General features: G+C 71.4%; 47 protein-coding genes. 20 read left to right on the top strand and 27 right to left on the bottom strand.

Features of this window, described 5'->3' with window-relative positions; translation table 11 throughout:
- The 4 genes from OO60_RS43345 to hppD form a co-directional block, all read right to left on the bottom strand.
- The coding region (locus OO60_RS43345) for a WXG100 family type VII secretion target (protein WP_483294834.1) at positions 1-2,320 on the bottom strand (2,320 nt) is incomplete at its 3' end.
- Entirely contained in the window at positions 2,320-2,628 is a 309-nt protein-coding gene (locus OO60_RS43340; RefSeq protein WP_003090701.1) for a type VII secretion target, read from the bottom strand. The genes OO60_RS43345 and OO60_RS43340, both read right to left, overlap by 1 nt.
- Positions 2,629-2,639: 11 nt before the next feature.
- Positions 2,640-3,197, bottom strand: a complete 558-nt coding sequence (locus tag OO60_RS43335) for a YbaB/EbfC family nucleoid-associated protein (RefSeq protein ID WP_209441430.1) — start codon at positions 3,195-3,197, stop codon at positions 2,640-2,642.
- A 119-nt stretch (positions 3,198-3,316) separates the two neighbouring features.
- Positions 3,317-4,516 carry a 4-hydroxyphenylpyruvate dioxygenase gene (gene hppD, locus OO60_RS43330; RefSeq protein WP_003080299.1) on the bottom strand — a complete coding sequence of 400 codons (1,200 nt, stop codon included), beginning with the start codon at positions 4,514-4,516 and terminating at the stop codon, positions 3,317-3,319.
- A gap of 109 nt (positions 4,517-4,625) precedes the next feature.
- Here hppD and OO60_RS43325 point away from each other — a divergent pair, with 109 nt between their 5' ends.
- Entirely contained in the window at positions 4,626-5,099 is a 474-nt protein-coding gene (locus tag OO60_RS43325) for an Lrp/AsnC family transcriptional regulator (RefSeq protein ID WP_003080298.1), read from the top strand.
- 111 nt (positions 5,100-5,210) lie between these two features.
- On the opposite strand, the gene OO60_RS43320 is transcribed toward OO60_RS43325, so the two are convergent.
- The 3 genes from OO60_RS43320 to OO60_RS43310 form a co-directional block, all read right to left on the bottom strand.
- The gene (locus tag OO60_RS43320) at positions 5,211-6,023 is read right to left on the bottom strand and encodes an MBL fold metallo-hydrolase (protein WP_003080295.1); all 813 of its coding nucleotides are present in this window, start codon (positions 6,021-6,023) and stop codon (positions 5,211-5,213) included.
- Positions 6,024-6,068: 45 nt separating this feature from the next.
- On the bottom strand, positions 6,069-6,572 hold the full coding sequence (gene greA / locus OO60_RS43315) for a transcription elongation factor GreA (protein ID WP_033263569.1): 504 nt from the start codon (positions 6,570-6,572) through the stop codon (positions 6,069-6,071).
- A gap of 195 nt (positions 6,573-6,767) precedes the next feature.
- Positions 6,768-7,211, bottom strand: a complete 444-nt coding sequence (locus OO60_RS43310; RefSeq protein WP_003080288.1) for a DUF4307 domain-containing protein — start codon at positions 7,209-7,211, stop codon at positions 6,768-6,770.
- A 134-nt stretch (positions 7,212-7,345) separates the two neighbouring features.
- On the opposite strand from OO60_RS43310, the gene mca reads away from it, so the two are divergent.
- On the top strand, positions 7,346-8,263 hold the full coding sequence (gene mca / locus OO60_RS43305; protein WP_003080283.1) for a mycothiol conjugate amidase Mca: 918 nt from the start codon (positions 7,346-7,348) through the stop codon (positions 8,261-8,263).
- On the top strand, positions 8,260-8,592 hold the full coding sequence (locus OO60_RS43300; RefSeq protein WP_003080280.1) for a hypothetical protein: 333 nt from the start codon (positions 8,260-8,262) through the stop codon (positions 8,590-8,592). The genes mca and OO60_RS43300 overlap by 4 nt, the downstream gene beginning before the upstream one ends.
- A gap of 51 nt (positions 8,593-8,643) precedes the next feature.
- Here the strand turns inward: OO60_RS43300 and OO60_RS43295 are convergent, their stop codons facing one another.
- Both OO60_RS43295 and OO60_RS43290 read right to left on the bottom strand, forming a co-directional pair.
- A complete protein-coding gene (locus OO60_RS43295) occupies positions 8,644-11,136 on the bottom strand; it encodes a polynucleotide kinase-phosphatase (protein WP_003080277.1) in 2,493 nt (830 codons plus the stop codon).
- A complete protein-coding gene (locus OO60_RS43290; RefSeq protein WP_003080275.1) occupies positions 11,133-12,500 on the bottom strand; it encodes a 3' terminal RNA ribose 2'-O-methyltransferase Hen1 in 1,368 nt (455 codons plus the stop codon). The genes OO60_RS43295 and OO60_RS43290 overlap by 4 nt, the downstream gene beginning before the upstream one ends.
- Before the next feature lie 65 nt (positions 12,501-12,565).
- Here OO60_RS43290 and OO60_RS43285 point away from each other — a divergent pair, with 65 nt between their 5' ends.
- The 5 genes from OO60_RS43285 to OO60_RS45285 all read left to right on the top strand — a co-directional run bounded on the left by OO60_RS43285 (position 12,566) and on the right by OO60_RS45285 (position 19,234).
- On the top strand, positions 12,566-14,533 hold the full coding sequence (locus tag OO60_RS43285; RefSeq protein ID WP_003080268.1) for a thioredoxin domain-containing protein: 1,968 nt from the start codon (positions 12,566-12,568) through the stop codon (positions 14,531-14,533).
- A gap of 85 nt (positions 14,534-14,618) precedes the next feature.
- Positions 14,619-15,176 (top strand): hypothetical protein, encoded by a 558-nt coding sequence (locus tag OO60_RS43280; protein ID WP_003080265.1) that lies wholly within the window; start codon positions 14,619-14,621, stop codon positions 15,174-15,176.
- A gap of 159 nt (positions 15,177-15,335) precedes the next feature.
- Positions 15,336-16,709, top strand: a complete 1,374-nt coding sequence (locus OO60_RS43275; RefSeq protein WP_003080262.1) for a glycosyl hydrolase family 28 protein — start codon at positions 15,336-15,338, stop codon at positions 16,707-16,709.
- Positions 16,710-16,789: 80 nt separating this feature from the next.
- A complete protein-coding gene (locus OO60_RS43270; protein ID WP_003080258.1) occupies positions 16,790-18,679 on the top strand; it encodes an acyl-CoA dehydrogenase family protein in 1,890 nt (629 codons plus the stop codon).
- A 102-nt stretch (positions 18,680-18,781) separates the two neighbouring features.
- Positions 18,782-19,234, top strand: coding sequence for a hypothetical protein (locus tag OO60_RS45285; protein WP_003080255.1), 453 nt, complete (start codon positions 18,782-18,784; stop codon positions 19,232-19,234).
- Positions 19,235-19,282: 48 nt separating this feature from the next.
- Here OO60_RS45285 and OO60_RS43260 read toward each other — a convergent pair whose 3' ends face one another.
- A complete protein-coding gene (locus OO60_RS43260) occupies positions 19,283-20,044 on the bottom strand; it encodes a DUF2382 domain-containing protein (protein ID WP_003080252.1) in 762 nt (253 codons plus the stop codon).
- Positions 20,045-20,349: 305 nt separating this feature from the next.
- On the opposite strand from OO60_RS43260, the gene OO60_RS43255 reads away from it, so the two are divergent.
- Both OO60_RS43255 and OO60_RS43250 read left to right on the top strand, forming a co-directional pair.
- Positions 20,350-20,823 (top strand): carboxymuconolactone decarboxylase family protein, encoded by a 474-nt coding sequence (locus tag OO60_RS43255; RefSeq protein ID WP_003080250.1) that lies wholly within the window; start codon positions 20,350-20,352, stop codon positions 20,821-20,823.
- 129 nt (positions 20,824-20,952) lie between these two features.
- Positions 20,953-21,339 (top strand): hypothetical protein, encoded by a 387-nt coding sequence (locus tag OO60_RS43250; protein ID WP_240490682.1) that lies wholly within the window; start codon positions 20,953-20,955, stop codon positions 21,337-21,339.
- Positions 21,340-21,479: 140 nt separating this feature from the next.
- Here the strand turns inward: OO60_RS43250 and trhA are convergent, their stop codons facing one another.
- Positions 21,480-22,121, bottom strand: coding sequence for a PAQR family membrane homeostasis protein TrhA (gene trhA / locus OO60_RS43245; RefSeq protein ID WP_003080246.1), 642 nt, complete (start codon positions 22,119-22,121; stop codon positions 21,480-21,482).
- A gap of 114 nt (positions 22,122-22,235) precedes the next feature.
- Here trhA and OO60_RS43240 point away from each other — a divergent pair, with 114 nt between their 5' ends.
- The 3 genes from OO60_RS43240 (at position 22,236) to OO60_RS43230 (ending at position 27,966) form a co-directional block, all read left to right on the top strand.
- A complete protein-coding gene (locus OO60_RS43240) occupies positions 22,236-23,012 on the top strand; it encodes an isoprenyl transferase (protein ID WP_033263568.1) in 777 nt (258 codons plus the stop codon).
- Positions 23,013-23,460: 448 nt separating this feature from the next.
- Positions 23,461-24,753: an RNA 5'-3' helicase PhoH2 gene (gene phoH2, locus OO60_RS43235; protein WP_003080241.1), complete on the top strand. Its 1,293-nt coding sequence runs from the start codon at positions 23,461-23,463 to the stop codon at positions 24,751-24,753.
- A 210-nt stretch (positions 24,754-24,963) separates the two neighbouring features.
- Positions 24,964-27,966: a DPP IV N-terminal domain-containing protein gene (locus OO60_RS43230; RefSeq protein ID WP_240490681.1), complete on the top strand. Its 3,003-nt coding sequence runs from the start codon at positions 24,964-24,966 to the stop codon at positions 27,964-27,966.
- Between the two features lie 67 nt (positions 27,967-28,033).
- On the opposite strand, the gene guaB1 is transcribed toward OO60_RS43230, so the two are convergent.
- The gene (guaB1, locus tag OO60_RS43225) at positions 28,034-29,473 is read right to left on the bottom strand and encodes a GMP reductase (protein ID WP_003080238.1); all 1,440 of its coding nucleotides are present in this window, start codon (positions 29,471-29,473) and stop codon (positions 28,034-28,036) included.
- 43 nt (positions 29,474-29,516) lie between these two features.
- Between guaB1 and OO60_RS43220 the strand changes: the two genes are divergently transcribed.
- Both OO60_RS43220 and OO60_RS43215 read left to right on the top strand, forming a co-directional pair.
- Positions 29,517-29,984 (top strand): DUF309 domain-containing protein, encoded by a 468-nt coding sequence (locus OO60_RS43220; protein ID WP_003080237.1) that lies wholly within the window; start codon positions 29,517-29,519, stop codon positions 29,982-29,984.
- The gene (locus OO60_RS43215; RefSeq protein ID WP_003080236.1) at positions 29,978-30,469 is read left to right on the top strand and encodes a hypothetical protein; all 492 of its coding nucleotides are present in this window, start codon (positions 29,978-29,980) and stop codon (positions 30,467-30,469) included. Before OO60_RS43220 ends, OO60_RS43215 begins: the two co-directional genes overlap by 7 nt.
- Here OO60_RS43215 and OO60_RS43210 read toward each other — a convergent pair.
- Positions 30,466-31,089, bottom strand: a complete 624-nt coding sequence (locus OO60_RS43210) for an MBL fold metallo-hydrolase (protein ID WP_003080235.1) — start codon at positions 31,087-31,089, stop codon at positions 30,466-30,468. The genes OO60_RS43215 and OO60_RS43210 overlap by 4 nt on opposite strands.
- A gap of 97 nt (positions 31,090-31,186) precedes the next feature.
- Between OO60_RS43210 and OO60_RS43205 the strand changes: the two genes are divergently transcribed.
- Positions 31,187-32,395 carry an NADH:flavin oxidoreductase/NADH oxidase family protein gene (locus tag OO60_RS43205; protein WP_003080234.1) on the top strand — a complete coding sequence of 403 codons (1,209 nt, stop codon included), beginning with the start codon at positions 31,187-31,189 and terminating at the stop codon, positions 32,393-32,395.
- Here OO60_RS43205 and OO60_RS43200 read toward each other — a convergent pair.
- The 7 genes from OO60_RS43200 to OO60_RS43170 all read right to left on the bottom strand — a co-directional run bounded on the left by OO60_RS43200 (position 32,392) and on the right by OO60_RS43170 (position 38,595).
- Complete coding sequence (locus tag OO60_RS43200; protein ID WP_003080233.1) at positions 32,392-33,006, bottom strand: Pr6Pr family membrane protein; 615 nt, start codon at positions 33,004-33,006, stop codon at positions 32,392-32,394. The two genes, OO60_RS43205 and OO60_RS43200, sit on opposite strands and share 4 nt — an antisense overlap.
- A 77-nt stretch (positions 33,007-33,083) precedes the next feature.
- Complete coding sequence (locus OO60_RS43195) at positions 33,084-33,524, bottom strand: hypothetical protein (protein WP_003080232.1); 441 nt, start codon at positions 33,522-33,524, stop codon at positions 33,084-33,086.
- Between the two features lie 213 nt (positions 33,525-33,737).
- A complete protein-coding gene (locus OO60_RS43190; protein WP_003080231.1) occupies positions 33,738-35,270 on the bottom strand; it encodes an ATP-dependent DNA ligase in 1,533 nt (510 codons plus the stop codon).
- A gap of 40 nt (positions 35,271-35,310) precedes the next feature.
- A complete protein-coding gene (locus tag OO60_RS48110; RefSeq protein WP_003080230.1) occupies positions 35,311-35,592 on the bottom strand; it encodes a type 2 periplasmic-binding domain-containing protein in 282 nt (93 codons plus the stop codon).
- 100 nt (positions 35,593-35,692) lie between these two features.
- Positions 35,693-36,163: a hypothetical protein gene (locus OO60_RS48105; protein WP_003080229.1), complete on the bottom strand. Its 471-nt coding sequence runs from the start codon at positions 36,161-36,163 to the stop codon at positions 35,693-35,695.
- Between the two features lie 180 nt (positions 36,164-36,343).
- Positions 36,344-37,198: a helix-turn-helix domain-containing protein gene (locus tag OO60_RS43175; protein WP_003080228.1), complete on the bottom strand. Its 855-nt coding sequence runs from the start codon at positions 37,196-37,198 to the stop codon at positions 36,344-36,346.
- The gene (locus tag OO60_RS43170; protein ID WP_003080227.1) at positions 37,198-38,595 is read right to left on the bottom strand and encodes a class II fumarate hydratase; all 1,398 of its coding nucleotides are present in this window, start codon (positions 38,593-38,595) and stop codon (positions 37,198-37,200) included. Before OO60_RS43170 ends, OO60_RS43175 begins: the two co-directional genes overlap by 1 nt.
- 148 nt (positions 38,596-38,743) lie before the next feature.
- On the opposite strand from OO60_RS43170, the gene OO60_RS43165 reads away from it, so the two are divergent.
- The 3 genes from OO60_RS43165 to OO60_RS43155 are packed head-to-tail and all read left to right on the top strand — an operon-like array spanning position 38,744 to position 41,775.
- Positions 38,744-40,042 carry a lipase family protein gene (locus tag OO60_RS43165; protein WP_003080224.1) on the top strand — a complete coding sequence of 433 codons (1,299 nt, stop codon included), beginning with the start codon at positions 38,744-38,746 and terminating at the stop codon, positions 40,040-40,042.
- Positions 40,043-40,088: 46 nt separating this feature from the next.
- On the top strand, positions 40,089-40,736 hold the full coding sequence (locus tag OO60_RS43160) for a TetR/AcrR family transcriptional regulator (RefSeq protein WP_051768002.1): 648 nt from the start codon (positions 40,089-40,091) through the stop codon (positions 40,734-40,736).
- A 49-nt stretch (positions 40,737-40,785) separates the two neighbouring features.
- Positions 40,786-41,775, top strand: a complete 990-nt coding sequence (locus OO60_RS43155; protein WP_033263566.1) for an NAD(P)/FAD-dependent oxidoreductase — start codon at positions 40,786-40,788, stop codon at positions 41,773-41,775.
- Between the two features lies 1 nt (position 41,776).
- Here the strand turns inward: OO60_RS43155 and OO60_RS43150 are convergent, their stop codons facing one another.
- From OO60_RS43150 to OO60_RS43125, 6 genes are all read right to left on the bottom strand, one after another.
- Positions 41,777-42,526 carry a S1 family peptidase gene (locus OO60_RS43150; RefSeq protein ID WP_003080214.1) on the bottom strand — a complete coding sequence of 250 codons (750 nt, stop codon included), beginning with the start codon at positions 42,524-42,526 and terminating at the stop codon, positions 41,777-41,779.
- Between the two features lie 8 nt (positions 42,527-42,534).
- A complete protein-coding gene (glpX, locus tag OO60_RS43145) occupies positions 42,535-43,587 on the bottom strand; it encodes a class II fructose-bisphosphatase (protein ID WP_063749459.1) in 1,053 nt (350 codons plus the stop codon).
- Between the two features lie 82 nt (positions 43,588-43,669).
- Entirely contained in the window at positions 43,670-43,897 is a 228-nt protein-coding gene (locus OO60_RS43140) for an exodeoxyribonuclease VII small subunit (protein WP_003080207.1), read from the bottom strand.
- Complete coding sequence (locus tag OO60_RS43135; protein WP_003080205.1) at positions 43,894-44,292, bottom strand: hypothetical protein; 399 nt, start codon at positions 44,290-44,292, stop codon at positions 43,894-43,896. The genes OO60_RS43140 and OO60_RS43135 overlap by 4 nt, the downstream gene beginning before the upstream one ends.
- Positions 44,289-45,536: an exodeoxyribonuclease VII large subunit gene (gene xseA, locus OO60_RS43130; protein WP_003080202.1), complete on the bottom strand. Its 1,248-nt coding sequence runs from the start codon at positions 45,534-45,536 to the stop codon at positions 44,289-44,291. Before xseA ends, OO60_RS43135 begins: the two co-directional genes overlap by 4 nt.
- A complete protein-coding gene (locus OO60_RS43125; RefSeq protein ID WP_003080199.1) occupies positions 45,533-46,261 on the bottom strand; it encodes a lipid droplet-associated protein in 729 nt (242 codons plus the stop codon). Before OO60_RS43125 ends, xseA begins: the two co-directional genes overlap by 4 nt.
- Before the next feature lie 143 nt (positions 46,262-46,404).
- Here OO60_RS43125 and OO60_RS43120 point away from each other — a divergent pair, with 143 nt between their 5' ends.
- Positions 46,405-47,400, top strand: a complete 996-nt coding sequence (locus OO60_RS43120; RefSeq protein WP_003080196.1) for a 4-hydroxy-3-methylbut-2-enyl diphosphate reductase — start codon at positions 46,405-46,407, stop codon at positions 47,398-47,400.
- A gap of 103 nt (positions 47,401-47,503) precedes the next feature.
- On the opposite strand, the gene OO60_RS43115 is transcribed toward OO60_RS43120, so the two are convergent.
- A complete protein-coding gene (locus OO60_RS43115) occupies positions 47,504-48,349 on the bottom strand; it encodes a DUF6542 domain-containing protein (protein WP_244885671.1) in 846 nt (281 codons plus the stop codon).
- Between the last annotated feature and the right edge of the window lie 718 nt (positions 48,350-49,067).

The following is a 49,067-nucleotide window of genomic DNA, read 5'->3' as shown; positions in this document are numbered from 1 at the left end:
CGCCGTCGGGGGTGTGGGCGGGGGTGTCGGGGCCGCCGTGGGTGCCGGGGGTTTCGGAGGTGCCGTGGCGGCCGGGGCCGGAGTTGCCTGGTCGGGTGTCGGGGCCGGGGCTGCCTGGGCGGCCGGGTCCGGAGTTGCCTGGCCGGGTGTCGGGGCCGGGGCTGCCCGGGCGGGTGCCCGGACCGCCGGGGGTGTCCGGGCCGTGGGTGCCGGGGCGGCCGGGGCCGGAGCTGCCTGGCCGGGTGTCGGGGCCGGGGCTGCCTGGGCGGTTGCCGGGGCCGTGGGTGCCGGGGGCCGGGCTGCCTGGACGGGTGTCCGGGCCGTGGGTGCCGGGACCGAACCCGCGGGCCGCGGGGGCGGGGGTTTCGGGCGTGCGGGGGCGTCCGCCGGGGAGGTCGCCGCCGGTGCGGGGGCGGGCCGGGGTGTCGGCGTGCGGGGTGGTGGCGCCGGGGCTGCCCGAGGTGCCGGTCCAGCCGCCGCCTCCGCCGCCGGGGCGCGGGGAACCGCCGCCGGGACCACCGCCGGGTGCGCCACCACCGGCGGGCGGCATGCCACCCATCGCCGGCTGGCCACCTTGCGGCGGAACGCCATCCCCGCCCCCGCGCGGCGACGGCACGGAAGTACCGGGCTCACCGGTCCGCGGAGCGGTGGGAGCGGTCCCGCTGGCCGAGGTGGAACCATCGACCCGCGGCGGCGCGGCACTGCTCGGGGTATCGGTCCCGGAGTGCGCCGCGGGCGACGACCCGGAGTGCGCGGGAACGCCCCCATCGGCATGACCGGGCGCCCCGGAGTGCGTGGGCGCGGGCGCGGTGTCGCCACCATGCGACGGCGCAGCACCCCCGCCCCTGGCGGGGGACGGGCTGCTGTCGCCAACGTGCGACGGTGCGCTGTCCCCGCCCCGGGTGGGCGCGGGGCCGCTGTCGCCAACGTGCGAGGGCGAGCGGGTCGGCACGGAGCCGGTGTCGCTCGAATGCGACGGTGCGCTGGGCGCAGGGCTGCTGTCGCCAACGTGCGAGGGCGAGGAGCTCGGCGCTGAGCCACTGTCGCCGACATGCGACGGTGAGCTGTCTCCGCCGCGGGTGGGCGCGGGGCTGCTGTCGCCAACGTGCGACGGCGAGCTTTCCCCCGTGTGAGCGGTCGAGCTGTCCCCGGACCGGCCCGCCGAAGAACCACCGTCCCCCGACCGGGAGCCCGGCCCACCGCCATCACCCGAGCGAACGGCCGAAGGACTCCCGTCCGGCGACCCATCACCCTCGTGCGACGGCGCGCCCTCCCCATCACCCGTGCGCGACGGCGCACCATCCTCGCCATCAGCGCGAGAGGACGACCCGTCCCGCCGAGAACCCCCGTCCGGCGCCGAATCCGGCGAATCCCCGCCCGGCGAATCCCCCTCCGGATGTCCCCCTTCCCCCGATTCCCCGGCTGCCCCGTGAGCGCGCGCGTGAACCCCGCCGCCCTCCTTCGGGATCTTCCGGACGAAGCCGCCTTCCTTCACCTTCAGCCCGTCCAGGCCGCTGACCTTCCCCAGCACCTTCCCGAAGACCTTCGCGATCTTCTCGAACAGGTCCACCAGCTTCGACAGCAGCGGCGACACTTTCCGGATCGTGTCGGTCAGCTTCTTGAGCAGCTCCCCGATCTTCTTGCCCCACTTGGCGATCGCCGCGGTCGCCTGCGCCACCACCACCGGGGTGCCGAAGCCGAGGCTGAAGACCTCCTCCATCACCCACGCGATCAGCTTGCCGACGAGGTCCGCGATCAGCTGCCGCACGGTCTCCCGCACGAACGACACGACCTGGCCCATGATCATCGTCACCGTGCTGATCGCGCCGGCCACCGTTGCCGCGCCCGACAACGCGTCCGAGTGCTCGGCCGCGAAGGCGCGGTACGCGTCGGCGCCCGCGCCCGTCCAGCCCGTCGTGCCGTTCTTGACCGCGTTGTCGAAGTCCGTCTTGCGCTCGCCGAGGGCCTTCGAGACGTTGCCCCAGGTGTCCGCATAGGACTGGATCACCGGCGGGTTGCCCGCCACCGAGTCCAGCATGTCCTTCAGCGGCTGCACGTGCTCCATCAGGAACGACGCCACCGACGACATCAGGTACCCGAACGGGTCGATCGCCGCCCCGGCGACCTCGCCGGCCAGCGACAGCACGCCGAGGCCGCCGGAGACCCAGTCGCCGTCCTTGATGCCGTTGAACGCGTCCATCGACGACTCGGCGATGCCGATGCCGCCCGCCCAGCCGTAGTCGCCGTTGCCCGCCGTGAACGCGCCCGGTCCGTCCGGGTCCTTCTTGGCGTCGGCGACGAGCGGGTTCCCCTCCGGCATCAGGCACCGTCCACGGACTTGTTCAGGTCGTCGGCGACGCCGCTTTCGTACTTGCGGTAGGCCGCCGCGGCCTCGCGCACCTTGCCGGAAACGGCCGTCATCGCCGTCACGGCGTCCTTGAGCGCGTCGATCCCGTACTGCTCCACCGGGTCGAGCAGCATCCGGAACGGCTGGCAGAGGATGCCGTACGCGTCGGTCGGCATGCTCACCTGGTTCGCCGCGTCGACGGCCTGCTGCAGCCCGTCACCGATGGCGTCGAGCTGCTTCGCGTGCGCCGTCAGGTCGGTGCTGAGTTCCACATCCGTCATCGGTTTCCCCCTCAGGAAAGAATCGGTCCGCCGAAGTCGTCGTCATCGTCGTCGACCGGACGGCGGCGCCGCGGCGGCTGCGGCGGGGCAGGCGGCGCGGGAGGCGCGGGAGGCACCGGCGGGGTCCGCGGCTCCTCGGTGTCCTCCGGCAGGAACCGGCGGACGCGGTCGGGCTCCGGGAACGCCGGCTCGGGCTCGGGCGGCGGCGCCGGGAACGTGCTCTGCGCCTCGCGGACGATCTCGGCCGCGGCCTGGTCGCCGGTGCCGGTCGTCTCGGTCATGGCCTGCTGCAGCAGTTCCGGGATCCGCGCCTGCGCCCGCTGCACCAGCCGCATGACCTCCGCCGACACCTCGGCCATCCGCTTCCCGGCCGCGGTTTCGGCGATGACGAGGTTCTTCAGCAGCCCGCGCGAGTCGATCGTCACCTGGACCGTGCCGTCCTTCGACCGCTCGGTGACCGTCTGGCCCTGCATGCGATCGGCCAGCGCCTGGTACCGGGTGGCGTTCTCCTCGAGCCGCTTGGTCCAGTTGTCGATCAGCGCGTCGCTGGCGTCGATGCTGTCCGGCATCACGGTCCCCTTCCCTCCTCCACACAGACGGACCCGGGCCGCTGTCGGTTCCCCCGGACACGTCAAAGGCCACCATAGGGGACCAGCAGGTCTCCTACGGTGGCCTTCGCCGAGATGTGTCAGAGGTTGCCGCGGCGCTCCTGCTCGCGCTCGATCGCCTCGAACAGCGCCTTGAAGTTGCCCTTGCCGAAGCCGAGCGAGCCGTGCCGCTCGATCAGCTCGTAGAACACGGTCGGGCGGTCGCCGATCGGCTTGGTGAAGATCTGCAGCAGGTAGCCGTCCTCGTCGCGGTCGACCAGGATGCTGTGCTCCTTCAGCGTCTCGATCGGCACGCGGACGTTGCCGATCCGGGCGCGCAGCTCCGGGTCGTCGTAGTAGGAGTCCGGGGTGTCGAGGAACTCGACGCCGGCGGCGCGCATCGCCGTCACCGTGGCGATGATGTCGTTGGTGGCCAGCGCGATGTGCTGGCAGCCCGCGCCGTCGTAGAACTCGAGGTACTCGTCGATCTGCGACTTCTTCTTCGCCACGGCCGGCTCGTTCAGCGGGAACTTGACCCGGTGGTTGCCGTTCGAGACGACCTTGCTCATCAGCGCCGAGTACTCGGTCGCGATGTCGTCGCCGACGAACTCCGCCATGTTCACGAAGCCCATGACGCGGTGGTACCAGTCGACCCAGTAGTCCATCTTGCCGAGCTCGACGTTGCCGACGCAGTGGTCGACGGCCTGGAACAGCCGCTTCGGCGCGCCCTCGGGCCGCTTGACCGTGCTCTCGCGCGGCTCGTAGCCGGGCAGGTAGACGCCGGTGTAGCGCGACCGGTCGACCAGGGAGTGGCGGGTCTCGCCGTAGGTCGCGATCGCGGCGACGCGGACCGTGCCGTGCTCGTCGGAGACGTCGTGCGGCTCCTCGAGGATGGTCGCGCCCTGCGCGCGGGCGTGCTCGACGCACTTGTCGACGTCGGTGGTCTCCAGCGCCAGGTCGATGACGCCGTCGCCGTGCTTGCGGTGGTGGTCCAGCAGCGGCGAGTCCGGCTTCACGCCGCCGGTGATGACGAACCGGGCCGAGCCGGACTTCAGCACGTAGGACTTGCGCTCGAAGACGCCGGTCTCGGGACCGGAGTACGCGACGAGCTGCATCCCGAACGCGATCTGGTAGTACCAGGCGGTCTGGGTGGCGTTGCCGGCGATGAACACCACCGCGTCCATGGCCTTGACCGGGAACGGGTCGGTCGAGGCGTCGTGGTCGACGAGCCCGACCAGCTGACGCAGCTGGTCGTAGCTGACGTCGTCGAGGGCACCCTGGGGTTCGGCAGTCTGGGTCATACCCCGAAGGATCATCCCTGCGAGGCAAGATGCGCAATGGACTCTGTTTTCGCTGGACAATCTGACCGGTGTCTGCCCGCTACCGGCGGTCATCATGGACAATCTGTGCATGTCCGAGAACCTGGATGCGCTGGATGCGCGACTGCTCTTGCTGCTCACGGACTCGCCGCGCCTGGGGGTGCTGGAGTGCGCGCGCCGGCTGGGTGTCGCCCGCGGAACGGTCCAGGCGCGCCTCGACCGCCTGACCGAGCGCGGCATCCTCGGCGGCTTCCCGCCGGAGCTCGACCTGGCGGCGATGGGCTACGGCCTGACGGCGTTCGCGTGGCTGGAGATCGCCCAGGGCCGCCGGGCCGAGGTGACGGAAGCGCTTTCGGCGATCGACGAGGTCTGCGAGGTCCACGCGACGACCGGCCAGGGCGACCTGTTCGTCCGCATGGTGGCCAGGGGCAACGACGACCTGCAGCGGGTGATCGACGAGGTGGTCGGCGTCCCGGACGTCCTGCGCACATCGACGTCGATCGCGTTGTCGACGCCGGTGCCACCGCGGGTCCGCCCCCTCCTGGAGCGGACCGCGCGGGGCTGACCGCGCGGGGCTGAACGCTCAGGCGCCGGGTCGCCGGGAGGTCGCGAATGACTCATTCGGGACGCCGGACGTCCCGAATGAGTCATTCGCGGCATGCGGCCGCGGCCCAGCTCAGGCTTGGCCGGCGGCGTGGGCCAGGTAGCGCTTGGCCGAGCGCTGGACGACCTCGGAGCCGTCGGTCCGGACGATCGCGTCCCACCAAGCGCCGTAGATCGCCTCGAAGCGGTACCCCGCGAGCAGCTCCGCCGCGCGGCGGACGACGTGCGGGCGCTCGGGGATCAGGTTCGGGTAGCTGTACATGAAGCCGACGTGCGTCCGGTCCGGGATGACCTGGACGATGTCGCCGGTCAGCAGCGCGCCCTGCCCGGTTTCGCCGTCCGGCCAGTGCAGCACCGTGCCGCCGTCGAAGTGCACGCCCAGGTTGATCAGCCGCAGGTCGTCGGCGACGTCGAGGGTCGTGCCGGACCACAGCTTGACCGCCGGGTCGGGCCTGCCGATCCACTGCTGGTCGGCTTCGTGCAGGTAGACCGGCACGTCGAAGGCCCGCGCCCACTCGACCATCGTCGTGTAGTAGTGCGGGTGGCTGATCGCGATGCCGGTGATCCCGCCCAGGTCGCGCACCTGCCGGACGAGGGCGTCGTCGAGGTAGGCGGCGCAGTCCCAGAGGAAGTTGCCGGACCGCGCTCGCACCAGCAGCGCGCGTTCACCGATCGCGAACCCGGGGTTCGAGCCGACGCCGACGATGCCGGGGCCCTGTTCTTCGACCCGCGGGGTGTACGCGCCGCTCTCGCGCAGGGAAGCCAGGTTCGTCCACTGCTGCCCGGACTGCGGGACGTACTGGCGTTCGTCCTCGCAGATCGGGCAGTCGTCGCGGGCCACGGCGTACTGCATGCCGCAGGCCTGGCAGATCGGTTCGGTGCTCACGGTGCTGTCCTCCCAGAATGTGGATCCGGGAGGACACTAGCCGCGTTATTTCTCGTCGGTGTACGGAACCGCCTTGACGAGCGTCACCTTCTGGACCTTGCCGTTGGGCAGCTCGTACTCGCGCGACTCGCCCTCCTTGGCGCCGAGCAGGGCCTTGCCCAGCGGCGACTCCGGGGAGTACACGTCGAGCTCGCCCTCGGCGCCCTCTTCGCGGGTGGCGAGGAGGAACTTCTCGTCCTCGTCGTCACCCTCGTAACGGACGGTGAGCACCTTGCCGGGGCCGGCGGTGCCGTCGTTCGCCGGCGCTTCGCCGACCTTGGCCGAGCGCAGCAGCTCCTGCAGGTGCCGGATGCGCGCCTCGGCCTGGCCCTGTTCTTCGCGGGCGGCGTGGTAGCCGCCGTTCTCCTTGAGGTCGCCCTCTTCGCGGCTGTCGTTGATGCGCGCGGCGATGACCGGACGATTCTCGATCATTTCGTCGAGCTCGTGCTTGAGCCGGTCGTAGGCATCCTGGGTGAGCCAGGTCACCTTGGTGTCGCTCACGGTCACCATCTCCTCGTCGGGCCTGCCAGGCTTGCGTGTTCAAGCCGGCCCACGCGGGCGTAGGTGCCCGCGTGGCTGAGATAAAGGAAAAACACGGCCCGTCGCGGGCCGTGCTGAGGGCTCAGAGTATCACGGCGCGAGAGGTCGACGCCCGTTATTTCCCGGCGCCCTGGGCGTTGAGCGCGCGGTTCACCCCGTTGGCCGCTATGGGGTTGACAGATAGCGTGGTATGTCGTACGAGCAGCCGAAGACATCTGCCGTAACCGGTGCCCCGATGCTCTTGATCGTCGTGCTGATCCGGTTGTACTTCGCGCCGGCGGGGATCAGGAGCTCCTTGCGGCCGCTCTCGGCGCCGGTCTTGTCGCGGACGCGGACGACGCACACGCCCGGCCTGCTGTCGTCGTCCCGGGTGACGTTCAGGGTGATTTCCATCGCGTTGCCCGGTTTTCCGCTGAACGCGATGCGCTCGGCGTCGATCGGCGCCGAACCGAGGTTCACGTACGCGACCCACGCGATCAGGCCGCTGACCAGCAGGGCGATGGCCAGGAAGAGCCAGCGCCGCCAGCGCCGGGACGGCGTGGCGCGCGTGCTGCCGTACCGGTCCGCGAGCAGCGCGGGCGCTGCCGTTTCCGCCGGTCCGCCTGCCAACCCGGGCCTCCTGCTCGTTCTTGTCGTACCCGTCTGGACAATGGTGATGCGGGTACGACCCGAGTATCCGCCCGCTGGGTGGGCGGCCCGCAGGTGGGTCGCGGAATAAGGGCAGAAGGGGAGTCGTTCGGAGCATGGTGGACGCCGACGAGCAGAGGAACACCGCCAACCCGCGCCTGCGGATGATGGCCGTGCACGCGCACCCGGACGACGAGTCGAGCAAGGGTGCCGCGACGATGGCGCGCTACGCCGCCGAGGGCCACGAGGTGCTGGTCGTCACCTGCACCGGTGGCGAAGCCGGCAGCATCCTGAACCCGGCCATGGACCGGCCCGAGGTCCTGGCGAACATGACCGAGATCCGCCGTGAGGAGATGGCCCGCGCGGCCAAGATCCTCGGCGTGAGCCAGCGCTGGCTGGGCTTCGTCGACTCCGGCCTGCCGGAGGGCGACCCGCTGCCCCCGGTGCCCGAGGGGTCGTTCGCGGTCGTCCCGCTGGAGGAGTCCACCGAGGCGCTGGTGCGCGTGATCCGGGAGTTCCGCCCGCACGTGATCACCACCTACGACGAGAACGGCGGCTACCCGCACCCCGACCACATCCGCACCCACGAGGTGTCGATGGCGGCGTGGGACGCGGCGCCGGACCCGGAGCGCTTCCCCGACGCCGGCGAGCCGTGGCAGCCGCTGAAGCTGTACTACATGCACGGCTTCTCGCGGGCCCGGATGCTGGCCTTCGACTCGGCGCTGAAGGAGGCCGGGCTCGAGTCGCCGTACACCGAATGGCTGGCCAAGTGGGACCCGGACAAGGCCGATGTGATGGAGCGGGTGACGACCCGCGTCGAGTGCGGTGAATACTTCGAGGTGCGGGACGAGGCGCTGAAGGCGCACGCCACGCAGATCGACCCGACCAGCCGCTGGTTCGCCGTGCCACTGGAGATCCAGCGCGAGACCTGGCCGACCGAGGAGTACGAGCTGGTCAAGTCGCTGGTCGACAGCACGTTGCCGGAGGACGACCTGTTCGCCGGCATCGGCCTCGAGGAGAAGGTGAACACATGAGTCTGACGCTGCCGGCCGGCGTGGCGCTCCCGGTGACCGCGTCGGTCCTCGTCCTGACGCAGCAGCCGGGCAACGGCGACAACGGCGGGCAGGGGGAGGACTTCGGCAAGTCCTCCCCGGTCGGCTTCCTGGTGTTGATCCTGTTCCTCATCGCGGTGGCGTTCCTGGTCCGCTCGATGACGAAGCACCTCAAGCGCGTCCCGGCCAGCTTCGACGACCCGCCCGCGGAGGCCGCTCCCGAGCAGGCCGAGGCCCCGGACAAGCCCGAACCCGAGGCGGCCGAGAAGCCCGCAAAAGACTCCTCGACCACCTCCAAGGCCGACAGCTAACCCCTCGTGAGTGGTAAGGCGGGTTAGAACCCGCCTTACCACTCACGACGGTCACAGCCTCGGGTCCACCGGGTCCGACTCCAGTGCCAGCACCGCGAACACGCACTCGTGTACCCGCCACAGCGGCTCGCCGCGGGCGATGCGCTCCAGGGCCTCCAGGCCCAGTGCGTACTCGCGCAGGGCCAGCGTTCGCTTGCGGTTGAGGCCTCGCTTGCGCAGGCGCTCCAGGTTGTGGGGGAGCGTGTAGTCCGGGCCGTAGATGATCCGGAGGTACTCGCGTCCGCGTACCTTCACCCCTGGCTGGACCAGGCCGCGCGTGCCTCGGGTCAGGTTCGCCGCCGGCTTCACCACCATGCCCTCGCCGCCGTCCGCCGTCAGCTCCTCCCACCACGAGACTCCGCGGGCGATCGATGCGGCGTCCGTCAGGTTCACCTCGAGGGTCCGGGTGGGCTGGAACCGGGGTCCGGGCAACCGCTCCACCATCGACAGGTGCCACGAATGCGGGCGGTCGTGGTAGGCCGCCCCTTCGGATGCCAGCAGCTGGAACGGTGCCAGGCGGACGCCGTCCAGGCCCGACGTCGGCCAGCAGTAGCGCCGGTACGCCGTCCGGTATTCGTCCACTGTGGATGATCGGGTGGTCGTCCGCGCCAGCAGTTCCGAGACGTCGATGCCTCGGGCGGCCGCCGTCGCCAGCGCCGAGACCGCCGACGGCAGCACCGCCTGGGCGGCCGCGCCCACCGACGCGTACTGGTCGGCGATCAGCGAGCCCGCCTTCGCGCTCCACGGCAGCAGCTCGGCGTCGAGCAGCAACCAGCCCGAGTTCAGCTCCTCGAACAGCTCGGCCGCCGCCGTGCGCACGTCGGCCAGCAGCGCCGCGTTCTGCGGCGGCGGGAAGAACGGCCGCCCGGTGCGCGTGTACACCGCGCCGCCGCCGTGGATCCCGAAGCGCCGGTGCGCCACCTCCTCGTCCCGGCAGACCAGCACCACCGCCCGCGAGCCCATGTGCTTCTCTTCGCACAGCACGGCTTCGACCCCGGCCGCCCGGTACTCTGCGAACGCCTCTTCCGGGTGTTCGAGGTACTCCGGGCGGGACGACGTCGAGCACGGCGCCATCGTCGGCGGCAGGTAGGCGAGCCAGCGCGGGTCGACCGCGAACCGGCTCATCACCTCCAGCGCCGCCGCCGACTGCTCCGCCGAGACACCGACCCGGCCGTGGTGCGCGGTCTGCACGATCCGCTTGCCGGTGACGTCGGCCAGCTCCAGCACCGCCGGCTCCCGGCCGCCGAGCGGGCGCGAGGCGTCCAGCGGCTTCGACGGCTCGTACCAGACCCGGTGGGCCTGCACCGAGACGACCTCGCGCTCGGGGTAGCGCAGCGCGGTCAGCTTCCCGCCGAACACCGCGCCGGTGTCGAGGCACATCGTGTTGTTGACCCACTCCGGCTCCAGCGTCGGCGTGTGCCCGTAGAGGACCATCGCGGAGCCGCGGTAGTCGCGGGCCCACGGCAGCCGCACCGGCAGGCCGTACTCGTCGGTTTCGCCGGTCGTGTCGCCGTACAGCGCCATGCTGCGCACCCGCCCGGACGCGCGCCCGTGGTACCGCTCGGGCAGCCCCGCGTGCGCGACGACGAGGTTGCCGCCGTCGAGGACGTAGTGCGCGATCAGGCCGTCGCAGAATTCGTGCGCCGCCCGCCGGAACTCTTCGGTTTCCGAGGCGAGCTGCTCCAGCGACTCGGCGAGCCCGTGCGCGGCGTTCACCTTCCGCCCGTGCAGCGCGCGCACCAGCTTCTGCTCGTGGTTCCCGCACACGACCAGCGCGTTCCCGGTTTCCGCCATGCCCATCACGCGCCGCAGCACGCCCGGCGTGTCCGGGCCGCGGTCGACGAGGTCGCCGACGAACACCGCGGTCCGGCCCGCCGGGTGCACGCCGTCGACGTACCCCAGCTCGGCCAGCAGTTCCTCGAGCTCGGCCGCGCAGCCGTGGACGTCGCCGATCACGTCGAACGGCCCGGTCAGCTCGCGCTTGTCGTTGCGCAGCGGCTCGACGACGATCTCCGCCTCGGCCACCTCGGCTTCGGACCGCAGCACGTGCACGCGCCGGAACCCCTCGTGCTCCAGCGACTTCAGCGACCGCTGCAGCTCGCCGCGCTGCCGCCGGACGACGTGCTCGCCGAAGTCGCGGTCCGGCCGCCCGGCGTTGCGGTCGACGCAGACGCGCAGCGGCAGGTCGAGCACGATCGCCGTCGGCAGCACGTCGTGCTCCTTCGCCAGCTTCACCAGGCTGGCCCGCGAAGCGCGCTGGACGTTCGTCGCGTCGATGACGGTCGTCCGCCCGGCCGCGAGCCGCTTCGCCGCGACGTAGTGCAGCGCGTCGAAGGCGTCGGCGCTCGCCGATTGGTCGTTCTCGTCGTCGGCGACGAGCCCGCGGAAGAAGTCGCTGGAGAGCACCTGCGTCGGCGCGAAGTGCGTGCGCGCGAACGTGGACTTGCCGGAGCCGGAAGCGCCGACGAGCACGACGAGCGCCATGTCGGGGACGGTCAGCTTCACGCGGCCACCTCCTTTTGGGTGGTGAAGACCGCCAGTTGGGTCGGCGGTCCCGATTCCTGGTCCTCGGGTCCGATCGGCAGGTACCGGACGTCGTAGCCGCGCCGGGTCGCGACGCCGTCCGCCCAGGCGCGGAACTCGGCTCGCGTCCATTCGAACCGGTGGTCGGCGTGCCGGAAATGCCCCGTTGGCAGGAACTCGAACAGCCGGTTGTACTCCGCGTTGGGCGTCGTGACGAGCACCGTGCGCGGCGCCGCGACGCCGAACACGGCGTGTTCCAGCGCCGGCAGCCGCTCCTCGTCGACGTGTTCGACGACCTCCATCAGCACGGCCGCGTCGAACCCGGCCAGCGCCGGATCGGCGTAGGTCAGCGCGGACTGCCGCAGCGTGACGCGCGAGCCGGCCTTCAGCCGCTTCTCCGCGATGGTGAGCGTGCTGCTCGAGACGTCGACGCCGACGATCTCGGTGAACGACCGTTCCTGCTCGAGGACGCGCAGCAGCGCGCCGGAGCCGCACCCGAGGTCCAGCACGCGCCGGGCGCCCGCGGCGCGCAGCGCGGCGAGCACGCTGCCGTGCCGCTGCGACGCGAGGCTCTCCGGCTTGTCCGGCACCTCCGTGACCAGCGCCTCGGCCTCCGCCGGGACGTCGTCCGCCTCGGCCAGCCGCGAGAGGGCGTACTGCACGACCGGGCGGCGCCGCTCGAGGTAGCGGTTCGTGATGAGCGTCCGCTGCGGGTGCCCGGCGAGCCAGCCGTCGCCGGCGCGCAGCAGCTTGTCGGCCTCGTCCTGGCCGACCCAGTAGTGCTTGTCGCCGTCGAGGGCGGGCAGCAGGACGTACAGGTGGCGCAGCGCGTCGGCGACCCGCTGGGTGCCGGTCAGCGTCAAGTCGACATAGCGACTGTCGCCCCACTGCGGGAACTGCGGGTCGAGCGGGATCGGCGTCGCCGAAACGCGCCAGCCGAGCGGTTCGAACAGCTTGTGCACGACCTCGGCCCCACCGCGCGCGGACAGCGACGGCACCTTGATCTCCAGGTCGAAGGGCTCGTCGACCAGCTCCGGCCGCGCCGAACACCGGCCCGCGAGCGCGGTCGTGTAGGCGGCCCGCAGCGCGACCGCGAGGTACGAGCCTCCGGCGTAGGGCCGGTCGTTGACGTACTGGGTCAGCGACGTCCCGCCCCCGCGCACGAGCTCGACGGGATCGATTTCCACGAACAGCGCGGCGGTGCACCGGCCGGCGGCGGCCTCCGGGTAGAAGACGTGCGCGACCCCGGCCGACAGCGCGACCGACTGCGCCTTCCCCGGGTGCTTGTGCAGGAGGAAGCCCAGGTCGGTGGCGGGGTTCCGGGTCGTGGTGATGGTCAGCAACACCGGCCCAGTGTGGCGGAGCGGCCGGTGCCCGCGCGCCCGGTTTTCCCGGGTGCGACCCTGGATCCATGAACCGCCTCGCCAGCGCGACCAGCCCGTACCTGCTCCAGCACGCGGACAACCCCGTCGACTGGTGGCCATGGGGACCCGACGCGCTCGCCGAGGCGAAACGGCGGAACGTGCCGATCCTGCTCTCCGTCGGCTACGCCGCCTGCCACTGGTGTCACGTGATGGCGCACGAGTCGTTCGAGGACGCCGGGACCGCGGCCCTGATGAACGGGCACTTCGTCAACATCAAGGTCGACCGCGAGGAGCGGCCGGACATCGACGCGGTGTACATGGCCGCCACCCAGGCGATGACCGGGCAGGGCGGCTGGCCGATGACCTGCTTCCTGACCCCGGACGGCGAGCCGTTCCACTGCGGCACCTACTACCCGCCGTCGCCGCGGCCGGGAATGCCGTCGTTCCGGCAGCTGCTGGCCGCCGTCGCCGAGGCGTGGCAGGAGCGGCCGGACGAGCTCCTCGACGGCGCCAAGCAGATCGTGGCGCACCTCGCCGAGCAGACCGGGCCGCTCCAGGAGTCCGTTGTGGACGAAGCCGTGCTCGCCGGTGCGGTCGGGAAGCTCGAGCAGGAAGCGGACCCGGTCAACGGCGGGTTCGGCCGCGCCCCGAAGTTCCCGCCGTCGATGGTCCTCGAGTTCCTGCTGCGCCACCACGAGCGCACCGGTTCTGCGGTGGCACTGTCTCTTGTGGACAAGTCGGCCGAGGCGATGGCTCGCGGTGGCCTGTACGACCAGCTGGCCGGCGGCTTCGCGCGCTACTCCGTCGACGCCGAGTGGATCGTGCCCCACTTCGAGAAGATGTTGTACGACAACGCGTTGCTGCTGCGGTTCTACGCCCACCTGTGGCGGCGCACCGGCTCGGCGACCGCGCTGCGCGTCGCCACCGGTACGGCGGAGTTTCTGTTCGAGAGCTTGCGGACGCCGGAAGGCGGCTTCGCGTCCTCGCTGGACGCGGACACCGACGGCGTCGAAGGCCTGACGTACGTCTGGACGCCGTCGCAGCTGCGTGACGTGGTCGGCGACGACTCCGCGGCCGACCTCTTCGGCGTCACCCCCGAGGGGACGTTCGAGGAGGGTGCCTCGACGTTGCGCCTGTTCGGTGACCTGCCGGAGCCGCTGCGCGTGAAGCTGCTGGAGGAACGCGCGAAGCGGCCGCAGCCGGGCCGGGACGACAAGGTCATCGCGTCCTGGAACGGCTTGGCGATCACCGCGCTGGCCGAAGCGGGTGTGGCGCTGGATCGTCCACAGTGGATCGAGTGGGCTCGCGATGCTGCCGAGTTGCTGCTGCGGGTGCACGTGGTCGACGGCCGGTTGCGGCGCAGCTCGCGAGACGGCGTCGTCGGCGAATCCGCCGGGGTGCTGGAGGACTACGCCTGCGTCGCCGACGGGTTCCTGGCCCTGCACCAGGCCACGGGCGAGGCGAAGTGGCTCACCGAAGCGACCCGGCTGCTCGACCTGGCGCTGGCGCACTTCGCGTCCTCGGACGTCCCGGGCGCGTATTTCGACACGGCCGACGACGCCGAGACGCTGGTCCAGCGCCCGGCCGACCCGGGCGACAACGCCAGTCCGTCGGGGGCGTCCGCACTGGCCGGGGCGTTGCTGACGGCGTCGGCGCTCGCGGGGCACGCCGATGCGGCCCGGTACCGGGAGGCGGCCGAGCAGGCGCTGCGCCGGGCCGGGGTGCTGGCCGGGCGGGTGCCGCGGTTCGCCGGGCACTGGCTGTCGGTGGCGGAAGCGCTGCAGGCAGGCCCGGTGCAGGTCGCGGTGGTGGGCGCGGACGCTTCGCTGCGGCTGGCCGCGGCGCGGGGGGTGCACGGCGGCGGCATCGTGGTGGCCGGCGAGCCGGACGCACCGGGCGTGCCGTTGCTCGCCGACCGTCCCCTGGTGTCCGGCGCGCCGGCGGCGTACGTGTGCCGGGGTTACGTGTGCGATCGCCCGGTCACCTCGGCGGCGGAGCTGGCCGGCCGGCTCTGATCGCCCTGGGAGAACGCGGTGTTGATAACACGGTATCAGGCGTAGCTTCGGTATCGATGTAATCATGTAATCGCGGAGGTGCGACATGGGACGGGGATGGCGAGGAGGCCGGGGCTGGCAGCAGGCCGAGGTACCGCCGGCGGACGACGCGGCGGCCTGGTTCGGCGGCCGCCTGCCGGACGGCTGGTTCACGGGCGCACCGGAGGTCACGGTCGACCGCGAAGAGATCATCGTGGTGGGCGAGCTGCAGCCGCTGACGGAGGAGCACGCGGACGACGCAGCCCGCGCGGCGGCCGAGGACGGCCGCATCAGCCGGTTCCGCGAGGAGACGCGCGACGAGCGCATCGAGATCGCCCGCCAGGCGGAGCACCGCTACCAGCGCAAGGTGGCCTGGGGCGCCCGCCTGGGCGGAACGACGGCGCTGTTCACGACGCACTCGGCCCCGGTGATGACGCGCTTGCGCCAGCCGGAGCGCCTGGTGCTGGACACCCTGGTGGACGCGGGCGTGGCCCGCTCCCGCTCGGACGCCCTGGCGTGGGCGGTCCGGCTGGTCGGCCAGCACGCGGACAGCTGGCTGGGCGAGCTGCGCGAGGCGATGAGCAAGGTGGACGACCTGCGTTCGAAGGGCCCAGACCTGTCCTGACGCTCGCCCAAGCCGTCGTGAGTGAGAAACAGTGTTAGAACACTGTTTCTCACTCACGACCGGCTTGGCCCGCCCGGCTGCGCCCGATAGAGTTGATCGTGCCCGCGGTCCGTGCCGCGGTTCCGCCGTCGCACAGTCTTTCCCGTGAAGGATGTGTCCATGGACGGCAGGTTCACCCGGCGGCAGCTGATCAAGGGCGGGCTCGCGGTGGCGGCGGTGCCCCTCCTCCCGGCCGTCGCGCCGGCGGCGCCCCGCATCGACGTACCGGTGCTCCCGTGGCCGGCGGCGAACGACATCGTCGCGAACACCACGGTTCCCACGTTCCCGGACCGCAGTTTCCCGATCACCGGCTACGGCGCGAAGAACGACGGCAAGACCGACAACACCGAGGCCATCGCGAAGGCGATCGACGCCTGCGCCGCGGCCGGTGGCGGTCACGTCGTCGTGCCGGGCGGTGGCAGCTTCCTCACCGGGGCCATCGCCCTCAAGAGCAACGTCGACCTGCACCTCGAAGCCGGCTCGGTGCTGAAGTTCAGCGGCGACGCCTCGAAGTTCCCGAACGTCCTGACGCGCTACGAAGGCATCGAGTGCGTCAACCACTCGCCGATGATCTACGCCTACGGGCAGAAGAACATCGGCCTCACCGGCAGCGGCACGCTCGACGCGGCGGCGACGTCGTCGTGGAACAAGGGCAGCGACCGGGCGTACCTGGAAACGCTGGTGGCCAAGGGAACCCCGCCGGAGAAGCGGGTGGTGCCGGGCTCGGGGCACAGCATGCGCTCGACGTTCGTCGAGCCGTACGCCTGCGAAAACGTGCTGATCCAAGGCGTCACGCTGAAGAACTCCATGTTCTGGCAGCTGCACCCGACGCTGTGCAAGAACGTCACGGTCGACGGCGTCAGCACCGACCCCAGCACCGCGCACAGCAACACCGACGGCTGCGACCCCGAGTCCTGCGACCACGTCGTCATCGCCAACTGCACCTTGGGCGCGCACGACGACAACATCGCCATCAAGGCCGGCCGCGACGCCGACGGGCGGCGGGTGAACGTCCCGTGCCAGAACCTCGTCGTGGTGAACTGCGTGATGAACGGCAACTGGGGCGCGATCACCTGCGGCAGCGAGCAGACCGGCGGGATCCGCAACGTCTACGCCTACCGGCTCACCGTGAAGGGCGACACGAAGTTCGCGCTGTACGTGAAGTCCAACACGCTGCGTGGCGGGTTCTCCGAGAACATCAACCTCGACAGTGTCTCCGGCACCTTCGCGCGCAACTTCGTGTACGTGACGTCGACCTACAACAGCCAGACCGGCAGCTACATCCCGTCGTTCGGGCCGTTCACCATCAGCAACTGTTCGAGCACGAAGATCGCGGGCAAGACGTTCGACGTCAGCGGGCTTTCGAACGCCCACGTGCACGGCCTGTCCGTGGCGAACTCCACGTTTAAGGGCGTCGCCGACACGTCGAACACGCTGAAGTACGTGGACAACGCCCATTTCTCGAATGTGACGGTCAACGGGAAGCCGATCTGAACCTGCGGAACCGGCGGGGCTGCGGCAGGCTTACTACCAACGAGTAGGAAGCCTGCCGTTCGTCCTTTCCGGAGGTAGCCGTGGACGTCCCCGAAGTGCCCTCGAAGGTGGATCCGGACGCCCTGACCGCCGTCCTCGACGGCCGCTGGGCCGACCTGCGCCGCGGGGTGCGGGCGCAGATGGCCGAGACGAAGTTCCGGGACCCGGTCGCGCTCGACGTCGAGGCGCACCGCGCCCAAGTGCTTGACCAGCTGCGCGCGCTGGCCGAAACCGACCGGCCCGGCCTGGGCTTCGACCCGGCGTACGGCGGCGGTGGCGACGTCGGCGGCTCGGTCACGTCGTTCGAGATGCTCGGCTACGGCGACCTGTCGCTGATGGTGAAGGCCGGCGTCCAATGGGGCCTGTTCGGCGGCGCGGTCCAGCTGCTCGGCACCGAGCGCCACCACGAGCGGTACCTGCGCGCCATCGTGGACCTCGACCTGCTGGGCTGCTTCGCGATGACCGAGCACGGCCACGGGTCCGACGTCCAGCACCTGCGCACCACGGCGACCTTCACCGATGGCGGCTTCGTCATCCACACGCCGGACGCCATGGCGCAGAAGGAATACATCGGCAACGCGGCCCGCGACGGCCGGATGGCGGTGGTCTTCGCGCAGCTGATCACCGGCTCCGAGGAGCGTGGCGTCCACGCGTTCATGGTGCCGATCCGGGACGAGGACGGCGCACCGATGCCGGGCGTGTCCATCGAGGACTGCGGCCCGAAGGCGGGCCTCAACGGTGTCGACAATGGACGGTTGAGCTTCGACGACGTCCGGGTGCCGCGGGAAGCCTTGCTGAATCGCTTCGGCGACGTCGCCGAGGACGGGACGTACTCGAGCCCGATCGAAAGCGACAGCCGCCGGTTCTTCACGATGCTGGGCACGCTGATCCGCGGCCGGGTGAGCGTCGGCGGCAGCGCGGGGAGCGCCACCAAGCGCGCGCTGGCCCTGGCGATCCGGTACGGCGAACGGCGGCGCCAGTTCATGACCCCGGACGGCGACGAGGTCGTCATCCTCGACTACCTCGGTCACCAGCGGAAACTGCTGCCGGCGCTGGCGAAGACGTACGCGCTGCACTTCGCGCAGGAAGAGCTGGTGTCCAAGCTGCACGACATCGACTCGTCCGCGCCCGAGGAGGAGCAGCGCGAGCTGGAGTCGCGGGCGGCCGGGCTGAAGGCGCTCAACACCTGGCACGCGACGGCGACGATCCAGGCCGCGCGCGAGGCGTGCGGCGGCTCGGGGTACCTCGCGGAGAACATCCTGCCGGGCCTGAAGGCCGACACCGACGTCTTCACGACGTTCGAAGGCGACAACACAGTGCTGTTGCAGCTGGTCGCGAAGGGCCTGCTGACCAGCTACAAGCAGGACTTCGAGGACCTTTCGCCGCTGGCGACGGCCCGGTTCTTCACCGACCAGGTGGTCAGCACGATCCTGGAGCGGACCTCGGTGCGCAAGGCGCTCGAGTCGCTCACCGAAGGGTCCGATTCGGACGTCTTCTTCCGCCGCGAGTGGCAGCTGCGGCTGTTCGAGGACCGCGAGCAGCACGTCGTCGAAGGCGTGGCCAAGCGCCTGCGCAAGGCGGCCGACGACCCGTTCGGCGTGTTCAACGCGGCGCAGGACCACGTGCTGCGCGCCGGCCGCGTGCACGTCGAGCGGCTGGTGCTGGAGGCGTTCGCGGCAGCCGTCGAGCGCTGCGAAGACCCGGACGCCCGGACGCTGCTCGAGCGCGTCTGCGACCTGTACGCGTTGTCGGCGATCGAAGAGGACCTGGCGTGGTTCCTGGGCCACGGCCGCCTGACGGCGTCGCGCGGGAAGGCCGTGACGTCGGCCGTCAACCGGCTCTGCTCGGAGCTGCGCCCGCACGCCCGCGCGCTGGTGGACGCGTTCGCGATCCCGGAGCAGTTCCGGGCGGCGCCGATGCTGGTGTCCTGATCGGCTGTTTTGGGCGTTTTCCCTGGTGGGGGCGCGGGAACGCGGTTCGCGCGGGTCGTCTAGCGTTGCGCGTCCGCTCCCGCTCTCCCCGAAGGAACCCCCATGGGCGCCCGCCGTGAAAGACGCTTGCTCGAAACCGCCGCACCGATGATGCAGCCGGGCGAAACGCCCGAAGTGATCGCCATGGCCAAGGTCGGCTCGCTGCGGAAGGTGCTGGGCCGGCACTTCGCGCTCGCCGCCGCGACCGCGGTGCTGAGCGGCGGCACGATGTTCTCGATCACCACCCAGCGCGAGCTCTACCTGCTGCTGACCGACCGCCAGCTGCTGTTCTTCGAGGCCGACGCGTACACCGGCGGCCCGGGTAAGCCCCTGTTCGGCGTCCCGCGGACGCACGTGGCCATCACCGAGCCGCGGGGCGGCGTCCTGCTGAAGTTCGAGCTGTACATCCACGGCTGGGACCAGGCGATGACGTTGTCGATGCCGCCGTTCCCGCCGTCGCTGCGGAAGAAGGGCCGTCAGCTCGTCGGCCTCCTGCCGCGGCTGCAGCAGGGGTGACCCGGGCGGGTGGCCGGTATCGGGGACCGGCCACCCGCCCGGGAGCTCTCACGGCCGCCGGTGCTTGCGGTCGTCGTCGCTGACGTCGAACTGCTCCTTGCGCACCTTGCCGGACACGGTCTGCTCGTCGGTGACCGTCTCGGTCCGCAGCCGCGCCCGCTCGACCGGCACGGTTTCCTTGCGCACCACGGGTTTCTCGGCGTGCAGGACGACGTCCTGCTCGGCCTCGCCGATCTCCGCCCGGCCGTCCGCGCGGGTGACCGGCTCCCGCTCGATGCGCACCTCCTCGTGCCGCACCGGCACGGTGACCTGCTGCTCCTCGGTGACGACGTACTTGCGCAGCCGCACGTGCCCGGCCTCGACCTGCTCGGTCCCGACGTTCAGCCGCTCTTCGGAGCGCGTCATGCTGCGGTCGTCGCGCTTGTCGCGCCTGCCCATGGCGTCCCGGCCCACGGTGCCCTTGCCGCGGTCCATCCGCCCGTCCGCCGAGTCGCGCGGCACCGGCAGGCCGTAGTGGCGGTAGAGCTGGGTGCTCTCCTCGGGCGAGAGGTGCCCGTCGGCGTCGATGCGCGGCGCGTCGGAGACGCTCTCCTTGTCGACCTGGACGTGCACGCCGTCCTGGTCGGTGTGCGCGCCGGAGAGCGGGACGAAGCTTTCCTTGGTGCCGAACAGCCCGGTCTTGACGGTGATCCACTCCGGCTGGTGCGTCGCGTCGGCGAGGTAGACGTTGCCGACCTTCCCGAGCTTGTTGCCTTCGGGATCGACCACGGCACTGTCGATGAGTTCCTGCGGCTGCATGGTGCTGGCCATCGCGGTCGTGCTCCTTCCACAGTTGGGTCTGGTGCGGCCCACGTTCGGCCGTCCCGGTGCGGGCGGCAACCGTCGTGGTGTCCGCGTGGGTGACCCCTGAACGTGCTCGTTTGAAGCGGTTTTCGCTGGCCAGGCCGGGTCCGGTGCCCAGGTGGAACGCGGTGTCCCCGGCGTGACCGGCCGCCACCGCGGTGGCGCGAAGGTGTGGACCTGGATTTGCGTGACCGGGGTCACGCGCGCGGTTGTCACAACGCCGCCGCCCGGGTCGTCAAGGGGGTGAAGCAGACGATGGAAGGGGAACGACCATGGAAGCGCGGCTCAACATGTTCGAGAACGAGGTCACCGGCAAGTTCGTCAAGCGCCTGATCGCGGCGTCCCGCCCGGTCGAGGAATCGTCGCTGCCGCACGCGACGCAGGAGCTGGTGAAGATCCGCGCGAGCCAGATCAACGGCTGCGGGATGTGCCTGGACATGCACACGAAGGACGCGGCGGCGGCCGGTGAGACGGCGGTCCGCCTGGCGATGGTGGCGGCGTGGCGCGAAGCGGTGGTGTTCACCGAGGCCGAGCGCGCGGCCCTGGCGCTGGCGGAGGAGGGCACCCGCCTGGCCGACACGCACACGGGCGTCACCGACGAGACGTGGGCGGCGGTGCGCAAGCACTACGACGACGAGCAGATCGGCGCGCTGGTCGCCCTGGTGGCGACGATCAACGCGTGGAACCGGCTGAACGTGATCGTCCGCAACCCGGCGGGCGAGTACCAGCCGGGGATGTTCGGCTGAGTTTCACCGCCGCTCATGGTGAAAACTGCCCGGAGGTGGAACCCCCAACCGTGGCACAGCGGCCGCGACGCCGCTCGGCGCAAGGTGTTTGATTGCCGGGACGGGTGATGTTGTCCAAACCATCGAGTGATGTCGATAAAGGACTGCGCGAGAACGCCCGATGATTTTACCATGATGAAAAAGACGCTCTTCGCAGCCGCAGTCATCGGTGGTGCCATGCTCGCTGTTGCCGCGCCGGCCTCCGCCGGTGAGGGTCACCACCCGGGCGGCGGCATCAGCATCGGCGACAACCTCTGCGCGGCTCCGTGGCAGTGGAACGGTCCCTTCGAAATCCTGCACGCGGGTCACGCCCCGTCGTACGCGGCGTGTAACAACAACTCCACCGGCGGTGGGCACGGAATCAGCATCCTCAACAACGCGTGCCTGCTGCCCTGGCAGTGGAACGGCCCGGTCGAGCTCCTGACGGTCGACCACAACCCGTCGTACGTGGCCTGCAACGGCAACAGCGCGGGCTGACCAAGGGGAAACAGGCCGAGGCTGGCTGGTTGAGTGTGCATCAACCATCCGCGGCCGACCCCGAGTAGGAAAGAAGCGCGGTCATTCACTCACACACAGGGTGAATGGCCGCGCTTCTTTTTCGTGGAACAAAAGGCGACTCAGGCGTACATCGCCAGCCAGATCGCGATGTAGTGCGAGACGGCGGCCAAAACGGTGCAGGCGTGGAAGTACTCGTGGTAGCCAAAAGTGTCAGGCCAGTGGTTGGGCCACTTCACGGCGTAGAAAACCGCGCCGAGCGTATAGAACAACCCGCCCACGCACAGCAACACGAGCGCCGCGACGCCGGCGTGTGAAGCCAGCTCGGGGAAGACGAACACCGCAACCCAGCCAAGGGCGATGTAGATCGGCACCCCGAGCCACCGCGGAGCGTGCGGCCACAGCATCTTCAACGCCACACCCGCGATCGCCCCGCCCCAGACGATCGACAGGATCACGTACCCCGTCGGCTTCGACATCGCCAGCAACGTGAACGGCGTGTACGTCCCGGCGATGAACAAGAAGATCATCGAGTGATCGGCGCGCTTCATCCACTTGTACGCCCGGGGACTCCAGAACCGCCGGTGGTACAACGCGCTGACCCCGAACAGCCCCAGCACCGTCAGCCCGTACACCGACGTGGCCAGCGCGGCGACGGGGGACACTGTGGACGCGGCCAAACTGATCAGCGCGGCCGCCGCCGCCAGCGCGCCGAAGAACGTCCAGAAGTGGATGTGCCCGCGCAGCCGGGGGCGGAGGTCCACTACGGGCTCGGGTGGTTCCGTCGTCAGGCTCACCCGTCCAGGTTACGGGACCGTAAGTTGTCCGGCAGTGCTCAAGTCACACGCCTCACACCGGGGTGCGTAGGCTGACTCGCCGTGAGTGTTCGCTCGTTCTTGTCCGACGTCGTGTACAGCGCCTACGGCAGGCGCCTCATCCAGCAGGCCGCCGGCCGGCATCCGCGGCACATCGCCATCATGCTCGACGGGAACCGCCGGTGGGCTCGTGAAGCGGGCTTCACGGACGTTTCGGACGGGCACCGAGCCGGGGCGAAGAAGATCGCGGACTTCCTGAGCTGGTGCCAGGAGGCCGAAGTCGAGGTCGTCACCATGTGGCTGCTGTCCACCGACAACCTCAACCGCGACCCCGACGAACTCACCCCGCTGCTCAAGATCATCACCGACGTCACCGACGAACTCGCCGCGCCGGGGACGCCGTGGCAGCTGCGGATCGTCGGCGCGCTCGACCTGCTGCCCGCCGACGTCGCGAAGCGGCTCAGCGAGGCCGCCGCCCGGACCGAAGGGCGGACCGGGATGGAGGTCAACATCGCCGTCGGGTACGGCGGGCGGCAGGAGATCGCCGACGCCGTGCGCAAGCTGCTGCGCCAGCACGCCGACGAGGGCACGTCCATTCAGGAACTGGCGAAGATCCTCGACGTCGACCACATCTCCGAGCACCTCTACACCTCGGGCCAGCCGGATCCGGACCTCATCATCCGCACCTCCGGTGAGCAGCGGCTTTCCGGCTTCCTGCTGTGGCAGTCCGCGCACTCGGAGTTCTGGTTCACCGAGGCGTACTGGCCCGCCTTCCGGCGGGTCGACTTCCTGCGTGCGATGCGCGACTACGCCTGGCGGCACCGCCGGTTCGGCTCCTAGCGCGCGGGAAAACCGCTGGTCACGGCCCCCGGTCACCACTCGGAGTTGATTTCGGACGACCGACGGTGAGATGACGATCTGGCGAATCACCGTGTTGGCTCCCTGCGCGACGCCGCATTCGTGGGTACCTTCCGAGGTGAGGGCACGCGTTCCGTGCGGGTCCTCGCGGGAGGCCCTGGTCGTGGCGGTGATCGAGGGGGCGGCTCAGCCGCCCACGAGACGCTCGAGGGGGCCGGCACCCGGCCCTCGTGGCCGCGCCACCTGACCCCGGTCAGGAGGAGTGGTCCAGCCAGGGAGGTGCCCGGCCCAGCGAGTGCGGGCGTGAGGTGCACACGCCCTCGAGGGAGATGCCGTCGTGACTGCGCAGCGTTTGCCCCGTAAGGCCTCTGGCCACTCTTCGACCGGTGCCGTTTCCGGCCCGGAGAAAGCGCCCGTATCCCAGCAGCACATGTACGTGCTCGACACGTCGGTCCTCCTTTCGGACCCGTGGGCGGTCACCCGCTTCGCCGAGCATGCCGTCGTGCTTCCGCTGGTCGTCATCAGTGAACTGGAGGCGAAGCGCCACCACCCGGAGCTGGGCTGGTTCGCCCGGGAATCCCTGCGGATGCTCGACGACCTGCGCCGGCAGTACGGCAGGCTCGACGCGCCGCTTCCCATCGGGGACCACGGCGGCACGCTGCAGGTGGAGCTGAACCACTCGGACCCGTCGGTGCTCCCGTCCGGGTTCCGGACCGACTCCAACGACCACCGGATCCTCGCCTGCGCGCTCAACCTCGCGGCCGAGAACCAGGCGGTCACGCTGGTGACGAAGGACATCCCGCTGCGGGTCAAGGCCGGGGCCGTCGGCCTCGAGGCGGACGAGTACCGCGCGCAGGAAGTGACGCCGTCGGGCTGGACCGGCATGGCGGACGTCGACGTCCAGCAGGAAGTGCTGGACGCGCTGTTCGGCGGCAGCACCGTCGACCCCGTCGAGTGGGGCATGGACGAGCTCGCCGAGCTGCCCTGCCACACCGGGCTGCGGCTGCTCGCGGGCAGCTCCAGCGCGCTCGGGCGGATCACGGCGGACAAGCGCATCCGGCTGGTCCGGGGCGACCGCGAGGCGTTCGGCCTGCACGGCCGCAGCGCCGAGCAGCGCGTCGCGCTCGACCTGCTGCTCGACTCCGACGTCGGGATCGTGTCGCTGGGCGGCCGGGCCGGCACCGGCAAGTCGGCGCTCGCGCTGTGCGCCGGTCTGGAAGCGGTGATGGAACGCCGTCAGCACCGCAAGGTCGTGGTGTTCCGGCCGGTCTACGCGGTCGGCGGCCAGGACCTCGGCTACCTGCCCGGGTCCGAGAGCGAGAAGATGCAGCCGTGGGCGCAGGCGGTGTTCGACACCCTCGGCGCGCTGGTCAGCCAGGACGTCCTCGACGAGGTCTTCGACCGCGGCATGCTCGAGGTGCTCCCGCTGACCCACATCCGCGGCCGGTCGCTGCACGACACGTTCGTGATCGTCGACGAGGCGCAGTCGCTGGAGCGCAACGTCCTGCTCACGGTGCTCTCCCGGCTCGGCACGGCGTCGCGGGTGGTGCTCACGCACGACGTCGCCCAGCGTGACAACCTGCGCGTCGGGCGGCACGACGGCGTCTCGGCGGTGATCGAGAAGCTGAAGGGCCACCCGCTGTTCGCGCACGTCACGCTGACGCGCTCGGAGCGTTCGCCGATCGCCGCCCTGGTCACCGAAATGCTGGAGGACCACGGCTGACCGAGTGGCTCGTGAGTGTTTAGGCGGGTTCTAACCCGCCTAAACACTCACGACCGCAGGGGGCTCCGACAAGGCTGGGTGTTGGTGAAAAACCCGCTCGGCCGCTATGCGGTCGATCCCGGGCTGGGCATAGTTGGCCGGATGGGGCCGGAAAGTCTTTCTCGTCGGGAACTTCTCGTTCGTGGTGGCGCAGCCGCTGCCGTGCTGGCCGTGGCCGGGGCGGGGGTCGCCGAGGCCGAACCGGACGTCCAGCAGGACGACGTCGTGCTCCGGCAGGGCACGAACATGTCCGCCGCGCTGTCACCGGACGGCCGGTGGATCGCCGTGGACCTGGTCACCGGGATCTGGGTGCTGCCCGCCGGCGGCGGGCGCGCCCGGCGGCTCACCAACGACCTCCAGGACGCGACGCTGCCCAACTGGTCGCCGGACGGCCGCCGGATCGCGTTCCAGTCCTACCGCGACGGCAACTTCCACCTGTACGTCATCGATGTCACCGGCGGGACGCCCCGCAAGCTCACCAGCGGGAAGTTCGACCACCGGGAGCCCGCGTTCTCGCCGGACGGCACCAAGATCGCCTTCAGCAGCGACCGGGGCGGCAGCTACGGCATCCACCTGCTGGACATCGCCTCCGGCGCGATCGGCACGGTGGCGTCCACCGCCGACGAGGAGGCGTCGCCGCGGTGGTCGGCCGACGGCCGGAAAATCGTCTTCACCGTGAACGACACCGCCATCGACGTCGTCACCCTGGCCACCGGCGCCCGCGAGCGCCTGGTCACCGCGACCGGCACCGACAGGTTCTACGGCCCCGCGTTCGGTCCCGGCGGCCGGCCCAGTTACCTGCGGCTGCGCGGCGCCGACGCGGACCTCATGCTCGGCGACCGGCAGCTGACCCAGGGCGAAGACGTCTTCGGCTTCGCCGCGAACTGGTCCGGGGCCGAGGTGCTCTACACCGCCGACGGGCACCTCCGGCGGCGCGAGGAGTCGGGCGCCGTCAAGGACGTCCCGTTCGAAGCGCGCGTGTCCACGGCGGCACGCGACTACCGGCGGCGGGTCCGTGACCTGGACTCCGCCGCGCCGAAGCCGGTGCGGGGCATCGCCAGTCCGGTCGTGTCGAAGGACGGCAAACGGATCGCGTTCCGCGCCCTCAACGCGATCTACGTCGTCGCGGCGGGCGGGGGCCGCCCGCAGAAGCTGATCGGCGACGGCTTCTTCAACTCCGACCCGGACTTCCACCCCGACGGGACGAAACTGCTCTACACGAGCGACCGGCTCGGCACGGCCGACCTGTGGCTGCGCGACCTCGGCACCGGCCAGGACACCGTCCTCACGCAACTGCCGGGCGCCCAGGTCGCACCGCGGTGGTCGCCGGACGGCGGCCGGGTGGCCTACGCCGACCAGGACGGCGCCACGTGGATCTACGACGTGGCCGCGGACCAGGCCCAGCAGGTGACGCCGCCGCTGTTCATGCCGGGCCGGCCGACCTGGTCGCCCGACGGCTCGGTCCTCGCGCTGGCCGCGGTGAAACCGTTTTCGCGGCGGTACCGCGAAGGCACCAGCCAGATCCTCACCGTCGACCTCGAGACGCAAGAACTCCGCTACGCCGAGCCGATGCCGTTCCGGTCGCTCGCCACCCGCGGCGACGACGGTCCACTGTGGTCACCCGACGGCCGGTACCTCGCGTTCACCGTCGAAAGCGTCGCCTGGATCGCCCCGGTCGACGGCACCGGACGGCTGATCGGGGCGCCGCGGCAGGTCACCCACGACGTCACCGATTCCCTGGCGTGGCAGGGGAACGACACGCTCGTGTACCTGTCGAAAGGGCAGCTGAAGGCCCAGAAGATCACCGGCGGCGAGCCGCGCCCGATCCGGCTCGACTTCACCTGGGCCCGGCCGCGCCCGCCGCGCCCGACCGTCATCCACGTCGGCGCGGCGTGGGACGGCGTCGCCCGCACGCTGCAGCGGGACGTCGACATCGTCGTCGACGGCGGCCGGATCGCCGACGTCCGGCCGCACCGGGACGCACCCGGCACCGTCGACGCCCACGACCTGACCGCGATGCCGGGGCTCGTCGACATCCACAACCACTGGCACCTGCGCGGCAGGCAGTGGGGTGACCGGCAGGGCAGGCTGTGGCTGTCCTACGGCATCACCACGACCCGCTCGCCCGGCGACCCGGCGTACCAGATGCTGGAGACGCGGGAGGCCCTGGAGTCCGGCAACCGCGTCGGGCCGCGGTACTTCGGCACCGGCGAAGCCGTCGACGGCTCGCGGATCTACTACAACTTCATGCGGCCGACGCTGTCACCCGAGCAGCTCGACCTGGAGCTGTCCCGCGCGGTGGAGCTCGAGTACGACCTGATCAAGACCTACGTCCGGCTCCCGGTGGCCGCCCAGCAGGCCGTGGTCCGGGCCGCGCACCGGGCGGGCCTTCCGCTGTCGTCGCACTACTTGTACCCGGCGGCGAACATCGGCATGGACGCGATGGAGCACACCGGGGCCACCAACCGGCTCGGGTACTCGCACACGGTCAGCCGGACCGGCCGGTCGTACCAGGACGCCGTCGCGTTGTTCACCCGCTCGGGGATGTCGATCACGCCGACGTTGTTCAACTCCAAGGCGTTGTACGCCGACGACAAGTCGCTGGTGACCGACGAGCGCACCGAGGTCCTCTTCCCGCCGTGGGAATACGCGCTGCTCAAGGCCACGGCGGAGGCCGCGGGCCGCCCGGAGAACGCGTATGTCCGCCGGGTCCTCGCCGGGAACGTCGACATGGTGCTGCGGATCCACCGGGCGGGCGGGTTCGTGGTCACCGGGACGGACTCGCCGCTGGACAACGTGGCCGTCGCCACCCACCAGAACCTGCGGGCCATGGTGGCGTTCGGGTTCACGCCGTACGAGGCGCTCACCACCGCCACCCGCAACCCCGCGCGCTGGCTGGGGCTTGAGGACCGGATCGGGGTGCTCAAGCGGGGTGCGTACGCGGATCTGTCGCTGGTCAGCGGCAACCCCCTGCAGGACGTCAAGGCGGCCGCGAACGTCCGCAGCGTGCTGGCCGGCGGCGTGCTGCGGACGGTCGGCGAGCTGCTGGCGCCCTACCGGAACCAGCCGGAGCAGCGGGCGGTCACCAAGGTGGCGCCCGCCGCCCGGTCGGCGGCGAAACAGCACTGGTGGCACGTTCCCGAGTGGTCCGAGCACGTCTGCTGCGCGGGCTGAGGACCCTGCCGCAGTTGTCGTGAGTGGTAAGGCGGGTTAGAACTCGCCTTACCACTCACGACCGCGGTTACCAGCCTGAGGGGAGGGGGCGGCCCTCGGCGAACCCGGCCGCCGACTGGACGCCCAGCAGCGCGCGCTCGTGGAACTCCTCCAGCGTCCGCGCGCCCGCGTAGGTGCAGGACGAGCGCACGCCGGAGCCGATCGAGTCCAGCAGGTCCTCGACCCCCGGGCGCTGCGGGTCGAGGGACATCCGCGACGACGAGATGCCCTCCTCGAACAGCGCCTTCCGCGCGCGGTCGAAGACGTTGTCCGTCCGCGTCCGCGCGCCCACCGCGCGCTTCGACGCCATCCCGAACGACTCCTTGTAGGGCCGGCCCTGCTCGTCGAACCGCAGGTCACCAGGGGATTCGTAGGTCCCCGCGAACCACGACCCGACCATCGCCGCGGACGCGCCGGCGGCCAGCGCCAGCGCGATGTCGCGCGGGTGCCGCACGCCGCCGTCGGCCCAGACGTGCTTGCCCAGCTCGCGCGCGGCGGCCGCGCAGTCGGCGACCGCGGAGAACTGCGGGCGGCCCACGCCGGTCATCATCCGGGTCGTGCACATCGCGCCCGGCCCGACACCGACCTTGACGACGTCGGCGCCCGCTTCGATCAGGTCGCGCGTGCCCTCGGCCGTCACCACGTTGCCGGCGACCACCGGGACCTGCGGCGACACCGACCGGACGGCCCGCAGCGCGGCGATCATCTTCTCCTGGTGCCCGTGCGCGGTGTCGACGACGAGCACGTCCACGCCCGCCTTCAGGACCGCTTCGGCCTTCGCCGCGACATCGCCGTTGACGCCGATCGCGGCCGCGACGCGCAGCCGGCCGTCGCCGTCGACGGCCGGGGTGTAGATGTCCGCGCGCAGCGCCCCGACGGCGGTCAGGACGCCCGCCAGGCGGCCGTCGGCGTCCAGGCCCAGCGCCAGGGTGGCGCCGTGGCTGTGCAGCAGCTCGAAGACCTCGCGCGCCGGCGTGTCCAGCGGCACCGCGACGCTCGCGGGCTGGGCAACGTCGGCGAGACGCGCGAAGCGGTCGACGCCCGCGCAGGCCGCTTCGTCGACGACGCCGACCGGGCGCCCTTCGCCGTCCACGACGACGACAGCGCCGTGGGCGCGCTTGTGGACCAGGTTGAGGGCGTCGGCGACCGCGTCACCGCCGGTGAGCACCAGCGGCGTGTCCCACACCGTGTGCCGGCTCTTCACCCAGCCGACGATCTCGGTCACGGCGTCGGTGTCGACGTCCTGGGGCAGCACGACCAGGCCGCCGCGGCGGGCGACGGTCTCGGCCATCCGCCGTCCGGCGACCGCGGTCATGTTCGCCACGACGATCGGGATGGTCGCGCCGGTGCCGTCCGCGGTGGCGAGGTCGACGTCGAAGCGGGACTCCACGTCCGAACGGTTCGGCAGCAGGAACACGTCGTCGTAGGTCAGGTCGTGGGCGGGCCGGTGGCCGTCGAGGAAACGCACGAGTCACCAGACTACCTGCCGGGCCCGTGGCAGGATCGAGGGCATGAGCCGCCGCGACCGGGACGCCGAGGGACGGGCACGCAACGCACGACCGCGCGACGGCCTCGGCCGGCCGCTGCCGTACGGCGCCGACGGCGTCGAGCGCCAGCCCGAAGGCATCGAGCGCACCCCGGCGCAAACGCTTGCGGAAGCGCAGGAGCTGCTCGACGACGGCAAGCCGTTCCACGCGCACGAGGTGTTCGAGGACGCGTGGAAGACCACCGACGGCCCCGACCGCGAGCTCTGGCGCGGTCTGGCGCAGCTCGCCGTCGGGCTGACGCACGCGGCGCGCGGCAACAACGTCGGCGCGGTGTCGCTGCTGGAGCGCGGCGCGGCGAACATCGAGCCGTTCCGGGGCGAGCCACCGCACGGGATCGACGTCGCCGGGCTGCAGGCGTGGGCGCTTGCGCTCGCGGAGGAAGCGAAGCAGCGTGTCCGGGTGTCGCCGAGCTCGCCGCGGCTGACGTGCTGACGGCGCTCGGAGCCGCGGTCATCGCGGCGGTCGCGTCGCTGGTCGGCGTGACACTGGGCGCGCTGGTCGAGCCGCTGAAGCTCAACGCCGCGAGGCGGGCGAAAGTGCGCCAGGACCGCGCCGATCGCTGTGGCCGGTACATCGAAGCCGGCGCCCGGGCGCGGCAGCACCTGGTCAGCATCAACGTCAGCTATCGCCAGAAGGCGGCCGAGCGGGTCTCGGGCTACGAGGACGAGTACTACACGGCGCGGGCGGAGATGCGGTCCCTGCTCGGACTGCTCGTGATGAGTGGGCCGGACGAGCTCGTGGAGGCGGCCAGGGAGGTGCGGCGCAAGGACATGGACCTGCACCACGTGCGGCACGAGCCGGACGACGACGGCGAGTTCACCAAGGTTGTGCTGCCGACGCCCGTCCGGGACGCCGTGGTCGCGCTGGACCGGGCGATCGAGGAGTTCGCCCTCGTCGCCCGGAAGCACACCGCCTAGGGCTGGTCCCAGCCGTCCGACGCCGACTTCTCGGCGCCGATCGTGGTGCCCTCGCCGTGTCCCGTGTGGACCTTCGTCGCGTCCGGGAGGGTGAACAGCTTCGCGCGGATGGACCGCACGATCGTCGGGTAGTCCGAATAGGACCGGCCGGTGGCGCCCGGGCCGCCGTGGAACAGCGTGTCGCCGGTGAACAGGACGCCCAGCTCCGCCGCGTACAGGCAGACCGCACCGGGCGCGTGCCCCGGCGTGTGGATGACCTGCAGCTCCGTGCCCGCGATGGTGAGCACCTGGCCGTCGGCCAGCTCGCCGTCCGGGGCGCGGTCCGGGTGCGTGAGGTCCCAGACGACCCGGTCGTCCGGGTGCAGCAGGATCGGCGCGCCGGTCGCGGCGGCGAGCTCGGGGGCGGCGTTGACGTGGTCGTTGTGCGCGTGGGTGCAGACGATCGCGGTCAGCTTCCGCTCGCCCACGACGTTTTCGATGGCCTTCGCGTCGTGCGCCGCGTCGATGACGATCACTTCCGCGTCGTCGCCCACGATCCAGACGTTGTTGTCGACGTCCCAGCTGCCCCCGTCGAGCCGGAAGACGCCGGAGGTCACCAGGTTCTGCACGATCGCCGTCATGCGCCCGACCCTAGTGGTCATTCGACGGGTAGATGACATACCGGCGGTATGCTACCGTCGAGTCATCTTACTGTGAGTAAGTTCGAGAGGTGACGCGATGACGCTGCTGGCGGAACCCCTGAAGCTGCGGTGCGGCGCGGTGCTGCCGAACCGCCTGGCCAAGTCGGCGCTGAGCGAGCAGCTCGGCGACCGCCGCAACGCCCCCACGCGCGAGCTCTTCGAGCTCTACCGGACGTGGGCCCGCGGCGGCGCGGGCGTGCTGGTCACCGGGAACGTCATGGTCGACCCGGCCGCGCTCGGCGAACCCCGCAACGTGGCGGCGACCGCGGATCCGGCCGGCTTCCGGGCCTGGGCGCAGGCCGTCGAGGGCACGGACACGCAGCTGTGGGTGCAGCTGAACCACCCCGGGCGCCAGAGCCCGCGGTACCTCTCGCGCGAGCCGGTGGCGCCGTCCGCCGTGTCGTTCGGCAACCGGGGCATCCGAACCGCCTTCGCGTCACCACGCGCCCTGACCGGCGACGAGATCGAAGCGATCATCGAGCGCTTCGCGGTGGCGGCGCGGACGTTCACCGACGCCGGCTTCCACGGCGTCCAGATCCACGGCGCGCACGGCTACCTCGTCTCCCAGTTCCTTTCACCGCTGACTAACCGGCGCACGGACGCGTGGGGCGGCGACGCGGTGCGCCGCCGCCGGTTCCTGCTCGAGGTGGTCCGGCGGGTACGCGCGGCTGTCGGCGACGCCGTGCCGGTGTCGGTGAAGCTCAACAGCGCCGACTTCCAGCGCGGCGGCTTCACCGAGGAGGAGTCCCTGGAGGTCGTGCGCGAGCTCGGCGAGGCCGGCCTGGACCTGCTGGAGGTGTCCGGCGGCACGTACGAGAAGGCCGCGATGATGGGCTCCGGACGCGCAAGCACTCAGGCGCGCGAAGCGTACTTCCTGGACTACGCGGCGAAAGCGCGTGAAGTTTCCGACGTCGCCCTGATGGTCACCGGCGGTTTCGCGACGCCCGGCGGGATGGAGGAAGCGCTGCGCTCGGGCGCACTGGACGTCATCGGGCTTGGCCGGCCGCTGGTCGTGGACCCGGGATTGCCGTCCCGGCTCATCGACGGCGAAGACGTCCGCGCGGAGCGGTTGTGCCCGAAGACGGGGGTCCGGCTGGCCGACAGCCTCCTGGAGATCCAGTGGCACACCCGGCAGATGCACCGGATCGCCGCGGGCAAGCCGGTGGACCGGCGCGGCGCGCTGCCGACGCTGGTGCAGGCCGGGCTGACCGACGGGCTCAACGCGTTCCGCCGCGTCCGCGGCTAAGCGGGTTCGGCGCGCGCGAGGCGGCGGTCGTACAGGAAGGCGCCGGCCGCCAGCGCGGTGAAGAAGAGGCCGATGAACACGCAGTTCAGCGCCACCGGGCCGTAGCCGAGGGTGCCCGCGTCGACGAACGGGTACGGGTAGAAGCCGGTGATCGCTCCGCGCGGGAGGGTGAACGCGAGCCACGCCAGCGGGTACAGCAGTGACCACCAGACCGTGCGCCAGCTCAGCACGCCACGCGGGGCCGCGAGCAGCCAGCCGAGGACGAACAGGATCGGCGTCACCTTGTGCAGCATCGTGTCGGCGAACAGCGAGAGGCCGTGCAGTTCGTAGAGGCCGGCCAGGGCGACCTGGTAGACGATGCCGGTCACGATGATGCCGACCAGCGCGTCCAGCCAGAGGACGGTGAACAGCCGGCCGCGGGCCAGGCCGAGCGCGACCAGCGCCGAGGTGATCGTGACCAGCAGGTTCGAGTCGATCGTGAAGAAGCAGAGCAGGTTCGCGACCCGCCCGTCCGGGGCGCCCGCCGTGGCGATCACCTGGGCGACGAGGCCGGTCGTGGCGACCAGCGCGGTGACCGCGAACCAGGCGCGGGTGAGCTTCTCGCTGCGCATCGGGGGAGCTTAGCTCCACTGTGGACCGATCGCCGCCGGACGCGCCCCGGCGCCGTTCGCGCCGGGGCACCCGGTCGTCACGCCGTGAGCAGCGAGTCCCGGAGCGCGGTGAACGCCTCGTACTCCGCCTTCTGCTCGACCGGCAGCTGGTAGGCGGCGGCCAGCAGCTTCGTCACGGACGGGAGGATGCTGAGCCGGAACGTCCGGCCGTCGGTCGTCTTGATGACGAACCGGCCCTGGAGGTCGCGCTTCTTCACCGACGCGCGGTTGGCGTCGGTGATCGTCAGCGGCGTGCCCGCCGTGACGGTGCCGTTCTTCTCCTCCAGCGGGACGAGGACGAGATCGGTCTGCCCCGGCCGGAAGCCCAGCGCGAAGTTGGCGACGCTGGTGGTGCGGAAGATCAGGTAGTTCTTCTGCCGGATCTCCGCGGCGTACACCTTGGTGTAGCTCGCTCCGCCGTCGACGGCGCCGTCGAAAGCGGCGTGGATGGCCGCCTTCATCTGTTCCTTGCTGACCACTGCTTGCTCCTGCCGTGACCGCTCGGGAAGTGAGCGGAATCCCTGTGAAGGAGCGCACTTTAGGGATCATCGCGGCCGGCCGTGGCGGGAAAATTCTCGCCAAGGCACCGCGGAAGCCGGTCGAATTCGTCGAACACTCCGCGAGCCGCGCCGACACCCTCCACTGTGGTCCGGGAGAACCGCGGGCACCAGCGACTTTCGTCTGTCCTTGCGTCAGCTCCCTTCCGGCCGGTCGCCGTGCAGCAGCCCGCGGACCGTGTCGATCGTGTCGGCGTCCGCCGGGTCCTTGTCCGGGCGGTAGCGGACCACCCGGGCGAACCGCAGGGCCAGGCCACCGGGATAGCGGGTCGAGAGCTGGGCGCTGTCCAGCTCGATCTCCACCACGATCTCCGGCCGCACGTACACCGTCCAGTCGTCGCGGTGGGTCTCTATCTCCTGGAACGTCCTCGTCTGCCACGCCAGCAGCTCGTCGGTCATCCCCTTGAACGTCTTGCCCACCATGATCGGCGGGCCGCCGTCCGGGTCTCGGGCGCCCAGGTGCAGGTTGGACAGCGTGCCGGTGCGCCTGCCGTGCCCCCACTCCGCGCCGAGCACCACCAGGTCGATCGTGTGCACCGGCTTGACCTTCAGCCACGCCCGCCCGCGCCGGCCGGCCGCGTACGGCGACGCGAGGTCCTTGACCATCACCCCTTCGTGGCCCGCTTCCATCGCCGCCTCCAGCACGGCGTCCGCGCGGGCGGTGCCCACCTCGCCGGGGATCACGTGCGCCCCGGCGACCTTGCGCAGCGCCGCGTTGCGTTCGGACAGCGGCGCGTCGAGGAGGTCGACGCCGTCGAGGTGCAGGCAGTCGAAGAAGTACGGCCGCAGCAGCAGGGCCTTGACCTGTTCCTCGCGGGTGCTGCCGAACCGGCTCTGCGTGTCCTGGAACGGCCGCGGCCGCCCGGCGTCGGTCAGGGCCAGCGTTTCGCCGTCGAGCACCACCGACTCGCACGGCAGCGCCCGCACGAGCTCCACCAGCTCCTGCACGCTGGCGGTGATCTCGCGCAGGGTCCGCGTCCAGATGTGCACCTCGTCGCCCTGGCGGTGCACCTGGATCCGCGCACCGTCCATCTTGTACTCGACGATCGCCTCGGCGTGCTCGGCGACGGCCTCGTCGAGCGACTCCGCCGGGGACGCCAGCATCGGCTTGACCGGCGTGCCCAGGGTGAGCCGGAACTCCGCCAGCGCCGCCTGCCCGCCGGTCAGCGCCGCGACCGCGGTGACGCCGAGCTTCCCGGACAGCATGAAGGCCCGCCGCACGTCCGCGGCGGGCACCTCGGCCGCCGCCGCGACCGCGTCGACCATCACGCCTTCCAGCGCGCCCTGCCGCAGTTCGCCGGTGACCAGCCGGAACATGAACTGCTGTTCGCCCTGCGTGAGCCGCTCGAACAGCGCCCGCAGCACGTCCTGCCGCCGCGTGTTCGACCCCGTGCCCGCCGCCACGCCCGCGGCCGCCGTCAGCGCCGCGTCCACCTCGGTGACCGTGGCGACCGGCGCCGCGCACGGTGCGGCGCCCAGCCCGGCCAGGGTGCGCCAGCCCGCCCCCAGCCTGTCCTGCGCCGTCTGCCCCGTCAGGTACGCGACCACCGCGGGCAGCTCGGCGATCTCCGCCGCGCGCAGCACGGCGGCCAGGAGGGCGATCTTCGCCTTCCTGGACCTCGTCGCCGCCAGCTCGGCGGACGCCAGTACCAACTCGTTCAGCAGCACCCGGACATCATGACCCGCACCACCGACAATTTCAGTCCGGCTAGCTGTCCGCCCTGGTGCAGAGGGGGTCGAGCAGGCCGTCCTTGGTCACGCAGGGGGTGTACCCGGCGTCCTGCAGCTCGGCCCGCGCGGTCGAGCTCGCCAGGTAGTCCAGGAACCGCTTCAGCACGCTCTCGCCGCCGGGCACGCCCTTCGTGTACAGGTACTCGACGGTCCAGAACCGGTAGCCGGCACTGATCGTCGTGACGTCGGGGTAGTGGCCGTCGAGCTGGACCACGCCCACCTGCTGGTCCCGGGCGGCTGCTGTCTTGGCCGCCGCCACGTCGGCGTACCCCCCTCGATCGACAGCTTCCCGGCGGCGCACTGGGCCGAGCTGACCGGCCGCGACCAGGACACGAGCAGCGTCGCCAGCAGTGCGCCGGTCAGCAACACCCCGACCGCCGTCGTGAGCACCGGCCAGCCGAACCGGCGCTGCTTGCGGTCGTCCTTGATCCGGCCGGCGGCGAGCCGGGCGTGGTGGTCGATCTCCTTCTCCTTGCGCTGCAACGAAAGCCGCGCGAACCGGACGCCGTGCCACGCGGGCGCCTCGGGCGGTGGCCGGTGCGGCGTCTCGCGCGTGAAAACTCCAGTCCATCGCGCACGTGCCGGCGCAGGCCGTCGTCGGACACCCGCGCGTCCCAGACGATCCGGTTGCCGAAGGTGAACGAGAGCGGTGTCTCGAAGTCGCCGGGCGCGATGTCGAACCCGCCGGTGTTGTGGATCCGGATGACGACGATGCTCATCCGGTCGAGCAGCCGCGCGACCGGTTCGAGCTGCGGAGCCGCCTGCGCCGAGCCGTTTTCGCCGTCGTGCAGGTCGATCGGGGACAGCCCGATCTTGGAGTTGTAGAGCACGCGGAAGGTCAGCCGGCGCCGCCGGATGAAGTAGCGGTCGACGAACGGCGCGGCGATCCGAGGACGAGACTGCCCGAATCCGAGCTGAGGATTTCGGCCAGTGACTGCATCGTCGCGCCGACGCCCACCGTGCCGCTCCGCTGCCCCGAACTCCCCCAGGTGAAGCAGCCTAGGCAGCGCTCAGCCGGCGTGGGGGTGCGGCGCCCGAGTGTTCACCGGTCGTTCACCGGTGGCGATCCAGCCGGCCAGCAGGCCGAGCGCGCGCTCGCTCGCCGACCCGGGTTCGGCCTGGTAGATCACCATGCCCTGGTCGGGATCGTCGGGCAGGCGCAGCGTCTGGTAGCGCAGCCGCAGCTCGCCGACGACGGGGTTCGCGAACAGCTTCCACCCCTGCGCCTTCTCCTGGACCGCGTGCTCGGCCCACAGCTCCCGGAACTGCTCGCTCGCCAGCGAAAGCTCGCCGACCAGCCGGGCGAGCTGCGGGTCGCCGGGGTGCCGCCCGCTCTCCGCGCGCAGGTTGGCGACGAGTTCGCGGCACACCGCGTCCCACTCCGGGTGCAGCTGCTTCGCGCGTTCGTCGGTGAAGACGAGCTTCGGCATGCTGCGTTCTTCGAGGCGGCCGAAGTCGAACGCGACCGCGCCGCCGAGCGGGTTCCAGGCCAGCACCTCCAGGTACCGGCCGAAGACGAACGCGGGCGCCTGGATGGCGTCGAGCAGCTGCTGCAGCTCGGGCCGGATCCGCTGCGGCGCGGGCCGGTCCCGCCGGGCCGGCGCGGCGAGGTTGTGCAGGTAGGACTCCTGGCCGGCGTCGAGGCGCAACGCACGGGCCAGCGAGCCGAGGACGGCGTCGGAAACGTTCTTCGCGCGGCCCTGCTCCAGCCGCGTGTAGTAGTCGACGCTGATCCCGGCCAGCTGCGCCAGTTCTTCGCGCCGCAGCCCCTTGACCCGCCGGTGCGTGACCCCCTGCGGCAGGCCCAGCTCGGCGGGGTCCAGGGCGGCACGGCGCGTTTTCAGGAAGGCCCCCAGCTCGTCCATCACTTCCCGCCGCGGGCCATGCGCAGTACGTCGAGCGCCTCGTCGAGCTGCGCTTCGGTGAGCTTGCCGTCCCGCACGAAACCGCGCTCGATGACGACTTCGCGGATCGTCTTCAGTTCCTTCAACGCCTGCTTCGCGACCGCGGCCGCGGCTTCGTAGCCGATGTACTTGTTCAGCGGCGTCACGATGGACGGCGAGCCCTCGGCGTAGGTCCGCGTGCGGTCGGTGTTCACCGTGATGCCCGCGAACACCTTGTCCGCCAGCAGCCGCGAAACGGCCGCGAGCAGCCTCGCCGATTCGAGGACGTTCCGGGCGATCACCGGCAGGTTGACGTTGAGCTGGAAGTTGCCCGCGGCGCCGGCGAACGCGACGGCCGCGTCGTTGCCGATCACCTGCGCGACCACCTGCAGCGTCGCCTCCGGGATCACCGGGTTCACCTTGCCCGGCATGATCGACGAGCCCGGCTGCAGGTCCGGCAGCGCCAGCTCGGCCAGCCCGGTGCGCGGGCCGGACCCCAGCCAGCGCAGGTCGTTGGCGATCTTGTTGAGCGACACGGCGATCGTGCGCAGGTGCCCGGAGGTTTCGACGACGCTGTCCTGCGTCGCCTGCGCCTCGAAGTGGTCGCGGGCTTCGGTCAGCGGCAGCCCGGTGACCGTGGCGAGTTCCGCGGCCACGCTGGAACCGAAGCCGTCGGGCGCGTTGAGCCCTGACCCGACGGCCGTTCCGCCGATCGGCAGCTCGCCCAGCCGCGGCAGGCCCGACTTCAGCCGTTCGACGCCGTAACGGATCTGCGACGCCCACGCGCCGGCCTCCTGGCCGAGCGTGATCGGCACGGCGTCCATCAGGTGCGTGCGGCCGGACTTCACGACGTCGGCCCACTCGGCGGCGCGGACCTCGATGGCACCGGCCAGGTACTCGAGCGCGGGGATGACGTCCTTGGTGACGGCTTCGGTCGCGGCGACGTGGATGGTCGTCGGGAAGGTGTCGTTCGACGACTGCGACGCGTTGACGTGGTCGTTCGGGTGCACGTCCCGGCCGAGGGCCCGCGAAGCCAGCGTCGCGATGACCTCGTTGGCGTTCATGTTCGACGACGTCCCGGACCCGGTCTGGAAGACGTCGATCGGAAAGTGCGCGTCGTGCGTCCCGGAGGCGACCTCGTCGGCGGCGGCCGCGATGGCGTCGGCGACGTCGGCGTCCAGCACGCCCAGCTTGCGGTTCACCCGCGCGGCGGCGGCTTTGAGCAGGCCGAGCGCGCGGATCTGGGCGCGCTCCAGGCCCCGGCCGGAGATGGGGAAGTTCTCGACGGCCCGCTGGGTCTGCGCGCGGTAGAGCGCGTCGGCGGGCACGCGGACCTCACCCATCGTGTCGTGTTCGATCCGGTATTCCTGATCAGCCATGACACCGATTCTGGACCTGATCGGCGGCCCGCGCGTGGTGGCGTTGCGCACCCCGTTCACCGGATGGTGTACGCGGCTGTACATGACACCTACTCGCTGGTAGGTTACGGCGATCCGCGTGATCAGCTTCATGATTCAAAGGGGAGTCATGACCGTTCGCACCGCCGCGATCGCCGCCGCGCTCGCACTGACCGCCGCCGTCGCCCCGGCCGTTCCGGCCGCCGCATCGGCCGATTCCTTCTACTCCTACGACGGCAGCACGCCCCTGTCGTCGTACGCGCCCGGGACCGTCCTCAAGACCAGGACGCTGGCCTACCACGTCGTCGGCCTCGCGACCCCGGTGCAGGCCGTCCAGCTGCTCTACCGGACCACCGACGCGCAGGGCCGCCCGGCCGCCAACGTCACCTCGGTCGTCCGCAGCATCACCGGCGACACCACGAAAGCCGTGTCGTACCAGTCGGCCTACGACTCGCTCGACCCCGCGGACGCGCCGTCGCGGGCCATCGCCGGGGACGTCACCCTCGGCGGCCTCCTGCCCAACGGCGAGTCGCTGCTGCTCCTGCCGTCGCTCCTGCTGGGCTACAACGTCGTCGTGCCCGACACCGAAGGCCAGACCGCGGACTTCGCCGCCGGGCCGGAATACGGCACGAACACCCTCGACTCGATCCGCGCGGTCACCAGCTCGGCCGCGACCGGGATGACCAAGGCCACGAAGTTCGGCCTCCTCGGCTACTCGGGCGGCGCGATCGCGACCGGCTGGGCGGCCGCATTGGCGCCGGGCTATGCCCCCGACGTCAACGAAAACCTGGTCGGCTTCACCGAAGGCGGCGTGCTCGTCGACCCCGCCCACAACCTGAGGTACGTCGGCGGCAGCCCGGTCTGGTCCGGCGTCATCCCGATGGCGCTGATCGGCGTCGCCCGCGGCTACGGCATCGACCTGCGGCCGTACGCGAGCGAGTACGGGCTGAAGGTGCTCGACGAGCTGGAGCACGCGTCGATCATCAGCGCCCTCGGCCGGTACCCGGGGCTGACGTGGCAGAAGATCGCCAAGCCGGAGTACGCGAACCCGAACTCGGTGCCGCCGTTCGTCGCCGCGGTGAACCAGGTCAACATCGGGTCCGCGCCGACCCCGTCGGTGCCCGGGTTCATCGCACAGGGCAACGCCGGGTTCCTCGAAGGCACCACGAGCAACCTGCCGGGCATCGGCACCGGCGACGGCGTGATGGTGGCCGGCGACGTGCGGGCGCTGGCCCGGCAGTACTGCGCCACCGGCAACCGGTCGATCGAGTACACGCAGTACGACCTGCTCAGCCACGTCGGCGGCGCGGCGGCGTGGGCCCCCGCGGCGATCGGCTGGCTGGCCGACCGGTTCGCCGGGAAGGCGGCGCCGTCGAGCTGCGGGCACATCCCGGCGGGCAACGCGCTCGACCCGGAACAGCCGGCCTGACCGCGGCCGTACCCGGCGGGGGCCGCCCGCCGGGTACGGTGCCGCGATGCAGACGCGTCTCCCCAAAGGGCCGCACAGCCTCAGCCGGGAAGAAGTGGCGCAGGCCCAGCGCGCCCGGCTGGTCGAAGCCGTGCTGGCCAACGTCGGCGAACGCGGGTACGCGGCCACCACGGTCGGCCATGTCACGGCGTCCGCGGGCGTGTCCCGCACGTCGTTCTACGAGCAGTTCACCGGCAAGCAGGCCGCGTTCCTGGCCGCCTACCGGGCGGTGACCGGCGAATTCCTCGACCAGGGCGTCGCGGTCGCGGCCGAGGCACCGAGCCCGCTCGACGCCGTCACCGCGTGCGGCGACTTCGTCGTCGGCTACGTGCGCCGCCGTCCCGTGGTGGCCCGCGCGGTCCTGCTGGAGATCTACGCCCTCGGCGACGCGGGCCTCGAAGCGCGCGAGGAGATGCTGCGCGCGAGCGAAGCGGTGTTCGACCGGACGGCGGTCTGGCTGCGCACGACCGAGCCGGAGCTGCCCCTCCCGCCGCCGTTCACCGCCCGGACCGTCGTCGCCGCGACGATCGAGCTGCTCACCCAGGCCATCTGGCTCGACACCGGCGACGCCTACGACCGCGCCCGCGCGGCCATCCGGCACACCTGGCTGCTCGGCCTGTACGGACACCGGAACATCCCCGCGCAATCCGGCTAGGATCGGCTGTGTTCTCGATCACCGCCATCCACCACTGGCTGGAGCGAGCATGACTGACGTTGCTGGGGACCCCTACGACCTCGTGATCATCGGCGCGGGCCCGACCGGGCTGTTCGCCGCCTACTACGCCGGGTTCCGCGGCCTTTCGATGGCGGTGGTCGATTCGCTGCCCGAGCCCGGCGGCCAGGTGACCGCGATGTACCCGGAGAAGATGATCTACGACGTCGGCGGGTTCGCCGAGGTCCGGGGCCGCGATCTGGTCGAGGGCCTGGTGCGGCAGGCCGCGCCGTTCAAGCCGAGGTACCTGCTGGGGCGCAAGGCCGAGAAGCTGGCGCCGGCCGCGGACGGCGTCGAGCTGACCCTCGACGGCGGTGAGACGCTGCGGGCCCGCGCGGTGCTGATCACCGCGGGCATCGGCGAGTTCACCCCGCGCCCGCTGCCGGCCGGCGACGGCTGGCTCGGCCGCGGCATGGTGCACTTCGTGCCTTCGCTGCAGGCGCACGCGGGGCAGCACGTCGTGGTCGTCGGTGGCGGCGACTCGGCGTTCGACTGGATCCTCGCGCTGCACCCGGTCGCGGCGAGCGTGACGCTGGTGCACCGGCGCGCGAAGTTCCGCGCCGCCGAGTCGATCGTCCGGCAGGCGCGCGAGCTCGGCACCCGGATCATCACCGACGCCGAGGTCACGCGGTTCGTCGAAGCGCCGGACGGCTCGCTCGAAGCCGTCGACGTTTCGGTCAAGGGCGCGGGCGACGAGCGGTTGCCGGCCAACGCCGTCGTCGCGGCGCTCGGGTTCACCGCCGACCTCGGCCCGATCGAGAGCTGGGGCCTGGAGATCGACCACCGCGCGATCGCCGTCGACTCGACGATGGCGACCGCGCGCGAACGCGTCTACGCGGCGGGCGACGTCGCCGCGTACCCGGGGAAGGTGAAGCTGATCGCGACCGGCTTCGGCGAAGCCGCGACGGCGGTCAACAACATCGCGGTCGCGCTCGACCCGGACGCCCACCTGTTCCCGGGCCATTCGAGCAACGCCGAGTAGCTCAGGCTTTGGTCTTCTCCGCGATCCACGGCGCGTAAGCGACGACGGAGGTGTAGATCGACGGCGCCGTCGCGCATTCCGGGTCGTTGTTGCCCGGACGGCTGGTGACGCCGGCGAGCAGCCAGTGGTCGCCGTCCCGCACGATCTCGGGACCGCCGGAGTCGCCGAAGCACGCGCCGGACTTGCCGCCCGGGTTGTCGGTGCACAGCTCGGCCGTGCCGTCGAACACCGACGTGCACTTGGTGCCCTCGACGATGTGCGTGTCGAGCTGCTGCAGCGTCGTGGGGATCGCGCCGCAGTTCAGCTTCGGGCAGGTCTGGCCCCAGCCGAGGATCCGGGTCGCGGTGCCCGGTGCCGCGGCGGCCGCCACGGCGATCGGCGCCGCGGTCACCGGTGCCGGCAGCCGCAGCAGCGCGATGTCGCCGGCCGGGCTCTGGGTGTTGAACGCCGGGTTGATGACGATCTCAGCGGGCTTGGCGGCTTCGCCACCCTGGCCCGAGTCGTTCGTCCCCACCCGCAGCGCGATGTCGGCCGGGGTCTTGCCGAACGCGCAGTGCGCGGCCGTGACCACCCAGGTGGGCGCGAGCAGCGCGCCCGCGCAGAACAGCTTGCCCGAAGCGGTGTGCAGCGAGACCGTGAACGGGTACGGCTGGTCCGCAGCGACGCCCCCGACGATGGCGGGGGCGGCCGCGGCGGTGCCCGTGACCAGTAGCGGCAGCAGGGCCAGCAGAACCAGCAGTCGCCTGGTCACGGATCTCCTTACGGCAGCGGGGGCACGACGTCGTCGTCGGGCGCGTCCAGGTGGCCGTCGAAGTTGACCGAGGAGTACGCCCGCAGCTTGTTCAGCCGGTGGTAGCCGTCGATCATTCTGACGGTCCCGGACTTGGACCGCATCACGATGGACTGCGTCGTCGCCCCGCCCTCGCGGTAGTGGACGCCGCGCAGCAGGTCGCCGTCGGTGACGCCGGTGGCGCAGAAGAAGACGTTGTCGCCGGTCACGAGGTCGTCGTTGAGCAGCACGCGGTCGAGGTCGTGCCCGGCACCGATGGCCTTCTCGCGCTCGGCGTCGTCCTTCGGCCACAGGCGGCCCTGCAGCTCGCCGCCGAGGCACTTCATCGCGCAGGCGGCGATGATGCCTTCGGGGGTGCCGCCGATGCCGATCAGCATGTCGACGCCGGTGGTCGGGCGGGCCGCGGCGATCGCGCCCGCGACGTCGCCGTCGGAGATGAACCGGATCCGCGCGCCGGCGTCGCGGATCTCCTTGATGATCTGCTCGTGGCGCGGCCGGTCGAGGACGCACACGGTGACGTCGCCGACGCTGCTGTTCTTCGCCTTCGCGACCCGGCGGATGTTCTCCGCGATCGGCGCGCCGAGCTCCACCTTGCCCGCGGCTTCGGGCCCGACGGCCAGCTTCTCCATGTAGAACACCGCGGACGGGTCGAACATCGCGCCGCGCTCGGCGACCGCCAGCACCGCGAGCGCGTTCGGCATGCCCTTGGCCATCAGCGTGGTGCCGTCGACCGGGTCGACCGCGACGTCGCAGTCCGGCCCGTCGCCGTTGCCCACCTCTTCGCCGTTGAACAGCATCGGGGCTTCGTCCTTCTCGCCCTCGCCGATCACCACGACCCCGCGCATCGACACCGTCGAGACGAGCTGGCGCATCGCGTCGACGGCCGCGCCGTCGCCCCCGATCTTGTCGCCGCGGCCGACCCAGCGGCCCGCGGCCATGGCGGCGGCTTCGGTGACCCGGACCAGCTCCATCGCGAGGTTGCGGTCGGGCGCTTCACGACGACTCTCTGCGGCGGACATCATTGCCTCCCGGATCGTGGAACTGGCGGGTCAACAGTCTGTCAGACCGCTGTCCGGTTTCCCGATGCCGAAAGCATGGCAAACGTCACTGGCCGTCGGCGGTTTCGTCCTCCACGGACGCCAGAGCAGCCTCGATGCGTTCACGGGCGCCTTCGAGATGGCGCTCACAGACCTTCGCGAGCTTCTCGCCCTTTTCCCACAACGCGAGCGACTGCTCGAGGGAAAGGCCGCCCGCTTCGAGCTCGCGGACGACCTCGACGAGCCGGTCGCGAGCCTGCTCGTAGCCGAGCTCCTCGCCGGTTGTTTCACTCACGCTCGGTGTTCTCCGACCTTCCGGGCCTGCACGCTGTTCGCGCACACTACCGCGCTGGCCATGGCGTGGTCGTACCCGACGAACGCCAGTGCGAACTCCTGCCCGTCACCGTCCGCGATCGCCTCTTCGAGGTTCTCCTGCGCGCCGGCCACCCGCTTGCGGTGCCCGGCCCCCTCGGCGAACCACCAGCGCGAGCCGACCTGCATCGACGTCGCTTCGGACAGCCGGCGCAGCTGCGGTCCCAGGTCGCGGCGGGCGGCGTTGCCGCAGCCGGCGAGCAGCGCCGTCCAGCACTCGGCGGCGGCCCGGTCGGTGCGGACCGCCTGGTCCAGCAGCGGACGCGCGCCGATCCGCCGGGCCGCGTCCACGGTGAGCGGGAGGAACGTCACCTTCACTCCTGCTCTCCTTCCGCCACCGCCTTGATCGCGCCGTCGCCCACGCGCACGCGCAGCTGGGCACCGGCCTCGACTTCGGAGACGGAGCGGAGTACCTGGAGGTTGCCTTCGGCGTCGACGAACTGCACGACCGCGTACCCGCGGGCCAGCGTCGCCGCCGGGCCGAGCGCGGTGAGCCGGGCCCGCGAGCTCGCCAGCTCGGCCTGGTCCTTGGCCAGCAGGGTCAGCATCGCCCGGCGGGCGCGCTCGCGGTGGACGTCGACGTCGTCCTGGCGCCGCTGGATCGGGCCCAGCGGGTCGGCCAGCGACGGGCGGCTGCGGATCTGGTTGAGCAGCCGCGCCTGCGTGTCGACCCAGCCGTGCAGCGCGCGGCGGCCGCGGTCGCGCATCTGCCGGACCCGCTCGGTCTCCTCGCGCAGGTCCGGGACGATCCGCTTCCCGGCATCGGTCGGCGTCGAACACCGCAGGTCGGCGACGTAGTCGAGCAGCGGGGTGTCCGGCTCGTGCCCGATCGCACTGACGACCGGCGTGCCGGCGGCCGACACCGCGCGGCAGAGCGCCTCGTCGGAGAACGGCAGCAGGTCCTCGACACTGCCGCCGCCGCGGGCGATCACGATGACGTCGATTTCCGGATCGGCGTCGAAGATCCGCAGCGCGCGCATGACCTGCGGCACCGCCTGCGAGCCCTGCACGGCCGTGTTGAGCACCTTGATCCGGACGTGCGGCCACCGCCCCTGCGCGTTGGCCAGTACGTCCCGCTCGGCCGCCGAAGCCCGGCCGGTGATCAGCCCGACACCCTTCGGCAGGAACGGGATCGGCCGCTTGCGCTGGGCCGAGAACAGGCCCTCGGCGGTCAGCAGCTTCTTGAGGCGTTCGATCCGGGCCAGCAGCTCGCCGATGCCGACCGCGCGGATCTGGTCGGCGCGCAGGCTGATCGTGCCGCGGCCGAAGAAGTACGACGGCTTCGCGTGCACGACCACGCTGGCGCCCTCGCGCAGCGGCGGCTCCATCTCGCGGATCAGCCAGTTCGGGCAGGTGACCGACATCGAGACGTCGGCCGAGGGGTCACGCAGGGTCAGGAACGCCGTCTGCGTGTTCGGGCGCGAACTGACCTGGGTGACCTGGCCTTCGACCCAGACGGTGCCGAGCCGGTGGATCCAGTCGCCGATCTTGCGCGCGACGGTCCGGACCGGCCACGGCGCTTCCGCGGTGCTCGCGGGAGCCTGTGCGGACTCGGTGCTCACCGGTCGTCCGCGCCGTCTTCCCTGGTCTGTTCCGCCTTGCGGGCGTTGGCGATCCGGCGGGACAGCATGCCGGTGAACGACGAGCGGTCGGCGTGCGCGCGTTCGTACTCGAGGATGGTCTCGAGCTGCTCGATCGACAGCTGCCGCAGCCGGGCCCGCAGCTGCGGGAGGGTGAGCTGGTCGTAGCCGGTCAGCCCGGCCGGACCTTCGTACCCCGCGGCGCTGGTCCGGGGTGTCTCGTTCTTGGTCTTCTTGTCGACCTTGGGTGTGCCCGGCTTCGGCGTCTTCGGCGGTTCGGCTTCGCTGTCGTTCTCGCCGTCTGCGTGGTCCTCGGCGAGCGCGCGTTCCTCGTCGGCCCAGGGATCGCCCAGCTCGGCTTCCAGTTCGGCCGCCGACGGCACGCGGCCGTCGATCTCCGAACGCGGTTCGGGCACCTCGGCGACCCGGGTGCCGTTCTGCCGCGCGGGCGGGACGTCGGGCGCGGCGTCCTCGTCGAACGTCGCCCAGCTCGGGGTGTCCTCGACCGGGCGCAGGCTCGACAGGGCGCTGTCGCCCTTGATCGCCAGCTCGGTGACGTGCTGCTGCACGCGCATGGAGGCCTGCAGCACCTGGCTGACCACGGTCACCGGGAGCCCGGCGAGCTGCCGGGGAAGTTCGCGAACCCGCTCGGCGGTGGAGACGGCGAGGCCCGCGGCGACCCGGAGGGGGAGCGGGAATGGCTTCATGGGTCCCAGCCTGCCGCATGAGCACCTTTCCTGCCCAACCGAACGCGCGCAGTGCGTGACCGGTTGCACAGCTCGGTAGGGGGACGAAGCTCACCCGAAAGGGACTTCGAGTCCGGCTCGGGGCTGCCCGTACCCTGGGTGGCATGAGTGCAGCGAGTCCCGGAATCGAGCCCGCGGGTACCCCCACGATCACCGGAACCGCTTCCGGCAAGCGGGTGCTGCTCGCCAAACCCCGTGGTTACTGCGCGGGTGTCGACCGCGCGGTGATCGCCGTCGAGAAGGCCCTCGAGGTCTACGGCGCCCCGGTGTACGTCCGCAAGGAGATCGTCCACAACAAGCACGTGGTCGAGACGCTGCGCGAGCGCGGCGCGATCTTCGTCGACGAGACGTCCGAGGTGCCCGAAGGCGCGCTGGTGGTGTTCTCCGCCCACGGCGTCTCGCCGATGGTGCACCAGGAGGCGGCCGAGCGGAACCTGCGCACGATCGACGCGACCTGCCCCCTGGTGACGAAGGTGCACAAGGAGGTCAACCGGTTCGCGAAGGACGACTACGACATCCTGCTGATCGGCCACGAAGGCCACGAAGAGGTCGAGGGCACGGCCGGCGAGGCGCCGGACAAGGTCCAGCTGGTCGACACGGCCGAGGACGTCGGCAAGGTCGAGGTCCGCGACCCGTCGAAGGTGATCTGGCTGTCCCAGACGACGCTGTCGGTCGACGAGACGATGGAGCGCGTCGACCAGTTGCGCGAGCGCTTCCCGGGTCTGGCGGACCCGCCGAGCGATGACATCTGCTACGCGACGACGAACCGCCAGGTCGCGGTCAAGGCGATGGCCGCGGAGTGCGACCTGGTGCTGGTGGTCGGGTCGACGAACTCGTCCAACTCGAAGCGTCTGGTCGAGGTGGCTTTGAAGGCCGGCGCCCGGGCTTCGTATCTGGTCGACTTCGCGCACGAGGTCGACGAAGCGTGGCTCGCCGGCGTGACGACGGTCGGTGTGACGTCGGGCGCGTCGGTGCCGGACGAGCTGGTGATGGACCTGCTGGCCTGGCTGGCCGAGCGCGGCTACGGCGACGTCAACGAGGTCACGACGGCCAACGAGAAGATCACCTTCGCCCCGCCCAAGGAACTGCGGAAGGCCTGATGCCCTCCGGATCACGCGTGATGCCCCTCTGATCACGCGTGATGCCTTTCGGCGCACGTGAAACGGCGGTCACCTCCGGCTCGGAGGCGACCGCCGTTCTCGTTCAGCGTTCTTCTTCGTCCCAGGGACGGTTCCGCCGTGGCGGCGCGGTCCGCCCGCCGGACGGGCGGCGGGGCGGCGGGGTGTCGCGGCCGTCCTCCGCGGGCGGGCGCGGACGCCGCCGCGGAGCGTCTCCGCGCGGCTCGCGCCGACGCGGGTCGCCCTCTTCGGGGCGGGACGTGCGCCGGGTGGCCGGCGGCGGCTTGCGCGTGCCGCGGGTCCCGGGGTCGCGTTCGGCGGGCGCACTGGCCCGGGGGGCTCGGCGTTCGCCGTCTGCGGGCGGCCGCGGTCGCCGCGGCGGTTCACCGTCCCGGCCACGCCGGGCCCCGGCCGGCAGCGGAGTCTGCCCGGTCCGGTTCGCCCCGGCCGGCCGCGGACGGGCGGCGGCGCGCGGCTGGTCGTCGTCCTCGGTGGTCTTCTTGAGCTTCTTGGGGGCGTCCGGGTCTCGCTCGCGGACGATGCGGACGATGCCGATCAGCAGCGTGATGCCGGTGGTGACGGCCATCGTGGGGAAGCTGTTGATCAGCGGGGTGCCGATGCTGAGGGCCTTCGACAGCATGTCGTCGCCCTGCGACTGCGACCCGGAGGTCAGCAGGATGACGGTGGGCACGGTGACGGCCAGCACCAGCGGCGGCATCACCATGGGCCCGAACAGCCCCCGGCGCTTCACCGCGCAGACCGCGATCACGGCCCCGGCGATGTAGCAGACGACGAAGACCACCGGGATGTTCGCCTGGCTCGGCTTCCCGACGAGGGCACCGGCCACCGCCAGGCCGAGGCCGACCAGGACCGCGGCCCACCAGGGCAGTCCCCGCCTCGAACCGACGACAGGACGCTCATCCCACGGCACGGGGACGTCGTCGGCATCTGGATCGCTCTGGCGATCGCGAATCGCGGTCACAAGCGAACACCGTATCTCGTGGTTGTGAAGATCTTGCCAGCACCGCCGCCGACATGGGCCGACAGCCACCCCTGGGCACGGTCCTCGGGCATGCGGTAGCGGCGGGTTACGGGACCGCGGAATGGAGCGCGTGCCGACGGTCCGGTGGCCGGGAGGTGTCGGGTCGGCGACCGAAAGTTGCTGGTCAGGGCCTGGTGCGGTTGCTGGGCGCAGGTAGGCGGGTCCGCGGTCCCGCCGTGCTGGCGGAGCCGATCCGCAACCGGCGAAAGCCGCGGCTCAGCCGGTTTCGTGCGCGCGACTGCAACGGCTGCGACTTCTCGGCCCGGCGGCCACCGCGGCAAGAGCAGCCGCGGGCCGCCTCGCCGCACGCGCATGCTCGCCCCGCCCGGGCTAGCTGTCATGGGGAGCCCCATGGAGCTCCGGCTCACCAGCCCAGCGCTCCCCGGGCCTCCGGCCCGCGGCCTCCCGCGCCTCGGTCGCCGGCTCGCGGGCCTCGGGTCCCGGCTCTCGGTCCCGGGTATCAAGCTCCCGGCTGGCTGGCCTCCGGCTCGCGAGCCCCTGCTCCCGGCCTTCGGCTCCCCACCCCAGGCCGGGACCCCGGCTCGCCAGCCCAGGCTTCCCCGGCCCCGGCCCCGGCCCCGGCCCCGGCCCCGGCCCCGGCCCCGGC

It is taken from the genome of Amycolatopsis vancoresmycina, from assembly GCF_000716785.1.
Classification (GTDB): Bacteria; Actinomycetota; Actinomycetes; order Mycobacteriales; family Pseudonocardiaceae; genus Amycolatopsis; species Amycolatopsis vancoresmycina.
This window is presented reverse-complemented; position numbering and strand designations above follow the sequence as displayed.

Bases quoted from the DNA above. Each gene is read 5' to 3' on its own strand.
- hppD (WP_003080299.1), bottom strand. From the start codon at position 4,516: ATGACCCAGACTGCCGAACCCCAGGGTGCCCTCGACGACGTCAGCTAC.
- OO60_RS43165 (WP_003080224.1), top strand. From the start codon at position 38,744: ATGACCGTTCGCACCGCCGCGATCGCCGCCGCGCTCGCACTGACCGCC.
- OO60_RS43120 (WP_003080196.1), top strand. From the start codon at position 46,405: ATGAGTGCAGCGAGTCCCGGAATCGAGCCCGCGGGTACCCCCACGATC.
- OO60_RS43170 (WP_003080227.1), bottom strand. From the start codon at position 38,595: ATGGCTGATCAGGAATACCGGATCGAACACGACACGATGGGTGAGGTC.
- OO60_RS43220 (WP_003080237.1), top strand. From the start codon at position 29,517: ATGAGCCGCCGCGACCGGGACGCCGAGGGACGGGCACGCAACGCACGA.
- OO60_RS43325 (WP_003080298.1), top strand. From the start codon at position 4,626: ATGTCCGAGAACCTGGATGCGCTGGATGCGCGACTGCTCTTGCTGCTC.
- OO60_RS43155 (WP_033263566.1), top strand. From the start codon at position 40,786: ATGACTGACGTTGCTGGGGACCCCTACGACCTCGTGATCATCGGCGCG.
- OO60_RS43200 (WP_003080233.1), bottom strand. From the start codon at position 33,006: ATGCGCAGCGAGAAGCTCACCCGCGCCTGGTTCGCGGTCACCGCGCTG.
- OO60_RS43210 (WP_003080235.1), bottom strand. From the start codon at position 31,089: ATGACGGCGATCGTGCAGAACCTGGTGACCTCCGGCGTCTTCCGGCTC.
- OO60_RS43280 (WP_003080265.1), top strand. From the start codon at position 14,619: ATGGGACGGGGATGGCGAGGAGGCCGGGGCTGGCAGCAGGCCGAGGTA.
- OO60_RS43300 (WP_003080280.1), top strand. From the start codon at position 8,260: ATGAGTCTGACGCTGCCGGCCGGCGTGGCGCTCCCGGTGACCGCGTCG.
- OO60_RS43160 (WP_051768002.1), top strand. From the start codon at position 40,089: ATGCAGACGCGTCTCCCCAAAGGGCCGCACAGCCTCAGCCGGGAAGAA.
- OO60_RS43335 (WP_209441430.1), bottom strand. From the start codon at position 3,197: ATGCCGGACAGCATCGACGCCAGCGACGCGCTGATCGACAACTGGACC.
- OO60_RS43175 (WP_003080228.1), bottom strand. From the start codon at position 37,198: ATGGACGAGCTGGGGGCCTTCCTGAAAACGCGCCGTGCCGCCCTGGAC.
- OO60_RS45285 (WP_003080255.1), top strand. From the start codon at position 18,782: ATGGGCGCCCGCCGTGAAAGACGCTTGCTCGAAACCGCCGCACCGATG.
- greA (WP_033263569.1), bottom strand. From the start codon at position 6,572: ATGGTGACCGTGAGCGACACCAAGGTGACCTGGCTCACCCAGGATGCC.
- OO60_RS43205 (WP_003080234.1), top strand. From the start codon at position 31,187: ATGACGCTGCTGGCGGAACCCCTGAAGCTGCGGTGCGGCGCGGTGCTG.
- mca (WP_003080283.1), top strand. From the start codon at position 7,346: ATGGTGGACGCCGACGAGCAGAGGAACACCGCCAACCCGCGCCTGCGG.
- phoH2 (WP_003080241.1), top strand. From the start codon at position 23,461: ATGTACGTGCTCGACACGTCGGTCCTCCTTTCGGACCCGTGGGCGGTC.
- OO60_RS43125 (WP_003080199.1), bottom strand. From the start codon at position 46,261: ATGAAGCCATTCCCGCTCCCCCTCCGGGTCGCCGCGGGCCTCGCCGTC.
- OO60_RS43275 (WP_003080262.1), top strand. From the start codon at position 15,336: ATGGACGGCAGGTTCACCCGGCGGCAGCTGATCAAGGGCGGGCTCGCG.
- OO60_RS43285 (WP_003080268.1), top strand. From the start codon at position 12,566: ATGAACCGCCTCGCCAGCGCGACCAGCCCGTACCTGCTCCAGCACGCG.
- OO60_RS43340 (WP_003090701.1), bottom strand. From the start codon at position 2,628: ATGACGGATGTGGAACTCAGCACCGACCTGACGGCGCACGCGAAGCAG.
- OO60_RS43250 (WP_240490682.1), top strand. From the start codon at position 20,953: ATGTCGATAAAGGACTGCGCGAGAACGCCCGATGATTTTACCATGATG.
- OO60_RS43255 (WP_003080250.1), top strand. From the start codon at position 20,350: ATGGAAGCGCGGCTCAACATGTTCGAGAACGAGGTCACCGGCAAGTTC.
- OO60_RS43260 (WP_003080252.1), bottom strand. From the start codon at position 20,044: ATGGCCAGCACCATGCAGCCGCAGGAACTCATCGACAGTGCCGTGGTC.
- glpX (WP_063749459.1), bottom strand. From the start codon at position 43,587: ATGATGTCCGCCGCAGAGAGTCGTCGTGAAGCGCCCGACCGCAACCTC.